The organism is Aquimarina ulvae, from assembly GCF_053613295.3.
On sequence record NZ_JBSIBP030000003.1, the window covers coordinates 576,717 to 630,305 of the forward strand.

47 protein-coding genes and 1 pseudogene (1 of these 48 cut by a window edge) are annotated in these 53,589 nt (G+C 32.8%); 9 read left to right on the forward strand and 39 right to left on the reverse strand.

Features of this window, described 5'->3' with window-relative positions; genetic code table 11:
- The 12 genes from ACWGOQ_RS09565 to ACWGOQ_RS09620 all read right to left on the reverse strand — a co-directional run.
- Window positions 1-130, reverse strand: partial view of an MFS transporter gene (locus ACWGOQ_RS09565; RefSeq protein ID WP_452057723.1) — the start only. Its footprint begins 1,190 nt before the window's first position; 130 of the gene's 1,320 nt are visible here — the first part of the coding sequence; its start codon is at window positions 128-130; the stop codon falls past the left edge of the window.
- A gap of 85 nt (window positions 131-215) precedes the next feature.
- The gene (locus tag ACWGOQ_RS09570; protein ID WP_452057724.1) at window positions 216-1,037 is read right to left on the reverse strand and encodes a M48 family metallopeptidase; all 822 of its coding nucleotides are present in this window, start codon (window positions 1,035-1,037) and stop codon (window positions 216-218) included.
- A gap of 124 nt (window positions 1,038-1,161) precedes the next feature.
- Window positions 1,162-3,567 (reverse strand): glycoside hydrolase family 31 protein, encoded by a 2,406-nt coding sequence (locus ACWGOQ_RS09575; protein ID WP_452057725.1) that lies wholly within the window; start codon window positions 3,565-3,567, stop codon window positions 1,162-1,164.
- Between the two features lie 169 nt (window positions 3,568-3,736).
- Entirely contained in the window at window positions 3,737-5,653 is a 1,917-nt protein-coding gene (gene glgB / locus ACWGOQ_RS09580; RefSeq protein ID WP_452057726.1) for a 1,4-alpha-glucan branching protein GlgB, read from the reverse strand.
- Window positions 5,650-7,290 carry a maltokinase N-terminal cap-like domain-containing protein gene (locus ACWGOQ_RS09585; protein WP_452057727.1) on the reverse strand — a complete coding sequence of 547 codons (1,641 nt, stop codon included), beginning with the start codon at window positions 7,288-7,290 and terminating at the stop codon, window positions 5,650-5,652. Before ACWGOQ_RS09585 ends, glgB begins: the two co-directional genes overlap by 4 nt.
- A gap of 9 nt (window positions 7,291-7,299) precedes the next feature.
- Entirely contained in the window at window positions 7,300-9,240 is a 1,941-nt protein-coding gene (locus ACWGOQ_RS09590) for an alpha-1,4-glucan--maltose-1-phosphate maltosyltransferase (RefSeq protein WP_452057728.1), read from the reverse strand.
- Window positions 9,241-9,472: 232 nt separating this feature from the next.
- Entirely contained in the window at window positions 9,473-10,744 is a 1,272-nt protein-coding gene (locus tag ACWGOQ_RS09595) for a glucose-1-phosphate adenylyltransferase (RefSeq protein ID WP_452057729.1), read from the reverse strand.
- Window positions 10,745-10,749: 5 nt separating this feature from the next.
- On the reverse strand, window positions 10,750-12,156 hold the full coding sequence (locus tag ACWGOQ_RS09600; RefSeq protein ID WP_452057730.1) for a glycogen synthase: 1,407 nt from the start codon (window positions 12,154-12,156) through the stop codon (window positions 10,750-10,752).
- 216 nt (window positions 12,157-12,372) lie between these two features.
- Entirely contained in the window at window positions 12,373-13,212 is an 840-nt protein-coding gene (locus ACWGOQ_RS09605; RefSeq protein ID WP_452057731.1) for a DNA alkylation repair protein, read from the reverse strand.
- A gap of 21 nt (window positions 13,213-13,233) precedes the next feature.
- The gene (locus tag ACWGOQ_RS09610; RefSeq protein ID WP_452057732.1) at window positions 13,234-13,548 is read right to left on the reverse strand and encodes a hypothetical protein; all 315 of its coding nucleotides are present in this window, start codon (window positions 13,546-13,548) and stop codon (window positions 13,234-13,236) included.
- Window positions 13,549-13,684: 136 nt separating this feature from the next.
- Window positions 13,685-14,365 carry a helix-turn-helix transcriptional regulator gene (locus ACWGOQ_RS09615; protein WP_452057733.1) on the reverse strand — a complete coding sequence of 227 codons (681 nt, stop codon included), beginning with the start codon at window positions 14,363-14,365 and terminating at the stop codon, window positions 13,685-13,687.
- Between the two features lie 11 nt (window positions 14,366-14,376).
- Entirely contained in the window at window positions 14,377-15,690 is a 1,314-nt protein-coding gene (locus tag ACWGOQ_RS09620; protein WP_452057734.1) for a cation:proton antiporter domain-containing protein, read from the reverse strand.
- A gap of 160 nt (window positions 15,691-15,850) precedes the next feature.
- Between ACWGOQ_RS09620 and ACWGOQ_RS09625 the strand changes: the two genes are divergently transcribed.
- Complete coding sequence (locus tag ACWGOQ_RS09625) at window positions 15,851-16,723, forward strand: pirin family protein (RefSeq protein ID WP_452057735.1); 873 nt, start codon at window positions 15,851-15,853, stop codon at window positions 16,721-16,723.
- A gap of 6 nt (window positions 16,724-16,729) precedes the next feature.
- Here ACWGOQ_RS09625 and ACWGOQ_RS09630 read toward each other — a convergent pair whose 3' ends face one another.
- The 7 genes from ACWGOQ_RS09630 to ACWGOQ_RS09660 all read right to left on the reverse strand — a co-directional run bounded on the left by ACWGOQ_RS09630 (window position 16,730) and on the right by ACWGOQ_RS09660 (window position 20,972).
- A complete protein-coding gene (locus ACWGOQ_RS09630; RefSeq protein ID WP_452057736.1) occupies window positions 16,730-17,317 on the reverse strand; it encodes a hypothetical protein in 588 nt (195 codons plus the stop codon).
- Between the two features lie 79 nt (window positions 17,318-17,396).
- Window positions 17,397-17,696, reverse strand: a complete 300-nt coding sequence (locus tag ACWGOQ_RS09635) for a hypothetical protein (protein ID WP_452057737.1) — start codon at window positions 17,694-17,696, stop codon at window positions 17,397-17,399.
- 79 nt (window positions 17,697-17,775) lie between these two features.
- The gene (locus tag ACWGOQ_RS09640; RefSeq protein WP_452057738.1) at window positions 17,776-18,996 is read right to left on the reverse strand and encodes a radical SAM protein; all 1,221 of its coding nucleotides are present in this window, start codon (window positions 18,994-18,996) and stop codon (window positions 17,776-17,778) included.
- A 207-nt stretch (window positions 18,997-19,203) separates the two neighbouring features.
- Window positions 19,204-19,419: a hypothetical protein gene (locus ACWGOQ_RS09645; protein ID WP_452057739.1), complete on the reverse strand. Its 216-nt coding sequence runs from the start codon at window positions 19,417-19,419 to the stop codon at window positions 19,204-19,206.
- A 292-nt stretch (window positions 19,420-19,711) separates the two neighbouring features.
- On the reverse strand, window positions 19,712-20,101 hold the full coding sequence (locus ACWGOQ_RS09650; protein WP_452057740.1) for a YchJ family protein: 390 nt from the start codon (window positions 20,099-20,101) through the stop codon (window positions 19,712-19,714).
- Entirely contained in the window at window positions 20,094-20,264 is a 171-nt protein-coding gene (locus tag ACWGOQ_RS09655; RefSeq protein ID WP_452057741.1) for a hypothetical protein, read from the reverse strand. Before ACWGOQ_RS09655 ends, ACWGOQ_RS09650 begins: the two co-directional genes overlap by 8 nt.
- Before the next feature lie 39 nt (window positions 20,265-20,303).
- The gene (locus ACWGOQ_RS09660; protein WP_452057742.1) at window positions 20,304-20,972 is read right to left on the reverse strand and encodes a DUF2293 domain-containing protein; all 669 of its coding nucleotides are present in this window, start codon (window positions 20,970-20,972) and stop codon (window positions 20,304-20,306) included.
- A gap of 193 nt (window positions 20,973-21,165) precedes the next feature.
- Between ACWGOQ_RS09660 and ACWGOQ_RS09665 the strand changes: the two genes are divergently transcribed.
- Window positions 21,166-21,417 (forward strand): hypothetical protein, encoded by a 252-nt coding sequence (locus tag ACWGOQ_RS09665; RefSeq protein WP_452057743.1) that lies wholly within the window; start codon window positions 21,166-21,168, stop codon window positions 21,415-21,417.
- Window positions 21,418-21,570: 153 nt separating this feature from the next.
- On the opposite strand, the gene ACWGOQ_RS09670 is transcribed toward ACWGOQ_RS09665, so the two are convergent.
- The 4 genes from ACWGOQ_RS09670 to ACWGOQ_RS09685 form a co-directional block, all read right to left on the reverse strand.
- On the reverse strand, window positions 21,571-22,164 hold the full coding sequence (locus ACWGOQ_RS09670; RefSeq protein ID WP_452057744.1) for a hypothetical protein: 594 nt from the start codon (window positions 22,162-22,164) through the stop codon (window positions 21,571-21,573).
- 23 nt (window positions 22,165-22,187) lie between these two features.
- Window positions 22,188-23,474 (reverse strand): type II toxin-antitoxin system HipA family toxin, encoded by a 1,287-nt coding sequence (locus ACWGOQ_RS09675; RefSeq protein ID WP_452057745.1) that lies wholly within the window; start codon window positions 23,472-23,474, stop codon window positions 22,188-22,190.
- The gene (locus ACWGOQ_RS09680; RefSeq protein WP_452057746.1) at window positions 23,468-23,797 is read right to left on the reverse strand and encodes a helix-turn-helix transcriptional regulator; all 330 of its coding nucleotides are present in this window, start codon (window positions 23,795-23,797) and stop codon (window positions 23,468-23,470) included. The genes ACWGOQ_RS09675 and ACWGOQ_RS09680 overlap by 7 nt, the downstream gene beginning before the upstream one ends.
- A 296-nt stretch (window positions 23,798-24,093) precedes the next feature.
- Window positions 24,094-24,927 carry a DMT family transporter gene (locus ACWGOQ_RS09685; protein ID WP_452057747.1) on the reverse strand — a complete coding sequence of 278 codons (834 nt, stop codon included), beginning with the start codon at window positions 24,925-24,927 and terminating at the stop codon, window positions 24,094-24,096.
- A gap of 279 nt (window positions 24,928-25,206) precedes the next feature.
- On the opposite strand from ACWGOQ_RS09685, the gene ACWGOQ_RS09690 reads away from it, so the two are divergent.
- The gene (locus tag ACWGOQ_RS09690; protein ID WP_452057748.1) at window positions 25,207-26,166 is read left to right on the forward strand and encodes a carboxypeptidase-like regulatory domain-containing protein; all 960 of its coding nucleotides are present in this window, start codon (window positions 25,207-25,209) and stop codon (window positions 26,164-26,166) included.
- Window positions 26,167-26,225: 59 nt separating this feature from the next.
- Here the strand turns inward: ACWGOQ_RS09690 and ACWGOQ_RS09695 are convergent, their stop codons facing one another.
- Window positions 26,226-27,986, reverse strand: a complete 1,761-nt coding sequence (locus tag ACWGOQ_RS09695) for a SulP family inorganic anion transporter (RefSeq protein WP_452057953.1) — start codon at window positions 27,984-27,986, stop codon at window positions 26,226-26,228.
- 102 nt (window positions 27,987-28,088) lie between these two features.
- Between ACWGOQ_RS09695 and ACWGOQ_RS09700 the strand changes: the two genes are divergently transcribed.
- From ACWGOQ_RS09700 to ACWGOQ_RS09710, 3 genes are all read left to right on the forward strand, one after another.
- Window positions 28,089-28,844 carry a sulfite exporter TauE/SafE family protein gene (locus ACWGOQ_RS09700; protein ID WP_452057749.1) on the forward strand — a complete coding sequence of 252 codons (756 nt, stop codon included), beginning with the start codon at window positions 28,089-28,091 and terminating at the stop codon, window positions 28,842-28,844.
- A 68-nt stretch (window positions 28,845-28,912) separates the two neighbouring features.
- Complete coding sequence (locus ACWGOQ_RS09705; protein ID WP_452057750.1) at window positions 28,913-29,719, forward strand: MBL fold metallo-hydrolase; 807 nt, start codon at window positions 28,913-28,915, stop codon at window positions 29,717-29,719.
- Window positions 29,720-29,889: 170 nt separating this feature from the next.
- Window positions 29,890-30,624: a tyrosine-protein phosphatase gene (locus ACWGOQ_RS09710; protein ID WP_452057751.1), complete on the forward strand. Its 735-nt coding sequence runs from the start codon at window positions 29,890-29,892 to the stop codon at window positions 30,622-30,624.
- Window positions 30,625-30,626: 2 nt separating this feature from the next.
- Here the strand turns inward: ACWGOQ_RS09710 and ACWGOQ_RS09715 are convergent, their stop codons facing one another.
- The 4 genes from ACWGOQ_RS09715 to ACWGOQ_RS09730 form a co-directional block, all read right to left on the reverse strand.
- Complete coding sequence (locus ACWGOQ_RS09715) at window positions 30,627-32,972, reverse strand: GumC family protein (protein WP_452057752.1); 2,346 nt, start codon at window positions 32,970-32,972, stop codon at window positions 30,627-30,629.
- Between the two features lie 7 nt (window positions 32,973-32,979).
- Window positions 32,980-33,771 (reverse strand): polysaccharide biosynthesis/export family protein, encoded by a 792-nt coding sequence (locus tag ACWGOQ_RS09720; protein ID WP_452057753.1) that lies wholly within the window; start codon window positions 33,769-33,771, stop codon window positions 32,980-32,982.
- 83 nt (window positions 33,772-33,854) lie between these two features.
- A complete protein-coding gene (locus ACWGOQ_RS09725; RefSeq protein WP_452057754.1) occupies window positions 33,855-35,783 on the reverse strand; it encodes a polysaccharide biosynthesis protein in 1,929 nt (642 codons plus the stop codon).
- A complete protein-coding gene (locus ACWGOQ_RS09730; protein ID WP_452057755.1) occupies window positions 35,780-36,913 on the reverse strand; it encodes a DegT/DnrJ/EryC1/StrS family aminotransferase in 1,134 nt (377 codons plus the stop codon). Before ACWGOQ_RS09730 ends, ACWGOQ_RS09725 begins: the two co-directional genes overlap by 4 nt.
- Window positions 36,914-37,613: 700 nt before the next feature.
- Between ACWGOQ_RS09730 and ACWGOQ_RS09735 the strand changes: the two genes are divergently transcribed.
- Entirely contained in the window at window positions 37,614-39,065 is a 1,452-nt protein-coding gene (locus tag ACWGOQ_RS09735; protein WP_452057756.1) for an MBOAT family O-acyltransferase, read from the forward strand.
- 30 nt (window positions 39,066-39,095) lie between these two features.
- Window positions 39,096-40,064: a hypothetical protein gene (locus ACWGOQ_RS09740; protein WP_452057757.1), complete on the forward strand. Its 969-nt coding sequence runs from the start codon at window positions 39,096-39,098 to the stop codon at window positions 40,062-40,064.
- Window positions 40,065-40,067: 3 nt separating this feature from the next.
- Here the strand turns inward: ACWGOQ_RS09740 and ACWGOQ_RS09745 are convergent, their stop codons facing one another.
- From ACWGOQ_RS09745 to ACWGOQ_RS09795, 11 genes are all read right to left on the reverse strand, one after another.
- Complete coding sequence (locus ACWGOQ_RS09745) at window positions 40,068-41,225, reverse strand: GNAT family N-acetyltransferase (RefSeq protein ID WP_452057758.1); 1,158 nt, start codon at window positions 41,223-41,225, stop codon at window positions 40,068-40,070.
- Entirely contained in the window at window positions 41,222-42,313 is a 1,092-nt protein-coding gene (locus ACWGOQ_RS09750; protein ID WP_452057759.1) for a GNAT family N-acetyltransferase, read from the reverse strand. The genes ACWGOQ_RS09745 and ACWGOQ_RS09750 overlap by 4 nt, the downstream gene beginning before the upstream one ends.
- Window positions 42,314-42,356: 43 nt before the next feature.
- Window positions 42,357-43,934 (reverse strand): FAD/NAD(P)-binding protein, encoded by a 1,578-nt coding sequence (locus ACWGOQ_RS09755; protein WP_452057760.1) that lies wholly within the window; start codon window positions 43,932-43,934, stop codon window positions 42,357-42,359.
- Between the two features lie 3 nt (window positions 43,935-43,937).
- Window positions 43,938-44,582, reverse strand: coding sequence for a NeuD/PglB/VioB family sugar acetyltransferase (locus ACWGOQ_RS09760; RefSeq protein ID WP_452057761.1), 645 nt, complete (start codon window positions 44,580-44,582; stop codon window positions 43,938-43,940).
- A gap of 38 nt (window positions 44,583-44,620) precedes the next feature.
- The gene (locus ACWGOQ_RS09765; RefSeq protein WP_452057762.1) at window positions 44,621-45,226 is read right to left on the reverse strand and encodes a sugar transferase; all 606 of its coding nucleotides are present in this window, start codon (window positions 45,224-45,226) and stop codon (window positions 44,621-44,623) included.
- 156 nt (window positions 45,227-45,382) lie between these two features.
- On the reverse strand, window positions 45,383-45,628 hold the full coding sequence (locus tag ACWGOQ_RS09770) for an acyl carrier protein (RefSeq protein ID WP_452057763.1): 246 nt from the start codon (window positions 45,626-45,628) through the stop codon (window positions 45,383-45,385).
- A gap of 21 nt (window positions 45,629-45,649) precedes the next feature.
- Complete coding sequence (locus ACWGOQ_RS09775) at window positions 45,650-47,146, reverse strand: AMP-binding protein (protein ID WP_452057764.1); 1,497 nt, start codon at window positions 47,144-47,146, stop codon at window positions 45,650-45,652.
- A gap of 23 nt (window positions 47,147-47,169) precedes the next feature.
- On the reverse strand, window positions 47,170-48,267 hold the full coding sequence (locus ACWGOQ_RS09780) for a hypothetical protein (protein ID WP_452057765.1): 1,098 nt from the start codon (window positions 48,265-48,267) through the stop codon (window positions 47,170-47,172).
- A gap of 25 nt (window positions 48,268-48,292) precedes the next feature.
- Window positions 48,293-48,898 carry a sugar transferase gene (locus tag ACWGOQ_RS09785; protein WP_452057766.1) on the reverse strand — a complete coding sequence of 202 codons (606 nt, stop codon included), beginning with the start codon at window positions 48,896-48,898 and terminating at the stop codon, window positions 48,293-48,295.
- A 256-nt stretch (window positions 48,899-49,154) separates the two neighbouring features.
- A complete protein-coding gene (locus ACWGOQ_RS09790; RefSeq protein WP_452057767.1) occupies window positions 49,155-50,462 on the reverse strand; it encodes a phenylacetate--CoA ligase family protein in 1,308 nt (435 codons plus the stop codon).
- A gap of 189 nt (window positions 50,463-50,651) precedes the next feature.
- Window positions 50,652-51,806 (reverse strand): glycosyltransferase family 4 protein, encoded by a 1,155-nt coding sequence (locus ACWGOQ_RS09795; protein ID WP_452057768.1) that lies wholly within the window; start codon window positions 51,804-51,806, stop codon window positions 50,652-50,654.
- A 448-nt stretch (window positions 51,807-52,254) separates the two neighbouring features.
- Between ACWGOQ_RS09795 and ACWGOQ_RS09800 the strand changes: the two are divergent.
- Window positions 52,255-53,589 (forward strand): annotated as a pseudogene (locus ACWGOQ_RS09800) (hypothetical protein); the annotation flags it as partial.

Below are 53,589 nucleotides of genomic sequence, written 5' to 3' on the forward strand. Positions count from 1 at the left end.
TTGTCAATGCTCCCCAAAAAATTGGAAATATAGCAGAAGCAATAGTTAGGCTATATACCGAATTTGCCCAATCATAAAAGGCCCAGGCATTTAATAATTTCTTATGTCCTTTTGGTAATATTTCTCGCATATTTTAAAATTAAAAAGCTGCCCCGATTCGTAACAGAACAGCTTCTAAAATAGGTATAATCTTTTTAAGATTTGATAGTTTATTATTATTTAAAATTTGTAACTCCAAATTTCTTTGCTTCAACTTTTGCAGCTGGTGCCCAAGCAGTCAAATTGGCGATACGTGTATCATTGGATGGATGCGTGCTCAAGAATTCTGGTGGCGCTTGTCCACCACTATTAGCTTTCATTCGTTTCCAAAGTTGTGCGGCTTCATCTGGATTGTATCCTGCGATCGCCATCAATTGTAGTCCTATACGATCTGCTTCAGTTTCGTGACTTCTGCTAAATGGTAACATAACTCCTAATTGGCTTCCCAATCCAAAGGCTGTTCCTATAATTTGTTGAGTTTCCTCTTTTTGACCGCTTGCGGCAACTGCGGTTGCAACTCCGGCAACTTGCTGAATTTGCGCTGCACTCATCCTTTGCTGTCCGTGATTGGCCAGTGCGTGTGCAACTTCGTGACCCATGATGGCTGCAACGCCGGTTTCACTTTGCGCAATTGGCATAATACCGGTATAAAAAACTATTTTCCCTCCAGGCATACACCACGCATTAACGGTTTCGTCCTTTACCAAGTTGTATTCCCATTTGTAGTCTTTGAGGTATCCAGCATACCCATTAGCATTTAACCACCGCTCTGATGCTTTTGATATTTTTTGTCCTACACGAGTAACCATTTGAGCTTCAGAAGTACCAGTAACAACTTTATTTTCTCCTAAAAACTGATTATACTGCTGAAAAGCCATAGGTAAAATCTGCGAATTAGGTACTAATGCCAGTGTTTGCTTGCCAGTAAAAGGGTTGGTTGCACAAGAAAGAAAAAGGAATACAGATCCTAATGCAACTATTATTTTTTTCTTTTTCATAATATGTATAGATAAATGTAAATTTCAAATGTTAAAATTACAAAATTCAACACATCATTTTCAATAAAAATAAAGTATTTACGAACTAAAACCTATATGCTACAATAATTATCGATAAACGGCTTTATTTAGCAATTATGTGCAACTCTGCGAAATCTTTCGGTACAACTATGGTATTCTCCTTTGCATTAAATTTTAGATTTTTGAGTGGTACGACCACGTTGTCTATTTCTATTTCACCTATTATAAAGGGTAATGCAATAAGTTCGATTTTCATGCTATCATACTCAGTAATAAAAGTACCGTTTTTATGCTGCTGGATAATTATTTCATTCTCCTTTCCTGTAAATGCAAAGCTCCTTAGACTAAAACGACCTTTAGCATAGTCGTAACCATCCTGTGCATCTTCATATACTTTGGAAACTTCTTTATTGCCTAACTTATAATATACTTCGAGTTTAAGTTCTTCAATTTTTTTCTCACCTACATATTGTTGAATAGGATATTTAGGAATAATTGCACCTTCTTTAATAAACAAAGGAATGGTATCTAATTCGGCATCAACCCATTGTTCCATGCCACCCTTCACATATTCCCGAGTCCAGTAATTATACCAATTCCCTCTAGGAATATATAGCCTTCTACCCTTTGCATTTGGCTCCTGTACTGGGCATACAAGAATTTGATTACCAAAAACAAATTCATCGGTTCGATAATGCGTTTGAGGATCTAATTGATCATAAAGCACTAAAGATTTCAACATTGGAATTCCATCTTTTGCATACTCCCAAAACATCGTATACAAATAAGGGAGTAACTGATAGCGGAGTTCAACATACTTTCTGGTAACATCAATTACTTCTTCTCCAAAAGTCCAAGGCTCTTGATTACCATGGTCTCCTGATGAATGTGTACGGCAGAATGGATGAAATACCCCCAATTGTATCCAACGGGCGTATAATTCTCCGGTAGGGTGCTCTGCAAACCCTCCGATATCACTTCCTGTAAAAGACATTCCGCTCATACTCATACGCTGTGCTTGTATGTTTGCAATCCAAAGGTGCTCCCAAGTAGCTACGTTATCACCTGTCCAAGAAGAAGTATATCGTTGCGCTCCAGAGTATGCTGATCGTGTAATTACAAAAGGCCTTTTAGGGTATCCAAATCTTTTAACACCTTCATACGTGGCTCTTGCCATTTGTGTACCATAAATATTATGCGCTTTTCTGTGACTACAAGGGTTTCCATCGTAATTATGGCGAACATCATCAGGAAACGTTTTTCCAGGAACCTCCATCACTGCGGGTTCATTCATGTCATTCCAAACTCCTTTTACGCCTATTTCGTCAATAAGTTCCTTAAATAAGCCTGCCCACCACTCTCTAACTTCTGGGTTTGTAAAATCAGGAAAAAAACATTCTCCCGGCCATACTTTTCCTCTCATATAAGGACCATCTGCACGCTTACAGAAATAATCATTTTCCATGGCCTCCTGATATACCCAGTATTTATCATCGATTTTGATTCCAGGGTCTATAATAACAATGGTTTTGTAGCCATCTTCTGCTAATTCCTCTACCATTCGTTTAGGGTCTGGAAAATATTCTTTATTCCAGGTAAAACAGCGGAACCCTTCCATATAATCAATATCAAGATAAATGGCATCACAAGGAATTTTTAAATCTCTAAATTTCGTAGTTACTTCTTTTACTTTACTTTCTGGATAATAACTCCATTTACATTGATGGTATCCTAAAGCCCATAATGGTGGTAATTCTGGTTTACCAGTCAAGTCTGTATATTTAGTAATCACATCTTGCATATTAGGTCCATAAAAGAAATAATAATTCATTTCTCCACCATGCGCCCAAAAACTAGTTACATTTCGACGTTCATTACAGAAATCAAAATAAGTTTTAAATGTATTGTCAAAGAAAACACCATATGCTCTTTCTTGATACATCCCTATATAAAACGGTACACTTTTGTATAAAGGGTCTTGATCTTTACCAAATGCATATTGATCCGTAGCCCAGTTTTCAATACGTTTCCCTTTAAGATTAAGATGCATCGGTTTATCCCCAAGTCCATAATAACATTCTCCCTGAGGGGCTGACTTGCTCATTTTCACAATGTTACCTCCATATTCATAGCTTTGCTCCCAGTGAAATCCCCAGTCATCTTTACATATAATATTTCCTTCCTTATCCTTTATAGTTACATGAATATTGGCTTTGGCAATAAAAATCCTAACAATCTTTGTAATTATCTCATATCCATCTTCTAGCTCATTTACTTCTAATTCGCTATATCCTCTAGCACCTTTCTCACTAATGGCATAGGAAAAGTCGTTTTCGAAATTATTATCAGTAGCATATCTAAAACGAACAACACTCCCTCTAATGATTGTAACCTGAAGAATGACTCCATTCTCTGTCTTGAAATTAATTTTATCTACATTTTGTGAAAAGGAGATGATTTTTCCTGGAAATAAGTTTCCTTTAATTTCTAATTCGGTATTAGTAATCATAGCTGGCTGGTTTCTTTTTCTTATACTTCTTGGTTATGTAAAAAAACAATAACTATTTCAATATATAAACTCTTTTATAGAGTATTTATTAATAAAATTTAACGAAAACGTTTGAAACCTTATTCAATTAACAATTGTTTAATTTATCCAAATGATCTTTTTAAAATGTTTAAAGGTTCTGATCAATTTTGAAAACAATTGTCCCCAATGGAGGAATGTTAATCTTTGCGGAAAAGGTTCTGTAATGCCACTTTTCATCTTCTATCACTATGGTTTCGGTTTCAAAATCACCGGTTCCCCCGTAGTTCTTATGATCACTATTGAACAACTGTACTAATTTCCCATTGAAAGGCAATCCTATGCGATAGTCATTTCTTGATACTGGTGTAAAATTACAAGCTATCACCAGTACATCTTTTTCAGTATTACCTCTTCTTATATAAGCCACCACAGAATTATCGTGATCATCATAACTGATCCATTCAAAACCATCTGCATTAAATTGCTTTTGGTATAATGCAGGATATGTTTTATACAATGAATTGAGGTCTGTAATGAGATTTTTAATTCCAGCGTGATAGTCATATTGTAATAGATGCCAATCTAAACTACTTTGGAAATTCCATTCTTCTCTTTGCCCAAACTCTGCTCCCATAAATAATAAATTTGTTCCTGGATGTGTAAACATGTAGCTATACAATAATCTTAGGTTTGCAAACTGTTGCCATTCATCACCTGGCATTCTGCCAATGATACTTCTTTTACCATACACCACTTCGTCGTGAGATAACGGCAACATAAAGTTTTCGGTAAATGCATAGGTCATACTAAATGTGAGATCGTTCTGATGGTGCCTTCTGTAAATAGGTTCCTTTGCGAAATATTGCAGTGTATCATGCATCCATCCCATCATCCATTTCATACCAAAACCAAGACCTCCGAGAAACGTAGGTTTAGAAACCATCGGAAATGAGGTAGATTCTTCTGCGATGGTCTGTACATCCGGGAAGCTTTTATAAATTTCTTCATTCAATTCTTTCATAAAGTCAATGGCTTCCAGATTTTCTCTCCCGCCGAACATATTAGGTTCCCATTCTCCATCTTCTCTAGAGTAGTCCAAAAACAGCATTGACGCGACAGCGTCTACCCGTAATCCATCAGCATGATATTGATCCAACCAAAATAGCGCATTACTGATTAAAAAACTCTTTACTTCATTTCGACCATAATTAAATATTAAACTTTTCCAATCCGGATGATACCCTTTTCTTTTATCTGGATGCTCGTACAAACAAGAGCCGTCAAAAAATCCTAGTCCATGCGCATCTTCAGGAAAATGCGATGGTACCCAATCCAGCAGAATCCCTATGTCATTTTGATGTAATTTATCAACAAGTAATTTAAACTCTTCGGGATAGCCAAAACGCGAGGTAGGCGCAAAATAACCCGTAAGTTGATATCCCCAAGAAGGATCATAAGGATACTCCATGATCGGCATTAACTCTACATGGGTAAAATTCATTTCTTTAACATAAGAAACCAATTCATCTGATAATTCTGTGTAGGATAAGGATCTATCTTCTTCAACCTTTTTTTTCCAAGAACCCAGATGCACTTCATACACAGAAAAAGGAGCGTCAATCCCATTGTTTTTCTTTCTTTTTTTCATCCATTTCGCATCCTTCCATTTGTAAGCGTCTTCCCAAACTACGGAAGCAGTTTTTGGAGGGTGCTCACATCTTCGAGCATAAGGGTCTGCCTTTTCTGTTTTGATATCATTATTATTAGAATGGATTTTATATTTATAGACGCTCCCTTTGCCTACTCCAGGAATAAATCCTTCCCAGATACCAGATGCATCCCAACGAACATTTAACTGATGCTCTCCTTCTATCCAAAAATTAAAATCACCAATAACGGAGACTGATTTAGCAGATGGCGCCCAAACCGAAAAATAGGTTCCCTTTACTCCATCTACGGTAATAATGTGTGATCCAAATTTCTCATATAATCTATAGTGCTTGCCTCCTTTGAAAAGATTGATATCAAACTCAGAGAATAAACTATGTACTATTACTTTGCTCATATTTTTGGTTGGCTATTAATAATTTTTGAAATTCCTTTTAATGGTATTACTGCCCATCTAGGTCTACTATTTAACTCATATCCCAACTCATATACAGCTTTCTCCAATAAACAATACTCTAGCATAAACTTTATTTCTTTATGATATCCAATGCTCAAATTATGTGACTGAACGTACTTTACATATTTTCTAAGAAAAACGGCGGTCATATAACTGTATAGAACATCTGCAAAGTGAAATAATTCTTCATTAGAATAATTAAAGTTTTCAAGGTTGTTAAATATTGTAGCATATACCGCATAATTAAAAGATCTGAAAACTCCTGCCACATCCTTAAGCGGAGATTGTTTGACTTTTCGATCTCTAATGGTACTTTCTGGTTCGCCTTCGAAATCAATAATATAAAAATCCTTATTATCAACTAATACCTGACCCAGATGAAAATCTCCATGAATTCGTATACGTTCCCCTTTTAGTTTAGATTCATCAAAATCGAGTAATTTTTTTCGTATGATTTTTTTATTATCTAAAAATTCTTGTGCTAATTCAAGCCGTAACCCTTCTAATTTATGAAGGTTGTTTTCTACAAGGTTCACACGATTTTCAAATTGATAAATCAATCTGTTCTTAAGCCAAACTGAATAATCGTTGCTATAAGTTTGTGGAGTAAATTGCATGTTCACTCTTTCTAATCCAAGTGATACGTGCATTTGTGCCGTTCTAAGTCCCAATTGGATGATATCTTCGAAGAATGATATTGGCACATGTTCTCTAATTTCTTCAGGAATTGTTTTGATATTAATCTTATCAAACATACCAATAGGTTTCAATTTCATTACATCAGGATGAACGTGCTGCAGCGTCTCATAAATTTCTTTTAATTCATTTGAAAAATATTCCCAGGCATCTCCTTGATTTGGAACTAATTGCTGCAAGAGTGCCAAGGTAATCACATTCTTATCAGAGAAACGTAGTGTTATACTCCCACTATATTTTGGAGTGTTTTTAAATATTCCTTTATCCGTTAAGTATTTGTTAATCTCGTAGTCAGGGTTTTGATCTACAAAGATTCTCCTAAAAATTTTTAATATATATTTATCATTGAAAATAATAGAAGTATTACTTTGCTCTACGCCCATTGGTTTTGAAGAAATATATTCAACAGCTTCACACTCTCTTCCTCTTCTAAATTCTAACTCATTATATTTACTCTTTGCTCCTTCCAGTATTTTTTCAAAAATCTGTTTTCTAAAAGACTCCAAAAGGGTAGCATCAATTAAAACCCCTTCCTTCTCATTCAGTGCTACCTTTGTAATTATCTCTTCCTTAGCATAATCATGATCTGTAACCAGCGCAAGTGGAATAAAATAGTTTTGTACAAATGCTTCTCTAAAATTAACTTCCAGCACTAAACCATAGAATAAATCATTTTCATCCTCAATTCTAAAGTGATCTACCAGTTCTATGTACTTTAAAGCGCTCGCTTTACCACCATACCAACGTTTAGTGATAATATAAGGTTCTAAAATATCTTCGCTAAATTCTTTTATAAATTGGGGATTCTCAAATAATTCAGACCATTCTGACTTATATATGTACATATCATTTAGGTCTTTTTTCTGGTTTATATCAGACATGTGCTTACATCATTTGGTGATTTTAAATATGTGAAAAGGCAATGCTGGATGTAATTCGACAAAATTCCATTCATTATGCCAATGATAGCTGCTTTTGGTGATTAAATCGTGAACTTGCACAGGATGACCTGCTTGTACACCTAACTCGTGTAGCGGTAATTGTACGTGTCCATTTTGTGAATAATACGGATCCAGGCTGATTACGATTAGTAATTCATTAGTCCTTTCTTCATCGTACTTATAAAATGCTATAATTTGATCATTTTCAATATGACAAAATTTTATATGATTTGTTTGTTGTAACGCAGGGTTTTCCTTTCTTATATGATTTATACTTCCTATTATGGTGGTAAGCTTATTCTTCTGATTCCAATCCCAATGTCTAATTTGGTATTTCTCGCTATCCAGGTACTCCTCTTTTCCGGGAACAGCTTCTGAAACTATTTGTTCAAATACAGGGCCATAAATCCCTATGCTAGAGCTCAAAGTAGCTGCCAACGTATATCTGATGATATGCATTGCTTCATTAGCTCCTTGTAAGTGATATGGATTAATATCAGGAGTATTTGGCCAGAAGTTAGGTCTAAAATATTCCTTTTGATCCGTGGTGGTTAATTCTGTCACATATTCTGTAAGCTCGTGCTTATTAGTACGCCAGGTGAAATATGTATAGGATTGTGTAAACCCTTGTTTTGCCAACTGTTGCATCACTTTAGGTTTTGTAAAAGCTTCTGACAAGAATAATACATCTGGATGTTTTTTCTTGATTTCCTCGATCAACCAACCCCAAAAATGAAATGGTTTTGTGTGCGGATTATCGACTCTATAAATAAGTATACCACATTCTTCTATCCAAAAAAGGGCTGTATCGAGTAACTCTTTCCACATTTTTTTCCAAGCTTTGGTATCGAAGTAAATAGGCTGAATATCCTGATACTTTTTTGGCGGATTTTCAGCATATTGAACTGTACCATCTGGCCTCCATTTAAAAAATTCAGGAAATTCCTTTACCCAAGGATGATCTGGAGCGGCTTGCAATGCATAATCCATAGCTATTTCCAAACCTATATTTTTTGCATTTTGAACTAAATCCTTAAAATCTTGTAACGAGCCTAGTTCTCTATGGATAGCCGTATGCCCTCCATCTTTGGAACCTATGCCCCAAGGCGATCCCACATCTTCTTTGGTTGCTAACGTGGTATTGTTCTTCCCTTTTCTGTTAATTTCTCCTATAGGATGAATTGGTGGGAAATACAACACATCAAATCCCATTTCTGCAATTTTTGGTAGTAAGCGCTCACAGTCTTTAAAAGTTCCGTGCGTTCCTTCATTTTCTGAAGCACTTCTTGGAAAAAACTCATACCAAGTACTAAATCTTGCTTTCTCTCTATCTACATATATTTGCAAATCCTGATAAGTAGCCATTAAACCTTTGGATGGATACTTATAAAACAAATCGTATAATCTATCACTTTTTACCTCGATTATTGCTTTATCATAATGTTTTTCTTCCTGAAAAATATCCAGCAACTCTTCTATAATTTTTTTTTCTTCTACGGTTGCGCTTTTCTGTATGTCTTGCAAATATTCCCTACCTTCTAACAATTCAGATTTCACATACTGTTCATCTTCAATTTTTCGAATAGTTCCGTGCCGCCAGTTCAGCGCATAATCAATCCATCCTTGAATTTGATAGGTATAATACCCTTGTTTTTTTACATCAAAATCACCTTTCCAAGAGTCATTCTCCATTGGCTCCATTCTGATTTCTGACCAATTGCGCTCACTCTTATGTTTATATCGTATACTTGCTTGAACTATATCGTGACCATCACCAATAATATCTGCAGTAATGTGTACTTTTTCATTAACAACTCTTTTAATAAAAAATGCACCATTATTTATTTCAGGAGAAACATTTTCAATAACAACTCGTTCTTGATTCAACATGAAAAATTTAAAATTAAATTGATATGATTTTAATATTTTAATAATAAGTATAGCAATTTATTACTTATTTATGAAAATTTATGTACAATTTTGTGGGATTTGAAGTTCTATTGTTAGAATTTATAAACAATATCGTTTTCGCCAAATACTTGAACGGTATAGCGTACGCTTACACCCTGTCAAAATTGCAAAATGTTTAAAAATTTAAGATATTAATAAAGAATTCTGAAGACTAAATTTCAAATCCATCAGGAATTACTGCTCCCTTTCTAATCACAACAATTCCCTCTTTTATAACATATCTATCATCATCAATATCTTCTAAGTGCGGTCCACCATTTATAATCACGTCATTACCTACTCTACAATCTTTATCAATAATTGCATTATTAATGATGCATCGTTGTCCAACACCCAAATAAGGCCTATTTTCTTTACTGTCTGTAGCTAATTCTTCTAAATCCTGATACCTATCGCTTCCCATCATAAAGCAATTTTTTATGACCGTATCTTTTCCTATTCTTGATCGAATCCCGATAACGGATTGTTCGATTTCTTTTGCCTGAATCAAACAACCTTCTGCAATCATAGCTTTATTCAAAAAAGTACCTGATATTTTTGATGGTGGAAGGATTCTAGGTCTGGTCAATATATTTCGGTCATTGTCAAACAGATCAAATTTAGGTATATCATTGGCTAGTTCGATATTAGCTTCAAAAAACGACGGTATCGTTCCGATATCAGTCCAATAACCTTCATATTGATACGCTAATACTTTATGACTATCAATTGACTGGGGAATAATTTCTTTACCAAAATCTATTCTACTCGGATCAGAAAGCAAATCTACCAATAGCTGACGATTGAAAATATAAATCCCCATGGAAGCAAGATATTCTCGTTTCTCATTTTTCATTTCCTCGCTTACTTCTGATTCCCAACCTGATAGTTCATCTATGCCTGGTTTTTCTGTAAAGGAAGTAATTAAGCTTTGCTCATTAGTTTTAAGAATTCCAAAATCCGTTGCATCTTTAGCGTTAACTGGCAATGTGGCGATTGATATATCGGCACCTTTCTGGATATGCGATTCAATCATATCATTAAAATCCATTTGATATAATTGGTCTCCTGATAGAATAAGTGCATACTCAAAATCATGATTCAAAAAATGATGCATGGATTGCCGAACTGCATCTGCCGTTCCCTGAAACCACGTTTTATTATGAGGAGTTTGTTCTGCTGCGAGTACATCGACAAACGCCTGACTAAAAGAACTAAAAATATATGTGTTCTTTATGTGACTGTTAAGAGAGGCCGAATTAAACTGTGTGAGCACAAACATTCTTTTAATATCAGAATGGATACAGTTTGTAATAGGGATATCTACCAATCGATATTTTCCTGCTATGGATACCGCTGGTTTAGATCTACTTTCGGTTAGTGGGGCTAATCTTGTTCCTTGTCCTCCTCCAAGGATAATTGCGAGGACTTTTTTGTTAATCATTTTGGTTATTTTAAAGATTTGTATAATTCAATGTATTGCTGTGCTGAATTATTCCAGGAATGATCAATTTTTACTATTTCTTTTTGTGTTTTCCTATAATATTTTTGGTCACTATAAAATTCAACTCCCCTTTTAATTGAATTATATACATCCTGAACATTTACTTGATTGTGACAAATTCCAAAACCGTTATCTCCTATATCGACTACTGTGTCCTTTAAACCGCCAATACGCCTTACGATTGGAATCAATCCATATCGCAATGCATACATTTGATTTAAACCACAAGGTTCAACACGAGATGGCATTAACAAAAAGTCAGCTCCCGCATATATTCTATGGGATAACTTTTCATCATAACCAATAAACGTATTGTATGAATCAGGAAAACGTTCTTTTAATTGTTGTAACCTTAATTCTACCTCAGGGTTACCAGAACCAAGAATTAAGATATTAATATCCAAGTGTTGTAGCGCTTCAATAACTATCTCAGGCAACAAATCTGCTCCTTTTTCATACACTAATCGTCCAATAAAAGCAAAAAGAGGTTTTTCAATTGTAAAATCAAACTCCTCACAAAGCCATTTCTTATTAGCTTTCCTACCAGAAATTATATTTTTTAATTCATACTTCTTTACGAGCATTGGGTCCTTTTCAGGGTCCCATGTTTCGTGGTCTATTCCATTTAAAATCCCTCTACATTTTTCATTCTCATGAGCCAAGAGGCCTTCCAGACCATTAGCCTGATGTTGTAATTCTTCCATATAACTGGGTGAAACCGTAGTTACCGCCCAGGCACATTTAATACCAGTTGCTAATGGGTTTATACAATGATCCCAGTCTAACAACCCAATGTTATGAAGATCAAATTGAGGGATGTAATCTAATTTATCATATGAAAATTGTCCTTGGTATTGCGCATTATGAATAGTCAGTACCGTTGGGATATCTACTAGACTTTGAAACTTGTCAACTTGTGATATCAGAAACGGTATAAGTCCGGTGTGATGATCATGGCAATGTATGATATCCGGTTTCACCTCGGCATCTAACATCCAGCTCAAAATTGCCAATTGAAAAACTACAAATCGCTCTGTATCATCCTCATAACTATACACATTTGACCGGTATAATAGTTCTTTTTGATATACCATATACATCTGAAAACCAAGTTCACTGGAAATTAATTTTCTAATAGTAAAATCAAATGTGCTATCCCTTAAATCTAAAGAACCTTCATAGATATCTTCATACTTTAGCTGATTCATCGTGTTGTTATCATAAAACGGAAGGATTACATCCGTTATACATCCCAAATCAGTTAAATATTTAGGTAATGAACCAGCTACATCACCAAGTCCGCCAACTTTTGCTAAAGGATAACATTCTAAACTGGTGAAAAGTACTCTCATTATTTATTCAATATTATTAAATTGATGAAATCAACTTATTGTTGATATCTTTCTAAAGGAGTTTAAATCTATAAAAAACTTGAAAACATTACCTTAAATAAATTTTAAAAAGAATAAGAATTAATGATTATTTAATAAATATATGGTATTATGGTTTTTGATTTGATAATTATTCGATTTACTGAGAAATCTACAGTGTTTGTTAATAAATAAGAACTACTTATTAATTGTCCGCAATGCTTTTTTAATGATATAAGCAGTATTTTTATTAGGAGCCTCTTTTTGCCATCGGTTACAAACATTTTTCACCCAATCTGGCTTTGTTTTACTAGCATCATTTAGCCAATTACCAACTGCATCTTTAACATAATTAGAAGTATCGTCTTTTAAAGATTCTAAAATATTAATGGCTTTCTCTGGTGATTCTCTCAGATCATCAATTTTTTTTGTCCAAACACCAATCGGTCTGATTGCTTCTACTGTGTAACGCCTCACATTCTCATTTGTGTTTTTAGTCCAATTAGAAAAGATCATAATCGCTTGGTCTAAATCTTGGATAATATGCTCTTTGGTAGCAAAGATAGCCACTTCCCTAACTCCAAAATGAGGATCGGCAGCATATGGTTTGATTGTATGTAAACGCTCTGTTATAGACATTTCAGTAGCTCCATAATATTGCACTGCCCAACATCTAGGTACATCAGAGGTATGATTTGACAAATAATCAATAACGTTGCTGTCGTTGGTCAATTGAGTAAAAGTGCTCCCTATTATTTTGGTATTGGAATTAGCACTTGGCTTTTTTTGATTTGAAACAGCTTCATAAAAACTATCAAACCAATGAGATTTATTTAATTCACCCAAAAGTACTTTTAACAACTTTAATTGATCCAACGCTAACCATTCTATCAAGTTAGCAGTCTCTATAAGGCCTTTGTTCAAGTGTTCAAGTACTTCTGGGTTAAGATTCTTAAGACTTCTGGCTCCTTTTCTGTTAATAATATGTTCAGGAATCAAGTGATTTATTTGTGTGGTTGGTTTTAAGTCTGTAGACATACTATATGATTTTAAATATAACTATTCTTCGAATTGATTAAAAACATCCAGGTGATACATTTGCATTGTCCCTGGTTTGATAATTTCAAAAATGGCAATAGCTTCTGGGTTTTTCATAATATCTTCTCCTGCTTTTTTGGCAGCTTTTATATCGGTCCAATACAGTAAGTCGATGTATTTTCCCTCTTCGTTATGAGCAGTAGTTCTATCTATAAACCCATCATATAACTTTATGATATCATTTAGCGAGGTTAAGGCTTTTTTTGCTTCTTCTGTAGAATAATTGGAGCTTGCTTCGAATACTACTACTTCGATGATGTACGGTTTGTTTTTCATAAGGTTTCGATTTTGACTAAACATTGTTGCGCAGCATAAAAACATACTTAGCATAATTGTGTTAATTAAGTGATACATGATTTAATTTGAGTCAAAATTACAAGAGACCTATGACAACCTTATGTCAGTAGTAAAATTAATTTTCCAAGTATTTTTTAAAATACTCTTCTAGTGTAAAAAATTTAGGAGGAAATAATTCTGAAGTCTCAATAAGGTTAATAATTCTATCCGTTCTAAATTCCCGATACTCCTTACGCAATCTGCAGTAAGCAATCATTACCCATATTGTGTTTGTGAAATAAACTCCAAGTGGTTCAATCGTACGTTTGGTAAACTCTCTGGATGCTGAAGTATATTCGATTTCTAAAACACGTAAATCCGTAATAGCTTTCTGAATTACAGATAAATATGTACTTGATGGAGATTTTTCATAAAAGGGACTAACAATCCGTTGTTCTAAAAGCTCTAATTTTTCTTTTTGTGTGGAATTAAGGATCGCTTTTAACTTTTCTATTGCTTCCTTATAGTCTGAGATAAGTGACACGTCATTATTAGTTTGTATAATTTTGGAAGCTGTGATTAACGCATTGGCTTCTTTTTCTGTAAACATTATTGGTGGAAGTGAATATCCATCCACTAAGTAATAGCCAGTACCAGCTTCTGCTCCTATTGGAACTCCAGCATCCGATAACGCCAGCATATCTCTATAAATAGTACGAATACTAACATCAAATTTACTGGCCAAATCCGAAGCTTGAACTACCTTTTGAGATTGCAATTTTACCAGAATAGCCGTTAATCTATGTAATCTTTTCATGATGGTAACGTTTATTCATATAATTCTTCATCATCAGGATCAACGTGATCTATCTCACTTAGGTCTGTAGTCGTATTCATAATATATGCCACTTCTGCATCTGCTTCAGCTTCTATTTCTTCGGGTGTTAATGTAACTGCTTTTATTCTTTTATCCCGAATCATTCCTCCTGTCATAATTAAGCTGGTACCTATGATTACAAACAATAAAATACCAGGTTCAAATCCTGGAACCACTGCCTCGGTTGGGATGGCATAGAATAACAGTACTGTAATCAAACCTCTGGGGGCAATAAACAATTGTGGAGCAATATCTTTACCCACAAATAGACGTAATAACCCATACCTGATCACATAAATAGATATGATAATAAGTATACTAATAAGGGTTACTTTTAAATTCAACAATGAAGAAAGTGTTATGGTAATCCCAAAAATCACGAAAAATAATGTTCGCACAACAAAAGCCGTTTCTGCAGTAATTACGTGTAATTCGTGGTAAATAGCTTTCGCTTTTTCAAAATCTAAAAGGCTTTCTAGTTTCCATTTAAAGAATAATTTCATGTTAGCAATGACAAGCCCAAAGATCAATATGATAATTAACGAGGATAAATGCATCTTCTTACCGACACCATATAATAATAACAGCACGGCAATCAAAAGAAATAATTTTACCTGACTCTTTATTTTTTGAAAAATTAATATAATTCCGTAACTAGCGATCAGGGATATGATAATGGTGATAATTAAATTAAAAGCAAAACCAATTACACCTGCATCTTCAGCTGGATTTAATTTTCCGGTTAAGAAGTAAAACATCATAATTCCCAAAATATCAGAGAATGTACTTTCATACACGTGAAACTCTTTTTTAGCCTCTGATAAGCCCGCCACACTTGGGATAATTATGGCGCTAGATAAAATAGACAATGGTGTAGCATATAATAGTGCAGATTGCCAGGTCATTCCATCAATCAAAGCTTTTAGTACAATGGCAGCAACATACGCTGAGGCTACCAATCCAATTAAAGCTATGGCCAAAGACTTTAGAATTGGAACTAATTTTTCTCTTTTTAGCTTTAGTTCCAATGCAGCTTCTAGTACAATCATGATTAAACCAACAATTCCTAAAACTTCTAACATCGGAAAAAAATTGAAGGCCTCTCCTTCGAAACTTTTAATAGCATATTGAATAATGACTCCAAGTATGATTAGCATTAATACAGCAGGAACATTAGTTTTCTTTGCTATTCCATTAAAAATAAAAGACAGGATAAGTACTAATGAAACTTCAATAATTAGATTATACGAGGAGAATATTTCCATTGGTTGATTCAGGTTGTTTAAGATTGGTTGGGAAAAGATAGTAAAATAATTTAAAGTAGATACTTTGAACCCGATACTAATACTCTTACTATTTATTTAACGACATCCTATCAGCAAAAAGTGTATTTTAACCATTAGAAATTTAAAAAAATAAGTTTCCATGTCAAATCAAGAATTAATAATCGAAGAACGAAGTCGTGATATTGGTGATTTTCTGGTAGGAAGACTTATACCCTTTAGAACCAAAAGAATGGTAGGCCCCTTTATTTTTATTGATCATATGGGTCCTACAGTTATTAAAAAAGGATCGTATATGGACGTGGATCAACATCCGCATATTGGTTTATCTACCTTGACTTATTTGTTAGATGGCGAAATTATACATCGGGATAGTATAGGAACGAATCAGCGTATTACTCCAGGTTCTGTTAACTGGATGGTTGCCGGAAAAGGAGTTACGCATACAGAAAGGACCCCAAAGGATATGCGTGATGGATCAGCGTTTTTGGCGCACGGATATCAAATTTGGGTTGCATTACCAAAACAACTCGAAGATATTGAACCTGCGTTTCATCATTTGGATAAGAATGAGTTGCCAAATTGGAAAGATGGAACTACAGAATATAAGTTGATTGCCGGAAAAGGATATGGTAAAGAATCACCTTTACCTGTACATTCAGAGCTTTTTATGGTTGAAATAAAAAGTAAAGAACAATACGAACTAAAGATCAAAGGAGAATTGCAAGGAGAGATTGGTATCTGTATTGTAGATGGCGAAATACAAGCTTGTGAAAATACAATTGAGAAAGGAAGCATGCTGGTTTCAAAAATTAAAGATAGCTGTTCTGTGATTTTAGAACCTAATACCCATCTATTATTATTTGGCGGTCAACCTTTTTTTGAAGAAAGACATATCTATTGGAACTTTGTGTCTTCGAGCAAAGAGAAATTAGAAAAAGCTAAAAATGATTGGCGTAACAAAGAATTTCCAAAAGTCCCAAATGATGATAGTTATGTTGTGATGCCGGAGTAATGCTATTTAGTACGCCGCCAATTCTCTACGTATTTCGTGTAATGTCTTATTCGTATTAACCAACTCTAGCACCACTTCTTTTCTAAACGCATCCAGATCCTCATAATCATAATATTTAGCCCATTTATGATCTTCTAACAAGTTTTTGATTTGCTTGATCAATTTACGAGTAGCTTCTACAGGTCGTATCACAGCGATCTCATCATAATTAGGATTATCCTTGTGCTTATACGTTACTGTTTTCGTTTCAAAATCTACTGAAATATAATATGCATCTACATCCTGATCTAAATTCTCTCTAAAATCAGTCCAGTCAGCATATCCCAAACGGAGATCATCAATCTCTACAGGGATTTCTGAAATTAGCCTCCAATTACATTTAGCAGCTCTTCCCCAATGATTTGACAATCGGTATACTCCATTGGTAGTATAATAATAGGTGCTTCCGGACTCGCTTCGATAATGCGGTTTTCTTCTAGAGATTTCCCGTAGACGTACTCCTCTAAATACACAATAGGTATTTTTGAAGAAATTATTCCGAGTAAATTTCTTAGTTTGTGTAATTTGTTCTTCCAATGACTTCTTTTTTTCCAAGTACAAAGAAATTGTTTTTTAAGAAGAAAAAGAAAACAAGTTTTTAACAGATAATTGTTAGGAAAATAAAAAGTACTATTTATTGCTCTTTCTTACCAACTAATAAAAACATACAATACCCTACTAGATTTCCAATAAAAATTCCAAGATAATGCGGTAAAACGAATAATGCTTCATAGAAAATGCCAGCACGTTTACCCCATTTTCTTGTACAAGCTCTTCCAATATAGGACATTCGCCACCAATGATTTGTTTTACGACCTTGGCGACCATCTCTATAGACTTCTTTTCCTGTGGTATATACGCAACGTAGATGCCCTTTAAGGCTACATTGATCTACATTTGCAAATTCGCCCATCGAATTATCTATATTTTTCATGTTTTACTAAATAGTAGTCCTTTTGACAATATAATCTCATTTAGCACTAATTTATTTAAAAATTACAGATGTACGTAAATTAATTTGTTCCAAAATTTTCTAGTTCTTTAGCAAAGAATGTATTTGAGAAATCATTTGTTACCTTATTTACGTATTGTAAAATCTCATCACTATTCATCTGATCAACACGTTTTTTAGCATATAATTCTGGAAAAACATTGATTAATTTGTTTTGTATATGAGCTATAAGCTTGATAAGATCATTACAATATACCGATGGATTATTAAATCCATTTTCTTTTCTAAATCGATGTACTAACCTTCCACCCTGACAGACATCTCTGATGGGGCATTCTAAACATTTTGCACATAATTTTGTAGTACTATCTTCAAAATATAATTTCCCCAACGGAGACTTTTTAATATCAGAGAAATCATTACGCTGCACATTCATTCCAGATTTAGTAAATCCGTGACCACAGGCTTTTAGCGAATCAATTGCTTCAATTTCGCCATTAGTTTCTACTACTAATACAGCTGATTCATTATTAGAATTCTCTGTAACACCTAATAATCTATTAATTAATCCCAAAAACATCGGAATTTTATACCTACCTGAATCTTGTATCCAAATATCGAAAAGTGTAATCAACCAATTTGCCATTACAGTTTTTTCTGTATCAAATGGAAAGTTATCATAGGTAAAATCAGGAATTAAAAAGTTTACAGAATTTACCTGCATTTTTTTAAAACTTTTATAAATTTCTTCAGGCTCCTCCTCAATATTGATTACACAAACAGTATCGGCATATCCGATGTTATCTTTGAGCAAATTTACCGCATTAAACACTTTATCATAACTACCATTTCCTTTATGATCCACTCGAAACATATCATGCGCTTTTTTTGTACCATCCACACTAATACTTGGGTAGATATGTAGTTCTCCAAATAATGAACACCAATCTTCATCAATTAAAACTCCATTGGTTTGTATGTCATATCGAAAAACTACATCTTTCAATTCTTCTTTAATTATATTGGCTTTAGAAACAAAAGTTCGATAAAATTCTTTTTCTATCAGTAGCGGTTCTCCTCCATGAAAAATAAACGAAAACTCTTTCTTATCGTAAGTGAGTATATATTTTTTGGTTTTTTCCAGTATTGAATCGATCATATTATAAGACATAAACTTAGGTTGCCCCTTGTATGTGGTATCGCCTAGATTATACATAAAACAATAGGAACAATTAAGATTACATCTACTGGCAATTTTGAGTATTAAAGCATCAAATTGCATGAGCTATATTTTTTAAGAGTTTAATTTGATTGTGATACTAAGCGAAGCTCAAAGGTAATATGATTGTACAAGTAAATTTTCTTGACTTCGCTTAGTATGTTATGAATTGATTTAACAATCCTTTTTTCTAATGAATACAACCTAGTCTATACCTGCATTTCCTCTAAAATAACTTGAGAAAACATTACCGACTATGGCTAATCCATTTTATCTTGGCCCGTCGGGAACTCCAATAGCTACCACAACGCAACGCTGTAATGTTTCTGACCAAGCCTGACCATTTGCACATCGTCTACCACCACTAGTGGGATAGTAAATGGGAGCTGGTACATCTTCTGCTCCACCTAGAATAGCTTTCATGTTTCTAAGTTCTTTTGCAGAAAATTTTTCTAAGCCTCTGGGTAATAAGAATACCTTTTTCATTATTTGTATGTTTAGATTTTGCCTACTCTTGATGATTTTCGGCTACCTCAATAAAGTTGTAGTGATCAAGCGCGCGCTTTGATTGTACAACTTTATATACAAGGAAAAATATTTTGTTACCCTTTGAAACATGAAAGGTTTACAAACTAATAACAATACGACCTTTTGAGTTTATTTACGAAAGAACTCAAAATACCAATGAATTTTAAAATTTAGCATGGATTATTTATGTAATGAGGAGATTCGAAAAGTGGTTTATTATTGTTTCTGACTGAATTGTTATTAAAAAGGTCTATTTTTCTCCCAGATATACCCAATAACCACTTTCTTTTATGAATCGAGAGTTTTCATGAATTACTTGCAGGGTTCCGTTTTCAAAATAAAAAGCTTTGAATTCTACAGTACCTTCATTATCCGATTCGGTACCCTTTGTTGTGTGCAAAACCTCTAGTTTAACCCACTTTACAGAGTTGGTCCATTTTACGATAGATTTTTTCTCTTTTATCTCAGGTCGTGTAGTACTGTGGTGACTTTTTATTAAATAATCCCCATTGCCCACTACAAAAGCACTATACCGGGATCTCATTAATTTTTCAGCAGTAATAGCTTTTGTGATATCTTGATGAATCTTACCACAACAAGTGTCATATGATCGTGATTTTCCACAATAACAATCACTCATTCTTAGAAATGTTTTCTTTGGATTCATTCGACTTTTGCACGATCAATTTTAATCGTTCTTTCCTAAGCGCTTTTTCCTTTCTGAGCTTGTTCTTTTTACGGTTTATAAGTTTTGTATGCTTTGCTTTATTTACCGTATTCTTTTCTCTTCCTTTTTTAGCCATGTTTAAAATCCAGTTGTTTTATGCAAAAGTAAAGAAGACTCACGTCCAATTTTTTAGAATTGAATGAATATCTGATTTGACATCAAGTCTAATTTCTTTTTTCCGTTTTCCTTTACCAAATTGTTGATCGTAATCGGTCTCAGCGTGTCGTACATGTGCTTGTACAGCTAGATCAATCATAGTACTATCAAATTCTTTTGCTTTTGCAGTTCTGCCCACTCGCCCACTATATTTTTTGCAAGCATGTGCGGCAATCTCAAATTCTCGTTTTGATGGACAATTAGGATATCGGGTTCTAATCGCTTTAGCAAAATTTAGTATGAATTCGTGATCTTTTTGTTCTCTAATCCTGGCGGCTTTTTTATTTTTTAGAATTCTTGCTTCTTGGTCTTGTTCACACGCTACACGTGCTTTTTCAATCGCAATCGCCTCTACTAACTGACCTCTTCGTTCATATCGTTTTCTACGTTGATTCCAGGCAAGCACAACTCCGCAGCGCATCGAATATTTCTTAGACCTTCTGGTCATTGCCACATCTCCAGGAGGTAACAATACGTATCCTTTAAAAGGAGAACAATTAAAACAGGTACCTTTATGACTTTCGCTTTCTGCAACAAATGATTTGCCTAAAGGAATCTTTTTACCACAAGAGATACATCGTAGTTTTTTCTTTTTAGTCAGAAATATATTTTGAGAAACTGTTGCCAAACCAAAGAGTAATTGAACACGAAAATAAGATTTTATTCGATTTTAACTATATATAATTTAGGGGATTTATGGAAAAAAAATAAGTATTTACAAGTAATATATGGGGAATTTATCAATTTTTATGCTTTTTAGTTTGTGTTTTTACGGTTTTTCCGTAGTTTAGTATCGCCTTAAATCTTAAAATCAAACACTTATGCAAAAAACTACCCTAGAAAAGCGCTTTAATTCGCAAAATTTAGCGGAAAAATATCATCACATATGGAACACTGGGATACATCTGTTTTCTATGAATGATGCCAATCGTGATTTTTACTACAGTATTTTCTATATTGATTTTCTATTTGCTGAAATAATTTACAATAAATTGAATGGTGAGATTATTGCGATAAAAAGTTTTACTGACAAATCTAAATTGATGTTTTATCTCAGAGAAGATTTCAATTAAAGAAACAGTCTTTCTATTGAATATATGAGTACCATGAGACTTAATTTAGATTTGAAATTAAAACATTTTGCCCCGTTTTTATTGTAACTAAATTTGAATAATTTGCCCTAAATATTTCACCAAATCTCTCGTGGCTCATATGCTCAATATAAATTACTTCAAGAAATCAGCAATTAGAATAATACCATATATCCAAAAATTATATAATAAAGTATAACTTAAACCAAATGCGATACTTTTAGTTGGGTTTCCTTTACATATCGGAGATTTTTTAAAAACTAAACGCAATGCTCTAAAGAAGATCCAGTATAACATTGCTAAGAATATTATTACCATCGTCCATAATATACCTCCAAATAACCATAATAATATTCCTATTATTATGGTTATTAAAACCCAGAGTAGTATTCCTAAAAGGATTTCTTCAAATCCATCGTCCATATCGGGTAGTTTCAGTGAGGTATCAAAAACCTCAGGTATACTCTCCTTCTCAAAATCCAGACGATCGGTCATTTTACCTAAATTATCCTTTAGTTTTACACCTTTGTATAGTCCAATTGTTATAAAAAGAAAAAATACTATAGACAATATGGTTGAGGATAATAGAGAATTTTCAATTATTGTTCTTTCTTTTCCAAGTCCAAGTTGCCAGACAGATAGTACGGTAAGAAAGATTACCAATAATGTAATATAAAATATCCCTTTGGTAGTGATATAATAGAGTTTAGGTCTTTTTGTAAAACTCATTAACTAGTCAGGTTTATAGAACATTAGAAATTTGTTCGAAATGTTTTTTGTAAAATATCTGCTTGTTTAGAGGGGATACCTGCTTTATCCGCATAATGACTCCAGTTGCTTACGACATCTAAAACTTGTTGTATTGTTTCTTTGCTCTTATTATACCTTATTTTATTACCAACAGTAAGTAAATCTTTTGTGGTAAAATCACCTCTTTTAGCATTCGCTGACATCTGATGCATGCTCGTCCATATACCGGTAGGGTTGTAAGAATATGTAACATCATATGCGGGTGCTAATTTCCATACCCCTTGCTGATCCATTAAGAAAGAGATATTCTTAGTATGATCATCTTGGTTTCTAGCTATAATATTTAATACCATTCTTTTATATAATTGGGTAGCATCCTCGTGTGGTAATCCGAGTTGCCGCATAATATCAAAAGCATTTTCATATGAATATGCGCCAGGAGATTTATAATCAAAATGTGCTAGCGAACATAATGTTTGCATATGCAGTTTCTGATTATTTGATAATCGATCAAATCTTTTAGTCATGAAATGAGCTCGATCGTGTTCTTCGAACAATTGAGAATGCTCCATATGAATTCCACAATCCAATGCCATTAGATAGTAAGCATATTCTATCCTTCCATACCCTTGCGGATCGCTAAGGGATACGTCATTTACACCATCAAACTTAAAAAGATAATGTTCAAACCCTTCAGGAACATCTGTTTGTCCAGACCTAATCTCGTTAGTTTTCGAATTATACGCAATAATTGCTTTTGCACGTTGTCCGCCGGCAGAAGTACCTACTTTTATCAATTCATTTAGATGTTCTGTCTCAGAGATATTAAGTGCTATTTGCTCACGAGAGTTCAATACTTTTTGTGCAAGTGTAACAAGTTTATCGATTTCTACGGTACTTGCGACCCTTTTACCAATGTTTCTAGCAGGCTGAAATTCTAAAGCTCCCATTCCGCGTCTTCCTATATAACACAAACGGTCTAAAGGTGTGAATTGAGTTTTAGAAATATTATTAAGCAATAACCACTGGTCGATTAATCGATTTCCAAAATCATCTGGTAACACATCTGATAACATCCCGGGTAATCCTTTAAAAGTATCTTCATTAAGACGTGGAAAATTATATATTCTTCTTTCTGAGCTATGGATAGGCATATGTACGGGCGAAACATCCCAATTATTTTTTAGAAAATTCGGAAAAAATTCGAAAGAAGCATATTTTTTATCGACATCCCAGCTCAAAGCTCCTAATTCTCGTCCCCAAAGTGTTATTTTGATTACATCTACCATGATGATTTTTTTGGTTTATCGTCAGAACCTCCTGAAGCCCTTTCTCTTTCTTTACCTTTTAATTTTAGTAATTCTACAGGACTGATACCTGGATCTGGTAAAAATGAACTCAAAGAGTCAAGCTCTCCAAACGCCCTCAGAATCTGAATAAACGTGAGTAATGTTGTAGATTTACCCGACTCAAAGTTTTTAATTGTCTGTACATGAACTCCTGCTCTCTTAGAAAGTTCTTCTTGCGTAATATTGAGATTAAGTCTTCTTTTTTTTACACGTTGTGTAAGCTCAAATAAAACATCATCATCAGAAAGTTGTTTTAAATCCATACTACTTATTTAATGTATATTAAAATATACTTTGTATTTAAAAAAACATATTTATGTATAAAAATTTATACTTTATGATTATATATGTAAATATACTAAAGTATATAAAAATATATCTTATAGTTCTTTAAATATTCTAAAATATAAAAGAATATACTTTAAAATATATATAATTCAAATTAAAAATAGCAAATTATCATATATGTATCCACAAATAAGTTTATACAACAATCTATTAAGTAAAAAACTTGAAGTAATGATTTAAAGTGAGCGTATTAAAATTAAATGGTTAAATACTATTTAGATCGATAAAGCATATTAAGAACCAACCCGGTAATAACCATAAGAGTTCCCAATATACTCAATAATGGATATGCATCTCCAAACAAAAAAATTCCGGCAATCATAGTAAAGACAACTTCCATATATTTTAGGGAAACCACTTTATTAGTCACTTGTGATTGAAAAGCTTTGGTCATAAACAATTGTCCAAAATAGCCAAATACGCCCAAACTACATAAGAATACCCATTCCCAGCCTTCAGGAGTTTTTGTCCAATGAAAAATAGATAGTATGCCTCCTAAAATAGTGGCTATCCACATAAAATAATTAACAATAACTACTGGATGATCCTTTAAGCCTATTTTATTAATCAGCACGTACACCACGCCGCTAAACAATGCAGATAAAACGATTAATAACAATCCAATAGAATTGATATCCGTATCAAATCCTTTGATCATTAAAACACCAAAAAATGCAATTAGAAAAAACAACCATTGTATTTTTTTTACTCGTTCTCTAAGAAAGATTACAGCCAGAATGGTAGCAAAAATAGGTGAAAGGTATCGAAGGGATACTGCAGAACCTATTTTTAGGTACGCTACGGACATAAAAAAAAATCCCATAGACGTAACCCCTGCTAAACCGCGAAACACGAGTAATTTCTTCTGGTTTCCTGCTATTGATATTTTATAATAAAACAAGAAGGGCATGGTAAAAAACAGAGTACCGATAGATCTAAAAAACACTAGTTGATATGCACTAAAACCAATTAAATATTTTACCAATAAATTCATTACCGTAAAGGATACGGTACTTAGGATCATAAAATATATAGCTTTTTTCAAATGCTTATTCTTTTATACTCATCAGATAATTATATAAGATAATGAGCCTTCAAATATAGAACTTGCCTAAAGATTATTTATAAAATACAGAATACATTATTCTTAAAAGTAAGATGTAGAGAATGAGTATTACTAATTTTTTTGGCTTCCTTTTTGATAGTATGAAGTTAAAAAATAGAATAACAAAAAGATGAAAACATCATGACATTAGATCGACAACCCTATGGTTTTAAATTATTTTTATTAATTTGTCCTATCAATTAATGCCTCTTACCTACTATGAAAAAAGTATTCCCCATACTTGTATTACTTATGATACAGGGAGTCAGAAGTCAGTCTTACAGGGTTTTGGACGTGACTAAAAAATCCCCTGTTTCCTACGCGACTATTTCATTTGGTAACGGTAATGGTTTGTTTGCCGACGCGGATGGAGTTTTTCAGTTTTCAAAAAAAAGATATAGGGATATAGATTCTATCTATATATCCGCACTTGGTTACACAGAAAAAACTTTAGCTACAAAAAATTTACCTAAGAATATTTTACTAACACAAGATGTCTCAGAACTTCAGGAAGTAGTAGTAACCGCTGAAAATCTAGGAAAGTATAGAACGAAACGAAAGAGTTCTAGAGTACACGATGACTATTTTAGATGTTGGTTACCAACCGTAGAATCTGAAATTGCTGTGTTTTTTCCTCGAGATCCACTTAAATCAACTAAAATTGCTTCAGTATTTTTGCCTGTTATGATGGAATCTTCTAGTGAATCTGGAAGGAAACAATCTTTTTCTACGTTGTTTAAAATGCAGTTTTATAAAAACCACCAGGGCTTTCCTGGAAAAAGATTGCCTAATGATGATATTATTTTCAGAATTACGAACAACAATAAAACTAATTTTGAGCTTGACATTTCCGAATATAAAGTTTTTATACCCAAAAATGGTGTATTCATATCCATACAAGTATTGGGGTATACCGATAAAGAAGGAAGACTTCAGCATACTAAAAAATATCACGAAGTTGAGACGCGCAAAGGAATTGTTAAGGTTTCTACTACATTCAGACCACTACTGCCTTTTACAAATAAAATCGATGACAATATTACCTTTACCCGAAGAATATTCTTTAAGAATAGAACATGGCAACGTTTTGATACTGAATACAGTGAAAATAACATCTTAATTCAAAAAGGATTTATGAATTATGGCATGGGTGTTAAACTTCATGTATACGAGAAATAGGTCAGAAGGTTACATCATAGGGTATTCACTCATGTTCCATCAGATTAAGCACGAATAACCTAATCTAAAAAAGATCTTTTCTTATTATGTTGTACAGCTACTTCCAAGGATTTTTTCTGAATTGTTTTGTTCTTTGTAAATTGTACAGCATCTTCAATTTGCAAAAAATTGTGCTGCACTCCCAACGCATCTGTAAAACCTGATCTTTTAAGAAAATCCCTAACCGGTCCTATAGTCCCAGACATTAATAATTGAATTCCTGATTCCTCTAAATATCGATGTACATCCTCTAAAATATGTAATCCTGTACTATCAATATCGTGGATGTTCGTACTATCTAAAATTAAGAACTCAGGCAATGGGTTTCGTTTTTTGATATACCTAAGGATGGTTTCTTTGAAATAACTAGTATTTGCAAAATACAGCTGGTCATCAAATCGAATAATTAAATATTTGGAAGACCTTTTGGCATCTGGAAATCTGTTAACATTTCGATAATAATGGGTGTCTGGAATATGTACCAATTCTGCAATATGAGGCCTGGAACTATAAAATTGTAAGAATAAATAAGAAAGTATCACCCCTATGAAAATTCCTTTTTCTACTCCAAAAATCAACGTTCCTAAAAATGTGATAATCATTACAATAAACTCTCTTCTTCTTAATTTGAGAAGATACTTAGCTTCCATAAAATTAATAAGACCAAAAACTGAGACGAGTATAATTGCAGCTAAAACTGCTTTGGGGATATAGTAAAAAAAAGAAGTGAAAAACAACAGTGAAATAATTACCATAATTACGGTAATTATAGACGAAATTGTAGTCTTCCCTCCTGCTTCATCATTAATCGCAGACCTACTATAACTACCCGAAGAAGGTATCGCCTGAAAAAAGGATCCAACTATCTTGGCAATACCCAATGCTAGAAGTTCTTGGTTCGGTTTAACTATGTGATCACGATTTTTCATTTCTAATGATTTAGCAATACCAATACTGCCAACATATCCAATAAAAGTTACCGTTAGTACTGATGGTATCAATGCTATCATCGAATCATAACTCATATCAGGAATACTGAAAGAAGGTAACCCTTTGGGAACATCTCCTATTACAGAAAGCCCTTTATTTTTCAAATCAAATACAGCAGTAATTATTGTAGTTGCTATTAGCACAAAAAGTGCTCCCGGAAAAGATTTTTTCCATTTCTTTAGCATAATCATCACTACAATAGAACCTAGACAAACACTCATTGTGATAAGATGAATTGAAGAAATATTTTGTATAATGAACCATATTGATTCATGAGTGTAACTAAAATTTGGGACTTCCATTCCTAATGATTCCCCAAGCTGAGAAATAATAATAATGATAGCTGCCGCTGATATAAACCCCGAAATTACAGGTTGGGAAATGAGATTGATCAGAAAGCCCATTCTCAAAAAACTAAGAGCCAACTGCAGAACCCCAATTAATAAACCTGAAAAAATCACTAGATTGATAAACTCCTTCGTAAACGGTACTGCTAATTGATTCACTCCACTCATCACTAAGATGGCAGTAACCGCAACAGGACCAATGCTTAACTGCCTTGAGGTTCCAAAAAAGGCATATACAACCAACGGAATAAGACAAGCATATAATCCATATATAGGTGGTGTTCCTATTAACAAAGCATATGCAATTGCTTGAGGAATCAACACAACAGCCACGGTAATCCCAGCTACTAAATCCGCTGCAAAACTTGTTTTATTATAACCTTTTAAAGATACTAAAACCGGAAATATTTTAAATAATGCTTTGACAGTTGCTATATTTTGAATTAGTACTGTAAATCTACGATAGTTTAAGATTTTATACTAAATGATTTACAAAAAGCATTTGTATTTTTTAGATTTGGTATTTTTGGATAATTACATTAAAGAATGAACGAAACACTACTTCTTTTTCTTCTTGCTATAGTTGGTTTTATAGCAGGAGTTATTAACACTATAGCTGGAGGCGGGTCTCTATTAACTTTACCCATGTTAATTTTCATGGGGTTACCACCAACGATAGCCAATGGCACCAATAGAATAGGTATTTTTATTCAGAGTATTACATCGGTAGCAGGTTTTAAAAGTAAAGGGATTCGACCCTCAATTTTTAGTTTCTATTTAGGGATATCCGCTTTGATAGGGTCGTTAATTGGTGCAAAGATCGCTATTAACATAAAAGGTGAAACGTTTAATAAAATATTAGCCATTGTGATGCTGGTGGTCGTATTATTTATGGTTTTCAAACCCAAAATAAACACGAAAGACCTGATAGAACGGATACAAGGCACCTACCGTTTTTCATCCATTCTGGCTTTTTTCTTTATAGGAATTTATGGTGGTTTTATACAGGCAGGTGTAGGAATCTTTATTCTGCTGGCTCTTAGTTCTATAAATAGAATGAGTTTAGTGAAGTCTAATGCTGTAAAAGCAGTTGTAGTTTTTATTTATACCATAGGTGCATTGGTGATTTTTGCTTTTAACGATCAAATAGATTACTTATATGGTTTTGTATTAGCCTTTGGCAATGCGTCTGGAGGTTGGTTCTCTAGTAGATGGTCGGTAAAAAAAGGAGATGGTATTGTCAAAATATTTTTGATAATCATGGTAATTGCTATGGCTATTAAGCTATGGATGGATAGTTAATCTTACATTAAAATGTTTCTGGTTTTACAGTCATTTTATACCTTGTTACATAACTAAAACCATATATAATGAAATTTTATACCCTATCTCTATTTATCTTTAGTCTGTTTTTATCGAGTTGTAAAGAAACTAAAAAAGAAGAAACTACCGGTGAAACAGCCAAAGAAGAAATTATTGTAAATAATGAATCCTCAGAAAAACCAATTTCTGATCTTCAAATTATCCCTATCCAGCACGCTACTACCGTATTAGAGTATAAGAAAAAAACTATCTATATAGATCCAACAGGTGGAGCTACAGCATTTGAAAATCAAAAACTTCCAGATTTAGTACTCATTACAGATATTCACGGTGATCATATGAATATTGAAACTTTAGATAGCCTAGACCTTTCAGATTCTAAAATAATTGTGCCCCAGGCGGTTGCAGAAAAACTTCCGGCAAATTATACAGATCAGCTAGTTATTATTAATAACGGCGAAGTAAAAAATGTGGATGGAGTTTCTGTCGAAGCCATACCCATGTATAATTTAAGAGAAGAAGCATTAAAATTTCATGTTAAAGGACGCGGTAATGGATATGTAATTACACTTGGAGATGAGCGTTTATATTTTTCTGGAGATACTGAAGATATTCCTGAAATGAGAAAACTTGAAAATATCGATAAAGCATTTGTTTGTATGAACCTTCCGTATACGATGACTGTAGAAAGTGCTGCTGATGCGGTTTTAGCATTTAAACCTAAAACGATTTATCCCTATCATTACAGAGGTACTGAAGGATTAAGTGACGTATCAAAATTTAAGGAAATTGTGAATAAAGGTAATTCTGAGATTGAAGTAATACAACTGGACTGGTATCCAAGTACAAAATAGCCACAACAGTAAAAAATGAGCTAAAAACTGCTAGGTGAGTTTAACTTCTTAAGCAGTTTTTTTCATTTAATAATCTTTACTTTTGCTAGCTACATAATATGATTAATAAAGAGCATTTATGTAAATAAAGTATAAAATCTTAATTAACCCCAAAAACGATAACGGACACCTTGTATTTTTTAAAAAAAAATGAAATTCGTCTTAAAGAAATGCTTCCAAACGAGTATGTGGATATCCATTCTCATCTACTACCTGGCATCGACGATGGAGTAGAAACAATTTATCAATCTGCTTACATTATAGAACAATTTGAAAAGTTAGGAGTAAAAAAGATTATTACGACTCCTCACGTAATGGAGGATGTTTGGCCCAATACTACAGAGGTCATTAGGTCTAAACACATAGAAATGCAAAACGTACTTCATACACTTAACATAGAAGTAGTTCTGGAAGCAAGCGCAGAATACATGTTGGACGACCTTTCTTACAAAAGGATAAAAGAAAATGATATTATTCCATTAAATCAAAAATATGTATTAGTAGAAATGTCTACATTTAATCCTCCTATTAACCTAAAAGAAATTCTTTTTGAAATAAAAATAGCTGGTTTCACCCCTATCCTTGCACATCCAGAACGTTATTCCTTTTATAATGATAACATTACTAAATTTATTGCACTAAAAGAGTCTGGGTTTTTATTTCAGCTAAATCTTCTTTCGATTTCTGGGTATTACGGAGAAAAAGTAAAAAACACAGCGGTAAAGCTTCTTACTGAACATCTTTTTGACTTTGCAGGCTCAGATATCCATAATTATCAGCAGTTTGAAATATTAGAAAAAGGGTTTAGTACTAAACACGCACATAAAGTTTCTGAATTAATGAAAAAAAACTCTTCTTTCCGTTAATTTTAAACTCCATATCCATAACCATAACCATAACCAACTTTATCACCTGCTGCATTAAGAAGTACGGCCATATTGGGTAAGCGTTTTTCCCTGTAAAGATTTTCCGGAATCTGAAGAATTCTTTTATCAGAATAATTTTCGCGAACAATATAGATACTTAAGTCAGCAAAGTGACTAATTAGTAATGTATCTGTAACCAAGCTCACTGGAGCAGTGTCTACTACAATGTAATCATAGTGTTCTCCTAAATATTCAAACATTTCTTTCACCCTATCATTCATAAGAAGTTCTGCCGGGTTTGGAGGAATTGCGCCAGAAGGAACTACGAAAATAGGATCGTTTTCACCTTGTTCATATATAATGTCTTCAGGCTTAATATCTGAATTCATAATAAAATTAGTAAACCCAAGAGCATCCTTTCCTTTTGGAAAATTAAAGAAATTATGAAATTTCGGATCCCTAAAATCAGTACCTAAATATGCAATCTTTTTTCCCGAAATAGCAAGGGCTTGTGCCAAATTAGATGAAACTAAAGTCTTTCCTTCTCCCGAAATCGTAGATGTAACAAATATAACTTTTCCGGTTTCCTTTTTGATTCCAGCCATTAAAAAACCTAAATTAGTTCGAAGGATCCTAAAGGCTTCTGCTACCGAAGACCTACTATTTCTAGAAACTACAATATTACTTTTCTTCGTTTTTGTTTTTGGAATCGCACCTAAGATTGGCATGGAGAGTACATTCTCAAGGTCTTCTCTCGAATTCACTTTGGTATTAAAAAGATCTAGTAAATAAATCGTTAAAAAGGGTAATGCCAATCCTAAAAAAATAGCACCAAAATAAATCATTCGCTTATTTGGAGAAACGGGATATGACCCTAGTGTAGATGCCTTATCAATGACACGCGCATTGGATAATGTAATGTGACTGGTTATCTCTGCTTCTTCTCTTTTCTGTAACAAATAAAGATATAATTGTTCCTTGATACCTTGCTCTCTCCCTATCGCTGTTAGTTCTTTTTGTCGTAATGGTGCATTATACAATTTTCCGCTAAAGTACTTATCCTGAGTTCTTAGACTATTTAGACTTATATTTATGGAACTTTTTGCACCGTTTAAACTGGCAATTAAACCTTGACGCAAAGAACCTATCTGCTCATCGATGTTAACCACCACTGGATTCTGCTCACTTGAAGATTTCAACAATCTCTTTCTTTGACTTATTAATTGATTATAACGGGCAACAGTTGATGTGATAGAAGGATCGTCAAATCCTAATGTTGAAGGTAGGATATCATATTTTCCATCCTGACTTAACACAAATCGTCTGGTAGATTCTATTTTTCTTAATTGCGTCTCTAATCTATTGATTTCTTGAATATTTCTAGAATCGATATCTGCTACTCTCTGTGTCTGAGCTGAGACGTCATTGGTCAATCCAAATTTAGACTTATAACCTGCCGCTTCATCATCTACTTCTGATAAATCACCAGAAATGAGCTCTAGCCGCTCGTTAATAAACCCTGCAGTTCGTGCAGAAGTTATTTTCTTATTTTCAATAGTAGATTTATTATATTCTTCTACCAAATTATTGATAATATCTTTAGCCTTTTCTTTTACGGGATCATTTAGTGATAACTTCACAATAGAAGACCCTTTACCAATGGTCATAACAGCCAGCTTGTTTCTGTACCTTTGAGCCACTACATTAACAGGCGTTATCTTTATATCAATTACTTTCCCTTTATTGGATTCAATACTTTTTATGTTGGGAGTAATCACAATATCTCCTATACTTGTATTTATTGTTTTACCAAAAGAGTGATCACTAAGCTTTTTATCTTCCTCATCTACAAAAGAAAAAGAAGTATCCGAATTGATGAGAACTCTGAAGTTTTTTGATTTTGTACGTACTATTGAATCAGCAGATAAAAAATTAATCTCTACAAGAGATTTTGGATAATTTTCCACCTCCAAAACCCTGCCCTTTGTAAAATACTGTACGTTTAGTTTCAGATTGTTGACTACATTGGTAAGTAATGTTCTGGATTTGATAATTTGTATCTCATTTTCAATTTTGTTTTTGGAATCATCAAGAAGTCCAAGATCCTTAAATGCAGAAAGTTCGGATTCACTTACACTTTCTTCCTGTGAAATAAGAATAGTTCCCGAAACATTAAACTGTGGAATAGTATATCGTATATGTAAGTATGCTAATGTTCCAAAAATAGATATGCTTAGCAAAAACCAATACCATTTTTTTACATATTTTAGAATTTCTTCTCTAAAATTAAAACTTGGCTTTGTAGTCTTTACAGATGTATTGGAATCCGAATTATTATTAGAAATCATAAATTTTCTATCTTAAAATAAGTGCTAATGCTGCTAGACCTACACTAACTACACTCAAAACAATTCCGATTGTATTATCCCTGCCTTTGGAGCTTTTAACCATAGCTTGATTGGGCTCAACATACAGGACATCATTCTGAGCTAAATAGTAAACCGGTGAGTCAAAAATAGATTTTGAAGTAAGATCAACACGGTGATACGTATTTACTCCGTCGTTTTCTCTTATCACCATCACATTTCCTCTTTTACCCATTATAGTAAGGTCTCCAGCTAATCCAATTGCTTCTATAATTGTTATTCTTTCATTAGGAATAGTAAAAGATCCAGGTCGACTTACTTCACCCACGACAGTAATTTTAAAGTTTTTTAGTCTAACACTTACAATAGGATCTTTAATATAGACTTTCAACCTTTTTTTCAACATATCCTTGACTTCTACCCGAGTTAGTCCTGCAATTTTCAGTTTTCCAATAACCGGAAAATCAATTGTGCCTTCTTCGTCAATAAGGTAGGTAGGTTCTACTCCTCCATTTCCATTAGCCACGACTCCATTTTCTCCGGCTGGAGAAGTTACACTGGCGCCCTGCATTAAATTAAATGGTCTTGCTGCATCCATATCCGTTGCGGAAACCAAAATACTAACGATATCATCTACTTTAAAAACAGGAGTAAATGAGTTTGTTGACTTTATTCTCTCTAAATCTTTAGAATTCTGAAAGTACACCACATCAGTAGGTGTTTTACAAGAAAAAACAAAAGTGGTGATTAATAATAATAGTAAAAATCTGTATGAATGCATATAATAAATGCTTTAGGATATTTAGATAAACACGCAAAAATAGGACAATATTCTTGTTTATTACAACAATTTTAAGAAGAAGACTATACTAGTACTTTCTTAGTATCGTTTTGGGCTTCTTTATTCTTGATATCAATACTTTCGAAAGTAGAATTCTTAGAAATAAATTCTGGAACAATTTCTTTAAGTTTGCTTACAATTTGATCATCCTGATTGAATAAATTCATAATACATAGGTCATCAATTTTATCCATTACTAGTGGGCAATCGGCATCATCAAATTTGCTGATCATAATTTTCTTATGGTATGTTGGCAGGGTATTCTCAGTATCTGCTAATAATTCTTCATACAGTTTTTCTCCGGGTCTTAATCCCGTTATTTCTATATTAATATCATTGGGATAGGTTAGACCAGATAATCTTATCATTTTTTTGGCTAAATCAAATATCTTCACAGATTCACCCATATCGAATATAAAAATCTCACCGCCATTGCCCATTGTACCAGCTTCAATTACAAGTTGTGAAGCCTCTGGTATGGTCATAAAGAAACGAGTTACATCTTTATGAGTAACCGTAAGTGGACCACCTTTATCAATCTGTTTTTTAAATAGCGGAATTACAGAACCATTAGATCCTAAGACATTTCCAAATCTGGTTGTGATAAATTTAGTTTTACTCGTTTTATGCAAACACTTAATATACATTTCGGCTACTCTCTTAGTAGCACCCATTACATTGGTAGGGTTTACCGCTTTATCTGTTGAAACAAAAACGAATTTATCTACTCCAAACTCTGATGACAGATCTGCAAGTTTTCTTGTACCTAAAACGTTTATCTTAATCGCTTCGCAAGGATTATTCTCCATAAGTGGTACATGCTTGTAAGCGGCTGCGTGAAATACCATATTTGGTCTAAATCTTTCAAAGATAGTTTCTATCCTCTGGTGATCTCTAATATCAGCTACAATTGGAGTGAAATTGGTAACTCCTTTACTTAATAACTCCTGCTGTAAATCATATAATGGTGATTCTGCCTGATCCACCAATACCAAGTGCTTATAACTGTAAAAAGATGCTTGTCTTACAATTTCACTTCCGATAGATCCGGCGGCTCCTGTAATCAAAATTACTTTCTCGTGAAGTTCTTTTTTGATATTTTGGTTTTCTAATGCTATCGGAGCCCTATCTAACAAGTCTTCTATCTGGATCTGTTTGATTTGAGATACGTTCAATTTTCCATCGATCCAATCATTTATAGCAGGAATAATCTTAACTTTTACAGATAGCTTCAGCAATTCATCAGAAATTTCAGATAAACGTTGTTTATCTATATGAGGGATTGATACAATTATTTCAGTTATGTTATGTTTTGTAACATAACTTTGTGTAATTGCTTTAGAACGATAGACTGTGATCCCATTGATCGTCTTTCCAACTTTTTGCGGATTATCATCTATAAATCCGAGTACATTTACTGATTTCTGCGAATCGTTGGTAATAGCTGCTAATGTGATCAGACCAGAATCTCCAGCACCATAAATCATTACTCTAGAAGAATCACCTAACTTTGATTTTATATAATGATAGCAATATTTAAATACAAGGCGGCTGGTGGTCAGCGTAATAATATTTAGCAAATAATGAACGCAAATAATCGATACAGGAATATTAAGAAGTTCTGGTATCAATGACAATCTACTTGAAACCATTAAAGCTCCACTTAGGGAAATTAATACGGTAACAGCTAAGAAAAGATTATATGCATCTCTCATCCCAGTATGCCTCACTACTCCTTTATAGGAGCCTACGATTAAGAAACTAATTGCTGCTAAAAGCATCATGACCGGTATTTGGTATACTAAATTTGTATCCTCAAAGTCAAGCGTAATACCAAATCTTACAACATAAGCCAAAAAGAAATTAAAAATAGTGACTGCAATATCAATAGCTAATACAAGCCATTTGGATGCATGCTTGTGTGAATTATTAATTATGTAATCCTTAATCATCTCAAAATGTTTTTAATTACCGATACAATTCTAAATAAATCTTCTTTTTCAAGATTGGACCCGCTTGGTAAGCAAAGTCCTCGATCAAATAGATCATCAGAAATTCCATTGAGGTACGCTCTACAATCTGCAAAAACAGGTTGTCGGTGCATGGGTTTCCATAATGGTCGTGATTCTATGTTTTCTTCTGCAAGTGCTAATCTCAACCCTTCTCGTAGTTCATAAGAAGTGGTCTCTATACAAGTGAGCCACCTGTTAGAATGAAAACCTATTGGCTCATCCAAAAATTTAATTTCCGGAGAGCTACTCAAGTTACTTTTATAAAAATCAAAGTTACTTCGTCTATTATAAACATGCTTATCTAAAACCTCCATCTGTCCTCTTCCGATTCCAGCAATGATATTACTCATACGATAGTTATGGCCAATTTCAGTATGTTCGTAGTGTGGTGCATTATCTCTGGCCTGAGTAGCGAGAAAAATAGCTTTCTCTCTGTGCTCGCTATTTTTTGCTATTAATGCCCCACCACCTGAAGTTGTAATGATTTTATTTCCATTAAACGAAAGTATGGCTATGTCACCAAAAGTACCACACTTAACACCGTGGTACGAGCTACCTAGCGATTCGGCACTGTCTTCTAAAACAGGTATTTTGTATTCTGATGCTATTTTGTGGATGGCATCTACATTGTACGGCATTCCATATAAATGTACAGCGATAATAGCCTTTGGTTTTTTGCCTTTCCCTATTCTATCCTTAATTGCTAACTCCAATTGTTCTGGACAGATATTCCAGGTTTCGACTTCGCTATCTATAAATATAGGCTTTGCTCCTAAATATGTTATAGGATTAGCAGAAGCAGCAAAGGTCATACTCTGGCATAATACCTCGTCCCCTTGTGAAACACCAAGAATTTTAAGTCCTAAGTGCAACGCTGCTGTACCAGAACTTAGTGCAGCTACAAAATTGTCTCCACCCAAATAATTCTCAATATCTTTTTCAAAACTATCTACATTTGGCCCTAACGGCGCAACCCAATTAGTGTCAAAAGCTTGTTTTACATAACTTTCTTCTGTCCCCCCCATATGTGGCGAAGAAAGCCATATTTTTTTAGATTTTACTTCATTCATAATTTTCCCCTTTAATTAATGAACATTAATCTATTCTCACGATGATAACAAAACGGTACCATCGCTAATACTTTTTTCTTTTTTTTAACTTCATAAAATATAAGGAAGAAGGGGGTAGTACTTCCAAAAATTGTATTTTACTCTTACTTGCTTTAACCACCGCTAAAATAGTCTAGTTACTTGTAATTACATCAGAAAATTTCATATTTTAGATGGAATACTAAAAAAAGGCGTTTAACAGCATAGCTACCTATCCATAAACTGTTAGACGAGGGTTTTACCGTAAGAAAAGTATGATCTGTTTAGGTGATTAGAACAAGTAAAAACCTGCAAAAACCTTAGTTTTGTTTAACCTATTACGCCAAAACTATTATTTTTAACGTTTTTTAACTAACACTTACCAAAAACATTGTTGTGATTTCTTACATAATCCTATCTCTACATTCAACACTGCAATTATACCGGTAAAATTTGATAAAATAAGCAGTGAATACCCTACTTTTCCATAGGGCATTCACCCCTCTTAATTTTATTTATAGAGGCAAACTATCTTACCTAATAAAAGATTTAAAAAAAAAGAAGATAATTCTTGATTTATTAAATTAATTAAGTAAAATTTACTTGCTTCAAAATTCAAGGAATTATATAATAGTTATTCCTTATTGGTAGACTCCCTCGAATTTTATATTAATAGTTTTTCATGTTATTTAATTCGTTAGATTTTTTTATTTTTTTACCAATTGTTTTTATCGCGTATTGGTTCTTCTTCCATAAAAACCTAAGACTTCAAAACATTTTTGTGTTGGGAGCAAGTTATCTTTTTTATGGAATGTGGGATTGGCGTTTCTTATTTTTAATTTTAGCAAGTACGATCGTTGATTATTTAGTTGGTCAATATATTCATCATAGTGATTCTAATAAGAAAAGAAAAAGTTGGCTATGGGTTAGTGTACTATTCAACATTGGACTTTTAGGCTTTTTTAAATATTATAATTTCTTTATAGATTCCTGGACAGATCTTTTCTCTTTCTTTGGTTATGAAATACGTGGTTCTTGGACATTACAGATTATACTACCTGTTGGAATATCTTTTTATACGTTTCAGACGATGTCTTATTCTTTAGATATTTATTATAAAAGACTTACTCCTACTAAAGATTTTATCTCGTTTGCAACATTTGTTAGTTTTTTTCCTCAATTGGTTGCGGGTCCAATAGAAAGAGCATCCAACTTACTTTCTCAAATCACTACAAAAAGAACTTTTAATTACAAACAGTGTACAGAAGGATTAAAATTAATCATTTGGGGATTATTTAAAAAAGTAGCTATTGCAGACTCGATCGCCCCTATAGTTGACGATATATTTGCCAATTATGGGAGTTATCCCGCTTCTACTCTACTATTGGGTGTAACTTTATTTAGTTTTCAGGTTTATGGGGATTTTAGCGGCTATTCTGACATTGCAATTGGTACAGCTAAGTTATTTGGAATCGAACTGATGTCCAATTTCAAGTTTCCAAATTTTTCCAGAAATGTAGCAGAATATTGGCAACGTTGGCATGTTTCTTTATCAACATGGTTTAGACATTACGTGTATATTCCTCTTGGAGGAAGTAGAGTTAGTAAATTAAAATCCGTTAGAAACATTGCTATTATCTTTTTGGTAAGTGGTTTTTGGCACGGTGCTAATTGGACGTTTATCGCCTGGGGAGCAATTCATGCACTTTTATACATACCTGTTTTTCTAACAGGGCGTAACCGAATGTATATGAATACCGTAGTTGCAGAAAACAGATGGTTTCCTTCGTTAAAGGAACTTATACAAATACTCTTTACTTTTTTATTGGTAACATTTTCCAGAGTGTTTTTCAGATCAGAATCCATTACGGATGCTTTTGGTTTTTTAGAACAAATATATAGTAATTTTAGTTTTGAAATATATCAGCATCCTTTAGGATATCGCATGATCGATTATTTTGTGTTGTTAGGGATTTTTGTATTGTATGAGTTTAGCATTCGAAGGGATGAGCGGTCCCCTTTTAAGTTTAAATCAAGAATTGTACGGTTTATAGCCTATACTTTAGTAATTTTAGGAATGCTGCTTTTCTTTGATGATACTATTGACAGATCATTTATTTATTTTCAATTTTAAAACATTGTCCTTGACTAAAACAGTTCAAAAATGAAAAAACTTATTCTAAAAAGTGCATTATATGTTTTTCTGGTACTCATTTCATTAGAGCTATTCGTGCGAGTTTTTTATTTAGGAAAAGATACACCCACCAGGATGCTGGATAAATACAAAGTAGAAAAATGGATGCCTAATCAGTGTGGTTTTTCTGTAACAGGAAATAGAAGGCAAAATTTCTCTGAATATCATATAAATAACTCAGGTTACAATTCTTACAGAGAATTTAATCCAACTAAAGATAAAATTGAGATTGCTCTAGTAGGAGATTCATTTATAGAAGGATTTCATCAAAACTATTTTAATTCTATTGGTAAAAAGATAGAGAAATCTATACCAGAAATTGAAGTTTATGAATATGGATATGCAGGATATGACTTTGCTGATCAATTACACCTTATTCATGCATATAAAGAACAGTTTGAAGCGATCGATCATATTGTATTAGGGATCAAGTTTTCTAATGACCTAACAAGAGGAGAATACCAAGTTGTCACTGGTCGGTTAGCGCTAGAATCTCCACTAAATAGACTTCTTAAAAAAAGTAAATTACTGGTTTATTGTAAAAGCATAGGTATTTTAGATCCTCCACAACGGTTATTACACAAAATCAGGAGCCTACTAAAACCTGCTAAGAAAAAACAAGAATTAAACGAAGAAGAATTAGTACGTTTGAAAAAAGAAAAAGAAAATAAATATATAGCTAATTTCAACAGTCTTGTTGAGATCTATGGATACGATAAAGATCGTTTTACCCTTCTTTTAGATTCAAGAATTACTAGTGATGTTTTTTTATCTTATTTAAACAAAAACGACTTCGCTTACATTGATTTTTCAGAATATTTTAGAGAAAGCACACGTGCTACAACTCTAATTTATGATAGACATTGGAACAATCATGGAAGAGATTTGATTGCGAAAGTCGTAACCAAATATTTTAAAGAAATAGAGATAACTAAATAGTAATCAATTTTTTAAAATAACTTTTTGCATTTTAGACTTTCCTACAATTAGGAATATCTTTTCTTTATTAGAAACTTCTAATACTCTTACATTATTAACATTGTCAATACTTGCATAAAGAAAGTCAAAAACAACCCTTCTTAAAGAACCGTTTGTTTCTTTATTATAATCTATTACTGATAAACTCTTGTCATATATAGCGTCTTCCAACGGAGAAATCTGATATTTTTCTGTCATCTCAACCGGAGTATCCTTTCGCTTGGCTTTGTACTCTTTATAGCGAACATAGGCTACTTTATAAATATACTCCTTCAGTTCTGTTTTAAGATATACTATGTTGCCTTTCACAAAAGCGGCAATTGATTTTTTAGGATAAATTACTTGATGTTCAAAATTATAGATGTGATTACACCACTCTCTTTTATAACTGAGGTCACCCATTCCCATCTCGTAAGACGTATGATTATTTTCGATAAGCCAATCAAGTTTTTTATAAATTTCTACACTACCTAGACTAAATTTAGAATAATCAATATCATAGGATGATATTGCACTAAATAGTCTATTCTGAAAATGATGATTTAGAGAAACTATAATGGGTTTATCATTCTCGAAGGCTACAAACATGGAAGCTTTTTTTTCATTGATAAGAGAAAAATACATTTGCTTATAATGATCCCATCTCAAAAGACTCTGACTTACATCATTACGTTGTTTAAATCTTCTAATCAGCATTTTCTTTAAGGAATCCATAAAGAACTCATAGTCCTCTTTCTCAATACCTCCATAGTATGTTTTATAAGAAATGTTGAAGCAGGTCTCTAATCGCTTGATACGCCTTCTGATTCCTTTGGCATTGCTTCTAAAACGATACTTGATATAAGCATCCGCACTAGCAAAACCATCCAGAAAAATTGCGTACCCTTTAAAAAATTGTATTGTTTTTTTAATAACAAAATTATCACTTTTGATAATCGGTTTTATATAATCCGGGATAAAGAAAATAGAATAAATAGTATTTGGATTATCAACTAAGTTACTTTCATAATCAGAGTTAATTAAACGCTCTTCTGCTCCTTCAGAATGCACCTCCGAAAATATTTTTGGTATTGAACATTTTTCAAAAATTTCGAAAAAATAATCTATATTTTCCTTTTTCATCTTTTGTTCAATCTATAAAATGGAAAGAAATAATTTTTCAGGTCTTCATTTTTAATACTTTTATATTCTTCATCTGAAAACAAACATAATTTATCATATACCTGTTGATTTACAACCTTTCTACCTGTACAAAATATTACATCATCATCCTTTGGGAAAAGGGATTTTTTATTCTTATATAATCCGTCTCCATCCTTCATACCACCACCAAGCACGTAATATTTTTTACCATTTTCAATGGCCCATTCTATAACTTTTACTCTTAAAAAATCATTAGGCCGATAACTAAAATACTCAGCGTTAGTACCGCCTAAGAATGCAAAGATTATATCATTATAATTAATGATTAGCTCTACTGAAATAGGTATATCCTTATAATAAGCAATAGCAATAGAAAAATTATCCAGATTTGACAATATGAGATCTTCAAAGTAAGTATTAGAAAAGAAGTAAATACTATCGGCTTTGTTTCTTGTCATCGTATCTACATAAATATCATGAAAGGTTTTAATCACGTGTTTGCTAATCTGTTCTTTGTGGTACACCTTGAAAGTTAGCTTATAGTTAACCGCTTTTCTATAATTATTTCTCACCTTAGGAAGAAACGAATTCCACTGATCCTCAAAATTGTCTAATAAACAACCTTTTACATTGGACAATGTTTTCATGAGAGAACCGGTATAATTATCGTGATTTTCGTTAAGACTAAAACGCACAAATTCTGTTACGATATTATTTTCCTGATACCAGGAATCTACGTATTTCCAAAATTTGGCAAGATCTTCTGATGAAATATGATTATTATATAAAGGACCGCTATAACCATACGGGCTAATAACATCTTTATATGGATACTCCTTATCGTTTATCTTAATTTTTCTTAATATAAATGGCATTAAAATAATAGGGGTTTTATCTTTCTCAAACAAAAAACATCTTAACTCGTCTGTATCTTTCTCAGAATGACGCAAGTGCTCTATAGAATAATAAACATTATTATTCCATTCTTTTTTAAGAAGTGACTTATATTTTAAAACCTCTGAACTATCATCAAGATCCTTTATTAATATTTTGTAGTTTCCCTCCAATGCTAATGTATTAATATGAATGATTCTTTTTATTGATTGTTTTTTATTTATTTTTCACAGTAGTTTGCGCAAAGTAAGTATGTATTTTACTGGCTAATACATTTGACAACCATATAATTCTACCACAATGTTCTACGTGCCAAACAGCTTTTCCTTCAAAAATATTACCAGCTAATAATGGTCCTATAATATGTAAATTATCTGATGCTTCTAAGGATTCGTTAACTTCAAAACCTATTTTTGATTCATTAGGAACACAAAGTTTCTTTTCTATAGTTTTCTTCAATAATATTGGAACATCGGGTGCGGTAAAATTTGTACTCCCAATACAGTTAAAAACTACTTGGACTGTATCCGCAGAAATTTTATTCTCACCGGATTTAGTATCCAGATATTCGAGAAAATAAGTGTCTTCAGAGTTTTTCTTAATAGTTATAAACCTCCCTGCGATGTGGGTAAAGCGATTTACTTTTTTTAAGGCTTCTATTGTTTTAGAATAGTGATATCCAGCGCAACGTTGTCTTCGTCCTATATCATTACCGTATAAACAAGCAAACTTTTTAAGTTCTTCTTGATCTAGTTTTTTTAATAATGACCCAAATGCTTTTGAAATAATATTCACAGTAGAAGCTGCACCTAAATGAATTTCGTCAGCTACATCTAAATCCCTGTAAGTCGCATCTGCTATTTGTTTAGCAGTTAAACTTTCGTGAGTTACAAGTCTTAGTAAATTTTTGGGAGAATATTTCTTTTTCCTTTGTTCGTCCACAATTGAATCTGGCGATAATCCTTGTGTAGAAATTAGTGTAAACTTATTTATTTTAGATTGTAAACGTTTGTGATCATTGAGCTTGTATAACATCTCTAACCCGCTTGCATTTGCCCCAACGATTAAAGCATTTATTTGTTTTTCTGGCTTATCGTCTAAAAATGTCTCCAGTTTATTTAATACTTCCTTCAAACAAGGCTTATACGGATTATTAATGAAAAACAAATTTTCATCGATAATTAGGTCATTTTTTTTCCATAAGTGTCTCGTTGGAAGAGAGCCAACAGAAAGAATAACTTTCTTGGAAATAACTTTATGATCGTTGTTCAGAGCTATTGCGAAATTATCACCTCTTTTATCTAAATCGATTACTTCAGAATTAATGTAATTTACAGTTACACTACCTTTTTCCTGAGCTTCATTGATATACGACTTAGCTTTTTCTTCAATATAACAACCAAAAAACCGACGAGGAATAAAAAGATCTTCCCATTCGTTATTTCGAATGTTGTTCTCATGTTTAGAAAGCCATTCTAAGGATAATGCTCCTCCATCTAATCTAAATTCATCTAACAACCATTTTTTGTTAATATTAAGCCAATTAATAAATTTACCCAATTCTGGCTCTGGCAGGAAATTCTTTAAAGATGTAATTAAAAGAACAGAAAATCCTGATCTTTCTCCATATGGTATTCCTGTATAATACTCAGTGTATTTATCAATAATGGTTAGTGATATTTTCTTGTCAATCGGGTTGGTTTTTAATTGTTCAAGAAAATATAAAATAGTAAATGAAGAAGAGATACCTGACCCAATAAAGGTGATATCTGTGTGGTTAGTTTCAAAATCCATAAACTATGGTTTATTTGTTTTTATTACGCGAGCCGGATTACCAACTACTGTAGTGTATTCTGGAACATCTTTAATAATAACTGTTCCTGCCCCTATTAATGTTTCTTTTCCTATTTCTTTAACCCCTGTCATTGCGGTGACGCCCATACCGATATATGCATTTTTCCTGATATTGATTAAAGCTCCGATATTAACGCCCGAAGACATAAACACTCCGTCTTCTAAATTTACATGATGTGCAATCGTACTATCCATATTGATCATAATATAATTACCAATTGTTGTGTGTGGCATCACGATATTACCTGCCAGCATATAAACGGCTTCACCAATGGTAACATCTGGGGCAATCGATACCGTATTGTGTATGAACCCAGGTATACCATATCCTTCTTTTTTTAAGGTGGATAAATATGTAACGCGTACAGCATTTACTCCGATTGGACAATATACATCTTGTATTTTATTCTTAAACTCTTTTAAGAATAAGTCTTCATATTTACCAATAACAGGTATATGGATTACTTCTTTACCCACAAGCTCTGGATTATCATCTATAAAACCGATGATATTAACTCCAGCTTCCTTAAGATACGAAGCATATACTTGTCCTTGCGTTCCTGCACCAATTATTACAGCATTTTTCACTTTTACAATCTTGTTTTATTTATTTTTATTTTACTAGGTTAATTATTACCGGTAAAAGTAGGCATATTAACTTTTTCATCGCTATTAATATCTTCTTTGAACAGTACTTTTTTTATGGTCATCATAATAATTTTTACATCCAGTTTAAAACTTACATTTTGTGTATACCATACATCAAGTTTAAACTTTTCATCCCAAGAGATCGCATTTCGCCCATTTACCTGCGCCCATCCGGTAATTCCTGGTCTTACATCATGTCGCTTGCGTTGAGTATCATTATACAATGGTAAATATTTTATTAATAGCGGTCTAGGGCCAATTAAACTCATATCCCCTTTTATTACATTGAAAAGCTGTGGAATTTCATCTAATGAATACTTTCTGATAAAACTACCTGTTTTTGTTATTCGTTTTTCAAAAGGTAGTAGTTCTCCATGTTCGTCTTTTTTATCACTCATACTTTTGAACTTGATAATTTTAAAAACCCTTTCATTTTTGCCTGGTCTGGGCTGAAAAAAGAATGGTTTCCCTCGATTTGCAAAAGCCAATAGCATCATAAGCACTATTATTATGGGTGATAAAACGATGACACCTACAAAACAAAGCACTACATCCAAAAAACGTTTCATAAATGATTTATACATATCCTTATTGTTTTCATAAAAATCCAATCATAACCTGTTATATTGATGATTACAATTTCCTCCATTTGTTTATAAAATGATATTCCGATAAATAACTGAATCGATTATCATCTATCTTACTATGATAAAAATCAGTAAATCGAGGTCAAAGTTACTTTACTGCTTTAATTCTGATTGAATGCTTTTTATTAAATCACCTACATTGTTCATATTCATCAAATCCATTAATTTAAACTTAATACTGAAGGTTTTCTCTACTTCTGTAATAATCATCATATGTGTGATGGATTCCCATCCGTCCACATCATTTGCAGTGGTCTCATCAGAAAGTTCAAAGTTTTCATGCTCTAATACTGAAATGAATGCTGTTCGTACTTTAGATAAAATTTCTTCTTTATTCATTAATTGGTAATTTTTGGTTGCTTAGTTTATATTAAAATATTTCTTTAATTCCTTTCTATCAATTTTTCCATTAATACTATGAGGAAACTCTTTTATAAATCGCACGTGCATCGGAATCATATAATTTGGCATCACCGTTTTCATATGATCAAATATATATGCTGTATCAAACTCATCAGATTCGATAGCCAAACCTAACTCCGCATTACCCAATTTATTAGTTATATCTAGTGCGACCATATTCACTTTCTTATCTGATTTGGATTTTGCGTGAAATTCAATTTCAGCTAGTTCTACTCTATATCCTCTTATTTTTACCTGAAAATCTGCTCTTCCTACATATAAGAAATCACCTTCTTCGTCCTTTACACAAAGATCTCCTGTTTTATAATACCTAACCTTTGTTCCATTTTCTTCTTTGATGAAAAAACTTTGAGCATTTCGTTCTTCATTTTTCCAATACCCAGGTGTTATTTGAGGGCCTCCTAAACATAACTCGCCTGTTTCACCGATAGCAACTTCTTCATTCTTTTCATTTACCACCAGATATAGTGTGTCTTTATGTGGTGTCCCAATAGCAATGATACCATTATGAGACTTGGCATCTGTTTCTTTATGATATGGATAAAATCCACTGTATACTGTAAACTCAGTAGGCCCATAATAATTGAATATTTTACAATTCGGAATGCAGTCACTCCATTCCTTTGCAATATCCTTATGTAACGCTCCACCACCAAAACTACAATACCTCACATCTGGAGCCTTTATTTCTCTAAAATACGGCCTCAAATAATTTATAATGGATGGCACCATTGTAAGCACTGTTAGTTTCTCCTCATTAATTAGTTTAAAAATATAGAAATACTTTATTGCTCCTTTAGGAATAGTGTACATACACGATCCAGATAGCAAAGGAAACAAGTACGTAACAACCGAGAAATCAAAGGTAAGCTCAAACATTTGTAAACATCGATCTGATGGTATCAGATTGAATGTTGGTTCCGCATCAATAGCATCAACCAACGCCTGTAGATTATCAAATGTAATGGGGACACCTTTTGGCAAACCTGTGGTGCCAGATGTAAACAATATGTATGCTAACTGGTCACCAAAGAGTTCTTTAGGAACTAAATTGATCTCAGTATTCGGTAAATTTTTAGAAGCAATTACTTTATAATCCTTATATATAGAACTTTCTGAAGAATCTATAACATACTTCGCTTCTGTGAGTTCAAAAACTTTACTATTCCTTTCTAATGGAACTTCTGGATTTACTGGAACATAAGCTTTTCCTTCTAGCCACAGTGCAATCATACTGGCATAGGTTTGTATGTCATCATTAGTTACCAAACCAATAAGCTTTTCTGAATCCTCTACAGTATCGGCAATTGCAGTCCTTATTTTAGAAATTTCTTCAGCAAGCTCCTTGTAAGTATAGAACGTACCATTCGTACATAATACATTATTGGCTGAGTTCTTTTCTATCGATTTCTGTAGTCTTTTTACAAATTCCATTTGTGGTTGATTATGCAATTGGTTTAATAAAAGTGGCCATCACGGTTTAACATCATAAAATTCTCAGAATCTATCGCTGTATCATTATGAGCCAACCCTTTTTTTATTACTTTATGTGTGAAAATTGTTTGGTATCTTTTAGTTATATTATCAGATAATTTGGTATCATCCGTAAATAAGAACGTTGTTTTCTGTTTAATAAAGTTTTCCATTAACGCATCTACACACATATTATAGTTCTTCTCATCTTCTACTAAAAAATACTTAACATTAAACTCATTATAATTAATGACATACGATAAAAACCCAATGATTCTGTTTTCCTTTAATATTTTTAGATTATGAATATAAATATTATTACTGATACCTGTTTGTAATGATATATGAGGATGTTTTTTAGGAACCGGAGTCTGCAAATATTGACTGGCATCTATTTGCCAATTTACATACTCTCTGGTCTTATAAATCAAGTCACTACCACAAAGAGGTTTAATAAATCCCCAAGTATCTATATCTATCTGATTTACAAATTCATAAGAAAGCACCTTTACATTATTCTTCATTTTAGATGAATTAAGCATTCTCATAATTGCACCGACAAAACTATCAATTCGATCGAGTATAAATTTAAAGGACTTTAAAAATTTAAATCTTCCGATTAGCATAGAAGCATCCAGACTAAAGAATATGGTATGTCTTAATCTTTCTGCTATTACCTTGAAAGGTTGTTTTTCATAAAACGTATTTACATTCTCTGCATACGATTTAATCACTATTTGTTTTCCTGTTAGATTTATAGCTTCATTATAAATGTAAGTTCCTAATACGGTGTCTTTATATGATTTATGTACCCACCAGGATATCATCCAGTATACTTTCTTTGGTTTATCGTCTTTTACGTTTAATAAATCCGGAAACATAAAAATAAACGAAATTATTTTCTCTCCTTCATATCCTATTACACCACAATAATCATCATCGTTGACTCTGTTATTGGCAATTAGCCACAATGCTTTACTCTTTGGTAATGGTGCGAGATCACTTTTCCAATACGTATTTTTATCAATAGCTTCCCTCAGCATTTTTTTCGTTAAGCCTATTATCTGTATATCTTTACTCATTCTCTTCTGACTACAATAAAATTAATTAGTTAGTACCATTAAACCATTCTGATGTCAATTCATTGGATAAGTTAACATCTTCTTTTTTTAAAACCTTTTTTAAGGTAAGACCTAATATTTTTAAATCTAATAAAAAACTATAATGCTCCACATACCACACATCATATTCAAATTTCTTTTTCCAGGTGATTGAATTTCTACCATTTACCTGAGCCCAACCGGTAATTCCCGGTTTCACATCGTGCCGTTTTTTCTGAGTTTCGTTATAAACTGGTAGGTATTGACTAATTAAAGGTCTTGGACCTATTAGCGACATATCTCCTTTTACTACATTAATCAGTTGGGGAATTTCATCTAATGAAGTTTTTCTTACGAACGTTCCAACTCTTGTCATTCGATCTTTATCAGGTAACAGATTACCATCCTTACCCTTTAAATCGTTCATTGTTTTAAACTTGATAATACTGAATATTTTTTCGGATTTACCTGGTCTTTTCTGAACAAAAAATGGTTTCCCTTTATTGGCTATCGCCAGAAAAGTAATAAGCAACAGAACTATAGGTAAACTGACAAAAAGCAAAACTAAAGCAACGCTGAAATCAAAAACCCGTTTAAAAAAATATTTATACACCTTATTTTCTAGTTTAAAAATGACTACACTCAGACCCACGGAATAAATTACATGTGATACTTTTTTACATAAAAAACGGGGGAAATACAGTAGAATAACGATTTTTATCTGTCAAGGGGAATGCAGTAATCATCATATCTATAATTCTATCTTAGAATCGGTGGCAAATATACAATCTATATTTTACTTTTTTAACTAAATTTAACTACTTTTTAAATAAAAATAAAAAGTGTTTACAGTTCAATTTTTCTATTGTTTACAACGCAACCTCGTTAATAATTGCTCTTTGTTTACCAGAATCCAATAAAGGTATTTCTGAGACATACTCCAGTTCGATAATTGCATCTTCTCCCAGATACCCTTTAAACTCATCCACAAACTCTTTCTCTTTTTCAAAAGTGCTATTTTCTAGTTTTAGTTTAAATAGATATTCCATGTTAGTTTTTTGGATGATTTGTCGCTGTTTTACTTCTTTGTATTTATTAATAACCAAAAGGATGCTCGTAGATAATATCTCTCCAGAGGTATTATGTATCATATCCATCTTTCGACCTTCAACCTTGGTAAGAACAAGTTTTGACTGGTCTTTTTCCTTAACATAATTCAGAATTCCAATATCACCGGTATCGTATCGAATCATTGGCGTATTGTAGTTGAATAAATCCGTAATTACTATTCTTCCCAATGTTCCAGGTTCTACACTGTTATCGCTGGTAAAACTTAAGATCTCTACATAATAACTAGCCCAATTAATTTCAAAATATTCTTTACCCATTGGTTGCTGAGCAATCATTCCATTCTCAGCATTAGAATATCTGGACACCATATCCACATCAAAATATTTCTTCATAGACGCCTTTGTTGATGGATCTAAATGTTCAGACATACCTATTACTGATTTTAGTTTACAATCAACAGGGGCAGCATTTTCAGTATCTAAGTATTTACAAATTTTATCAAATGAAGAAGCATACCCAAGCATTCCCTTATTAGATGTATCATTTTTCAAAATAACTAGTAAATCTTTAATTGATTCGTGAGATAAATCAAATACATCGATTGGAGTTATGTTCTGAAAAAAAGATTCTAATTTGTTTTTCTTTTTGAACATATTCCAAAAACGTAAATAAAATAACCTATATCCTAAATAAAATCCACACAACTCGGAAAAGTAAATGATGTCTGCGGTATTTCTAGCCTTCTTATTGATATCTTGGTAAACTGTAAAAGAAGCTCCTGTGGATCCACTAGTAGATACCCCAATTTTCTTTTTATTTCTATATTTCAACGATTCGAATTTTTCGTAAGATGATTTAACTATTTCTTTATTAACTACCGGAAAGTTTTGAAGGTTCGAAGAATCAATACCTTTATAAAAAGTCGATGCCTCTACCGAATGCGTAAGTACCGCATCTAAATATTCTTTTTGTTTACTGATGGAAGCATTATGATTGGTATTTTCTAAGAGGTTTTTAATATCTCTGTAATGCTTCTTTACTTTACTTCCTGTTATAAAATCTAACGTCCAAAAAGAAATATACCTTATTTTCTCACTAACTTTCATACACTCTACTAACGCTCATTCTATAATTTCCAGAATCATCAATACATAATAGCATCCATGAAATATGAACGTAATAGCGCTACATATCTTTGGGATAGATATGTGGAACCTAAATAATTATGACGATGTTACTTTTGTTTTGGTTAAAATAAAAAAATGTTTTTTAAAATCAGACGAAATAAATAACATTTATAATTGTTGATACTCTTCTAGAATAGCATTCCAAACGAATTTTCTTTCGTATTTCTCACAAATCATCTTCCTTGCTTTTAACGATAACTGATTACAATATTGACTATCAGAAATAAATTTTTTCATAGCTTGATAAAGAGCTTCCGAGCTTTTAACTGGTATTATAGTACCATTAACTCCTTCTGCAATAATCTCATTACATCCATTTATATCCGTTACAATACTTGGCAATCCCATAGAACCAGCCTGCATTACCACATTAGGAAAACCCTCGCGATAACTAGGAAAAGTTAAAGCATCTGATATTGCAAAAAATGGTCTTACATCCTTTTGCCAACCGACTGAAATAATATTTGGATTATTGTCAATTTCACTTTCAGTCTTAGGTAATAAAGGATCCAGCTCCCTTTCATAAGTACCTACTAATAAAAGTTTTGTGTTCTTATACTTATTATTTAATAGTTTAAATGAAGCTATTAATTCGTTGATCCCTTTATCCTTTACGAATCGCCCTACAAATACAAAAACAAAATCTTCTTTATTAATTTTTAATTCTTCTTTTAATCTGGTATGATCTTGTTTTGAATACTGTGAAGGATCAAAATATGAGGTGTCTATTCCATTAGAGCTACCATTAGCGATAACCCTTAACTTTTTAGGGCTGGTATATTTATTTTCTAAAATAATATCGTTAAGACCAAAAGAATTAGGATAAATCATTGTTGCGCAAGCATATGTTACCTTCTCTACAGTATCTAATAACGCTCTTTTTGCTCCAGTAGCTTCTAACAAAGGTAAACCTGCTATTGTATGAAGTCTGTGCGGGACTCGTGCAAATTTTGCTGCTATCATTGATAACGTACCCGCTTTAGGAGTATGACTATGAACAATAGTAGGCTTTTCTTTTCTAAAAACTTTATATAATCGGTAAACAGCTTTAAGATCCTGTACCGGTGTTATTTTACGAGTCATTTCTACAGGAATTACTTTCACCTCCTCTTGTTTGGCAACTCTATCTAAAATAGTTTCTTCTTTACTAGACACACCTATTACCTCATAATACTGTGACATAAATTTTAACTGTCCCTGAAGTAATCCTCCCAAAGATCTTGGAACAGTTGTGACTCGAATAATCTTACCCCTATTTTTCACTTTATAGAATAAAAATGTATATTTTGCATGCAAATATATAGATATACCTACTCATTAATATTTTTATTTTAATTCTTTTTTTAACATATTTTATTCAATATATTAGTTCCTTTATAAAATAGGACTACATGATCAGGAATTTAAACCACACTTAAATGTAAGAAAAAACTTATAAATGATTTAAGATCTTCGATAATTTCGGGGGAATAAAGCCACAAATTAATGACTCATACTCCACACTCCATTACTTACCTAGTATTATATAACTTTAAATTAAGTTTTGGGTAATTTTTATTTTGTTTACGGTAAAACCATATGGTATTAAATGTTTATGTATCAATAAATTATGCTTCATGAATTTTAACATTTTTTTTTCGACATAATACACAATAGTATCGATGAAGTTCCGTTAATTATGAAATTGAAAACTAAAAATATCCCCATCCAAATGAAAAAATCGCCCTATTTTTTATTGATTTTAATGACAGTGTTCTATTATTCTTGTAGCACTGAAAGTATTGAAGAAATTATTGCTGAAGAAGAGGAAGTTATTGAAGAAGATGATGACATTGAAGAGGAAGAAGATACAGACATAACTTCTGATAACCCTTGTGACTTTGACCTCTCTTCTATTGTTGCAAATTCGACAGTTACAATTGATTGTTTAATGGACTTAGAAGGAAAAACGATTAATTTACCCGCTAATGTCAATTTTGATTTTGAAGGTGGGGATATATTTAATGGTACATTGATATTCTCTGGTGGAACTATTGATGGTAGACTCTTAAATCACGATTTAGATACGCAAGGAGAAGTACTACTTAAGAATACTACTTTTAGATTTGTAGCATCCAGATGGGAAAATATTGTACAAGGACAGACCTCCTCTGAAATTGCCTTAAAAAACACGGCCGAGTTTGAGAAACTAATGTTTCGTATTAAAGAAATGGGGGGAACTACGTTTACAACGAATGTTTTTGATGCATTTTTTGAAACTACCAAGGTTACAAGTACAACATCTAATCAAAATTTTTATGCGTCTGTAGAGGCTATAAATGTACCATCTAATTTTCATTTAAAAATGTCTGACAATACTAAACTACGTCAATTTCCTGCAGCATCCGGTATAGAGAATGGTGCTGTTATTGCTGTGAGAGATTCAGACAATGTAACCATCTCTGGAGGTTTCATCATCGGAGATAGAAATCAAAGGATTTATTCTCCTCAGGATGTTGGTTTGGAGGGAACACACCTTATGCATATACATTCGGGAAGAAATGTTACTATTGATGGTGTACAATTTGTAGAAGGTTCTAAAGGCGCTATTGCTATTTATTCATTAGGTTTTTCTTTTAACCCAGGTTATAAACCTACTACTAATGTAAAAGTCATCAATTGTACATTTAAAGATATTAGGAGAATGGGAATTGCTCTTACAGATGGTCGAGATATTCTAATAGAGGGAAATACATTTACTAATATAGGTCAACCAATGTCAGGATCTGATGGAGGAGAAGTTGGTTATGCTATAAATATTGAGGCATTTAGAACCAGGGATAGTAATGGAGTTCTTATGGAAAATGAATTAGCTTTTGATATCCTTATTGCTAGAAATACCGAAGTTAACAGTAGAGTTGGTTTTACCGCTGCAACTATAGGACAAAAAATAACTATCGATGATAACGATATAGAAACAAGATGTATTTTATCTCTTGCTAACGAAACTAAAATTATTAATAACAGATTTAATGCATCTGCTGCTGCTGGAGAAACTTTTGCAATA

Excerpts from the sequence above, each read along its gene's own strand:
- ACWGOQ_RS09570 (WP_452057724.1), bottom strand. The coding sequence starts at position 1,037 with ATGAAAAAGAAAAAAATAATAGTTGCATTAGGATCTGTATTCCTTTTT.
- ACWGOQ_RS09575 (WP_452057725.1), bottom strand. The coding sequence starts at position 3,567 with ATGATTACTAATACCGAATTAGAAATTAAAGGAAACTTATTTCCAGGA.
- glgB (WP_452057726.1), bottom strand. The coding sequence starts at position 5,653 with ATGAGCAAAGTAATAGTACATAGTTTATTCTCTGAGTTTGATATCAAT.
- ACWGOQ_RS09585 (WP_452057727.1), bottom strand. The coding sequence starts at position 7,290 with ATGTCTGATATAAACCAGAAAAAAGACCTAAATGATATGTACATATAT.
- ACWGOQ_RS09590 (WP_452057728.1), bottom strand. The coding sequence starts at position 9,240 with ATGTTGAATCAAGAACGAGTTGTTATTGAAAATGTTTCTCCTGAAATA.
- ACWGOQ_RS09595 (WP_452057729.1), bottom strand. The coding sequence starts at position 10,744 with ATGATTAACAAAAAAGTCCTCGCAATTATCCTTGGAGGAGGACAAGGA.
- ACWGOQ_RS09600 (WP_452057730.1), bottom strand. The coding sequence starts at position 12,156 with ATGAGAGTACTTTTCACCAGTTTAGAATGTTATCCTTTAGCAAAAGTT.
- ACWGOQ_RS09605 (WP_452057731.1), bottom strand. The coding sequence starts at position 13,212 with ATGTCTACAGACTTAAAACCAACCACACAAATAAATCACTTGATTCCT.
- ACWGOQ_RS09610 (WP_452057732.1), bottom strand. The coding sequence starts at position 13,548 with ATGAAAAACAAACCGTACATCATCGAAGTAGTAGTATTCGAAGCAAGC.
- ACWGOQ_RS09615 (WP_452057733.1), bottom strand. The coding sequence starts at position 14,365 with ATGAAAAGATTACATAGATTAACGGCTATTCTGGTAAAATTGCAATCT.
- ACWGOQ_RS09620 (WP_452057734.1), bottom strand. The coding sequence starts at position 15,690 with ATGGAAATATTCTCCTCGTATAATCTAATTATTGAAGTTTCATTAGTA.
- ACWGOQ_RS09625 (WP_452057735.1), top strand. The coding sequence starts at position 15,851 with ATGTCAAATCAAGAATTAATAATCGAAGAACGAAGTCGTGATATTGGT.
- ACWGOQ_RS09635 (WP_452057737.1), bottom strand. The coding sequence starts at position 17,696 with ATGAAAAATATAGATAATTCGATGGGCGAATTTGCAAATGTAGATCAA.
- ACWGOQ_RS09640 (WP_452057738.1), bottom strand. The coding sequence starts at position 18,996 with ATGCAATTTGATGCTTTAATACTCAAAATTGCCAGTAGATGTAATCTT.
- ACWGOQ_RS09645 (WP_452057739.1), bottom strand. The coding sequence starts at position 19,419 with ATGAAAAAGGTATTCTTATTACCCAGAGGCTTAGAAAAATTTTCTGCA.
- ACWGOQ_RS09650 (WP_452057740.1), bottom strand. The coding sequence starts at position 20,101 with ATGAGTGATTGTTATTGTGGAAAATCACGATCATATGACACTTGTTGT.
- ACWGOQ_RS09655 (WP_452057741.1), bottom strand. The coding sequence starts at position 20,264 with ATGGCTAAAAAAGGAAGAGAAAAGAATACGGTAAATAAAGCAAAGCAT.
- ACWGOQ_RS09665 (WP_452057743.1), top strand. The coding sequence starts at position 21,166 with ATGCAAAAAACTACCCTAGAAAAGCGCTTTAATTCGCAAAATTTAGCG.
- ACWGOQ_RS09670 (WP_452057744.1), bottom strand. The coding sequence starts at position 22,164 with ATGAGTTTTACAAAAAGACCTAAACTCTATTATATCACTACCAAAGGG.
- ACWGOQ_RS09675 (WP_452057745.1), bottom strand. The coding sequence starts at position 23,474 with ATGGTAGATGTAATCAAAATAACACTTTGGGGACGAGAATTAGGAGCT.
- ACWGOQ_RS09680 (WP_452057746.1), bottom strand. The coding sequence starts at position 23,797 with ATGGATTTAAAACAACTTTCTGATGATGATGTTTTATTTGAGCTTACA.
- ACWGOQ_RS09690 (WP_452057748.1), top strand. The coding sequence starts at position 25,207 with ATGAAAAAAGTATTCCCCATACTTGTATTACTTATGATACAGGGAGTC.
- ACWGOQ_RS09700 (WP_452057749.1), top strand. The coding sequence starts at position 28,089 with ATGAACGAAACACTACTTCTTTTTCTTCTTGCTATAGTTGGTTTTATA.
- ACWGOQ_RS09705 (WP_452057750.1), top strand. The coding sequence starts at position 28,913 with ATGAAATTTTATACCCTATCTCTATTTATCTTTAGTCTGTTTTTATCG.
- ACWGOQ_RS09715 (WP_452057752.1), bottom strand. The coding sequence starts at position 32,972 with ATGATTTCTAATAATAATTCGGATTCCAATACATCTGTAAAGACTACA.
- ACWGOQ_RS09720 (WP_452057753.1), bottom strand. The coding sequence starts at position 33,771 with ATGCATTCATACAGATTTTTACTATTATTATTAATCACCACTTTTGTT.
- ACWGOQ_RS09725 (WP_452057754.1), bottom strand. The coding sequence starts at position 35,783 with ATGATTAAGGATTACATAATTAATAATTCACACAAGCATGCATCCAAA.
- ACWGOQ_RS09730 (WP_452057755.1), bottom strand. The coding sequence starts at position 36,913 with ATGAATGAAGTAAAATCTAAAAAAATATGGCTTTCTTCGCCACATATG.
- ACWGOQ_RS09735 (WP_452057756.1), top strand. The coding sequence starts at position 37,614 with ATGTTATTTAATTCGTTAGATTTTTTTATTTTTTTACCAATTGTTTTT.
- ACWGOQ_RS09740 (WP_452057757.1), top strand. The coding sequence starts at position 39,096 with ATGAAAAAACTTATTCTAAAAAGTGCATTATATGTTTTTCTGGTACTC.
- ACWGOQ_RS09745 (WP_452057758.1), bottom strand. The coding sequence starts at position 41,225 with ATGAAAAAGGAAAATATAGATTATTTTTTCGAAATTTTTGAAAAATGT.
- ACWGOQ_RS09755 (WP_452057760.1), bottom strand. The coding sequence starts at position 43,934 with ATGGATTTTGAAACTAACCACACAGATATCACCTTTATTGGGTCAGGT.
- ACWGOQ_RS09765 (WP_452057762.1), bottom strand. The coding sequence starts at position 45,226 with ATGTATAAATCATTTATGAAACGTTTTTTGGATGTAGTGCTTTGTTTT.
- ACWGOQ_RS09770 (WP_452057763.1), bottom strand. The coding sequence starts at position 45,628 with ATGAATAAAGAAGAAATTTTATCTAAAGTACGAACAGCATTCATTTCA.
- ACWGOQ_RS09775 (WP_452057764.1), bottom strand. The coding sequence starts at position 47,146 with ATGGAATTTGTAAAAAGACTACAGAAATCGATAGAAAAGAACTCAGCC.
- ACWGOQ_RS09780 (WP_452057765.1), bottom strand. The coding sequence starts at position 48,267 with ATGAGTAAAGATATACAGATAATAGGCTTAACGAAAAAAATGCTGAGG.
- ACWGOQ_RS09790 (WP_452057767.1), bottom strand. The coding sequence starts at position 50,462 with ATGAAAGTTAGTGAGAAAATAAGGTATATTTCTTTTTGGACGTTAGAT.